The 55,485-nt window shown below is 58.9% G+C and carries 57 protein-coding genes and 1 pseudogene (2 of these 58 cut by a window edge); 32 read left to right on the forward strand and 26 right to left on the reverse strand.

All coding sequences use genetic code 11. From position 1 onward, the window contains the following. Positions 1-321, forward strand: partial view of a hypothetical protein gene (locus VHE58_07590; GenBank protein ID HVS27142.1) — the 3' portion only. Its footprint begins 84 nt before the window's first position; only the last 321 of its 405 coding nucleotides appear in the window; its start codon lies off the left edge, out of view; the stop codon is at positions 319-321. Between the two features lie 18 nt (positions 322-339). Here the strand turns inward: VHE58_07590 and gstA are convergent, their stop codons facing one another. Then, positions 340-948, reverse strand: a complete 609-nt coding sequence (gstA, locus tag VHE58_07595) for a glutathione transferase GstA (protein ID HVS27143.1) — start codon at positions 946-948, stop codon at positions 340-342. Positions 949-1,189: 241 nt separating this feature from the next. Between gstA and VHE58_07600 the strand changes: the two genes are divergently transcribed. Continuing rightward, positions 1,190-1,996 carry a DUF3014 domain-containing protein gene (locus VHE58_07600; protein ID HVS27144.1) on the forward strand — a complete coding sequence of 269 codons (807 nt, stop codon included), beginning with the start codon at positions 1,190-1,192 and terminating at the stop codon, positions 1,994-1,996. Between the two features lie 63 nt (positions 1,997-2,059). On the opposite strand, the gene VHE58_07605 is transcribed toward VHE58_07600, so the two are convergent. Further along, entirely contained in the window at positions 2,060-2,377 is a 318-nt protein-coding gene (locus tag VHE58_07605) for a CcdB family protein (GenBank protein HVS27145.1), read from the reverse strand. Further along, complete coding sequence (locus VHE58_07610; GenBank protein HVS27146.1) at positions 2,377-2,625, reverse strand: type II toxin-antitoxin system CcdA family antitoxin; 249 nt, start codon at positions 2,623-2,625, stop codon at positions 2,377-2,379. The genes VHE58_07605 and VHE58_07610 overlap by 1 nt, the downstream gene beginning before the upstream one ends. Positions 2,626-2,743: 118 nt before the next feature. On the opposite strand from VHE58_07610, the gene VHE58_07615 reads away from it, so the two are divergent. After that, positions 2,744-3,568, forward strand: coding sequence for an undecaprenyl-diphosphate phosphatase (locus VHE58_07615; protein ID HVS27147.1), 825 nt, complete (start codon positions 2,744-2,746; stop codon positions 3,566-3,568). A 43-nt stretch (positions 3,569-3,611) separates the two neighbouring features. Then, entirely contained in the window at positions 3,612-4,823 is a 1,212-nt protein-coding gene (locus VHE58_07620; GenBank protein ID HVS27148.1) for an MFS transporter, read from the forward strand. Between the two features lie 24 nt (positions 4,824-4,847). Here VHE58_07620 and VHE58_07625 read toward each other — a convergent pair whose 3' ends face one another. Then, a complete protein-coding gene (locus VHE58_07625; GenBank protein ID HVS27149.1) occupies positions 4,848-5,504 on the reverse strand; it encodes a CDGSH iron-sulfur domain-containing protein in 657 nt (218 codons plus the stop codon). A 32-nt stretch (positions 5,505-5,536) separates the two neighbouring features. Then, positions 5,537-5,983: a rhodanese-like domain-containing protein gene (locus VHE58_07630; protein ID HVS27150.1), complete on the reverse strand. Its 447-nt coding sequence runs from the start codon at positions 5,981-5,983 to the stop codon at positions 5,537-5,539. A gap of 250 nt (positions 5,984-6,233) precedes the next feature. Here VHE58_07630 and glnA point away from each other — a divergent pair, with 250 nt between their 5' ends. The 6 genes from glnA (at position 6,234) to ntrC (ending at position 12,012) form a co-directional block, all read left to right on the forward strand. Beyond that, entirely contained in the window at positions 6,234-7,646 is a 1,413-nt protein-coding gene (gene glnA, locus VHE58_07635) for a type I glutamate--ammonia ligase (GenBank protein HVS27151.1), read from the forward strand. Between the two features lie 247 nt (positions 7,647-7,893). Then, positions 7,894-8,337, forward strand: a complete 444-nt coding sequence (locus VHE58_07640) for a DUF4124 domain-containing protein (protein ID HVS27152.1) — start codon at positions 7,894-7,896, stop codon at positions 8,335-8,337. A gap of 309 nt (positions 8,338-8,646) precedes the next feature. Continuing rightward, a complete protein-coding gene (locus VHE58_07645; protein HVS27153.1) occupies positions 8,647-9,132 on the forward strand; it encodes a DUF4124 domain-containing protein in 486 nt (161 codons plus the stop codon). Between the two features lie 144 nt (positions 9,133-9,276). Beyond that, complete coding sequence (locus VHE58_07650) at positions 9,277-9,489, forward strand: hypothetical protein (protein ID HVS27154.1); 213 nt, start codon at positions 9,277-9,279, stop codon at positions 9,487-9,489. Between the two features lie 55 nt (positions 9,490-9,544). Beyond that, positions 9,545-10,618 (forward strand): nitrogen regulation protein NR(II), encoded by a 1,074-nt coding sequence (gene glnL / locus VHE58_07655; protein ID HVS27155.1) that lies wholly within the window; start codon positions 9,545-9,547, stop codon positions 10,616-10,618. Further along, positions 10,615-12,012 (forward strand): nitrogen regulation protein NR(I), encoded by a 1,398-nt coding sequence (ntrC, locus tag VHE58_07660; GenBank protein HVS27156.1) that lies wholly within the window; start codon positions 10,615-10,617, stop codon positions 12,010-12,012. The genes glnL and ntrC overlap by 4 nt, the downstream gene beginning before the upstream one ends. On the opposite strand, the gene xth is transcribed toward ntrC, so the two are convergent. The 8 genes from xth to VHE58_07700 all read right to left on the reverse strand — a co-directional run bounded on the left by xth (position 12,009) and on the right by VHE58_07700 (position 19,541). Further along, positions 12,009-12,770: an exodeoxyribonuclease III gene (xth, locus tag VHE58_07665; protein HVS27157.1), complete on the reverse strand. Its 762-nt coding sequence runs from the start codon at positions 12,768-12,770 to the stop codon at positions 12,009-12,011. The two genes, ntrC and xth, sit on opposite strands and share 4 nt — an antisense overlap. Continuing rightward, entirely contained in the window at positions 12,770-13,321 is a 552-nt protein-coding gene (locus VHE58_07670; GenBank protein ID HVS27158.1) for a glutaredoxin family protein, read from the reverse strand. The genes xth and VHE58_07670 overlap by 1 nt, the downstream gene beginning before the upstream one ends. A gap of 17 nt (positions 13,322-13,338) precedes the next feature. Next, entirely contained in the window at positions 13,339-15,525 is a 2,187-nt protein-coding gene (locus tag VHE58_07675; GenBank protein HVS27159.1) for a M3 family metallopeptidase, read from the reverse strand. Positions 15,526-15,589: 64 nt separating this feature from the next. Then, positions 15,590-16,864, reverse strand: a complete 1,275-nt coding sequence (locus tag VHE58_07680; GenBank protein HVS27160.1) for a dihydroorotase — start codon at positions 16,862-16,864, stop codon at positions 15,590-15,592. Positions 16,865-16,964: 100 nt separating this feature from the next. Further along, positions 16,965-17,915, reverse strand: coding sequence for an aspartate carbamoyltransferase catalytic subunit (locus VHE58_07685; protein ID HVS27161.1), 951 nt, complete (start codon positions 17,913-17,915; stop codon positions 16,965-16,967). A 55-nt stretch (positions 17,916-17,970) separates the two neighbouring features. After that, positions 17,971-18,465, reverse strand: a complete 495-nt coding sequence (gene pyrR, locus VHE58_07690) for a bifunctional pyr operon transcriptional regulator/uracil phosphoribosyltransferase PyrR (GenBank protein ID HVS27162.1) — start codon at positions 18,463-18,465, stop codon at positions 17,971-17,973. After that, positions 18,452-18,847: a Holliday junction resolvase RuvX gene (ruvX, locus tag VHE58_07695; GenBank protein ID HVS27163.1), complete on the reverse strand. Its 396-nt coding sequence runs from the start codon at positions 18,845-18,847 to the stop codon at positions 18,452-18,454. The genes pyrR and ruvX overlap by 14 nt, the downstream gene beginning before the upstream one ends. A gap of 133 nt (positions 18,848-18,980) precedes the next feature. Then, positions 18,981-19,541, reverse strand: coding sequence for a YqgE/AlgH family protein (locus VHE58_07700; protein HVS27164.1), 561 nt, complete (start codon positions 19,539-19,541; stop codon positions 18,981-18,983). Between the two features lie 140 nt (positions 19,542-19,681). Between VHE58_07700 and VHE58_07705 the strand changes: the two genes are divergently transcribed. Continuing rightward, complete coding sequence (locus VHE58_07705; protein HVS27165.1) at positions 19,682-20,005, forward strand: hypothetical protein; 324 nt, start codon at positions 19,682-19,684, stop codon at positions 20,003-20,005. A gap of 100 nt (positions 20,006-20,105) precedes the next feature. Beyond that, the gene (locus VHE58_07710; GenBank protein HVS27166.1) at positions 20,106-20,411 is read left to right on the forward strand and encodes an ABC transporter substrate-binding protein; all 306 of its coding nucleotides are present in this window, start codon (positions 20,106-20,108) and stop codon (positions 20,409-20,411) included. 29 nt (positions 20,412-20,440) lie between these two features. Here VHE58_07710 and VHE58_07715 read toward each other — a convergent pair whose 3' ends face one another. Then, positions 20,441-21,223: an inositol monophosphatase family protein gene (locus VHE58_07715; GenBank protein HVS27167.1), complete on the reverse strand. Its 783-nt coding sequence runs from the start codon at positions 21,221-21,223 to the stop codon at positions 20,441-20,443. After that, the gene (locus VHE58_07720) at positions 21,216-21,773 is read right to left on the reverse strand and encodes a thioredoxin family protein (protein HVS27168.1); all 558 of its coding nucleotides are present in this window, start codon (positions 21,771-21,773) and stop codon (positions 21,216-21,218) included. The genes VHE58_07715 and VHE58_07720 overlap by 8 nt, the downstream gene beginning before the upstream one ends. Positions 21,774-21,853: 80 nt before the next feature. Between VHE58_07720 and VHE58_07725 the strand changes: the two genes are divergently transcribed. After that, the gene (locus VHE58_07725) at positions 21,854-22,333 is read left to right on the forward strand and encodes an RsmE family RNA methyltransferase (protein HVS27169.1); all 480 of its coding nucleotides are present in this window, start codon (positions 21,854-21,856) and stop codon (positions 22,331-22,333) included. A gap of 3 nt (positions 22,334-22,336) precedes the next feature. Next, positions 22,337-23,272, forward strand: coding sequence for an isoaspartyl peptidase/L-asparaginase family protein (locus tag VHE58_07730; protein HVS27170.1), 936 nt, complete (start codon positions 22,337-22,339; stop codon positions 23,270-23,272). Here the strand turns inward: VHE58_07730 and typA are convergent. The 6 genes from typA to VHE58_07760 all read right to left on the reverse strand — a co-directional run bounded on the left by typA (position 23,269) and on the right by VHE58_07760 (position 33,053). Then, on the reverse strand, positions 23,269-25,104 hold the full coding sequence (gene typA / locus VHE58_07735) for a translational GTPase TypA (GenBank protein ID HVS27171.1): 1,836 nt from the start codon (positions 25,102-25,104) through the stop codon (positions 23,269-23,271). The genes VHE58_07730 and typA overlap by 4 nt on opposite strands. Before the next feature lie 172 nt (positions 25,105-25,276). Continuing rightward, positions 25,277-26,485, reverse strand: a complete 1,209-nt coding sequence (locus VHE58_07740; protein HVS27172.1) for an FAD-dependent oxidoreductase — start codon at positions 26,483-26,485, stop codon at positions 25,277-25,279. Positions 26,486-26,566: 81 nt separating this feature from the next. After that, a complete protein-coding gene (locus VHE58_07745; GenBank protein ID HVS27173.1) occupies positions 26,567-29,716 on the reverse strand; it encodes an efflux RND transporter permease subunit in 3,150 nt (1,049 codons plus the stop codon). Further along, complete coding sequence (locus VHE58_07750; GenBank protein ID HVS27174.1) at positions 29,713-31,302, reverse strand: efflux RND transporter periplasmic adaptor subunit; 1,590 nt, start codon at positions 31,300-31,302, stop codon at positions 29,713-29,715. The genes VHE58_07745 and VHE58_07750 overlap by 4 nt, the downstream gene beginning before the upstream one ends. Continuing rightward, positions 31,299-32,621 (reverse strand): TolC family protein, encoded by a 1,323-nt coding sequence (locus tag VHE58_07755; GenBank protein HVS27175.1) that lies wholly within the window; start codon positions 32,619-32,621, stop codon positions 31,299-31,301. Before VHE58_07755 ends, VHE58_07750 begins: the two co-directional genes overlap by 4 nt. A gap of 66 nt (positions 32,622-32,687) precedes the next feature. After that, positions 32,688-33,053 carry a hypothetical protein gene (locus VHE58_07760; GenBank protein HVS27176.1) on the reverse strand — a complete coding sequence of 122 codons (366 nt, stop codon included), beginning with the start codon at positions 33,051-33,053 and terminating at the stop codon, positions 32,688-32,690. A gap of 186 nt (positions 33,054-33,239) precedes the next feature. Between VHE58_07760 and argA the strand changes: the two genes are divergently transcribed. Genes argA through VHE58_07775 form a run of 3 tightly spaced genes read left to right on the forward strand, consistent with a single transcriptional unit; the run spans position 33,240 to position 37,702 of the window. Next, a complete protein-coding gene (gene argA, locus VHE58_07765) occupies positions 33,240-34,568 on the forward strand; it encodes an amino-acid N-acetyltransferase (GenBank protein ID HVS27177.1) in 1,329 nt (442 codons plus the stop codon). 43 nt (positions 34,569-34,611) lie between these two features. Then, entirely contained in the window at positions 34,612-37,401 is a 2,790-nt protein-coding gene (locus VHE58_07770; protein ID HVS27178.1) for an EAL domain-containing protein, read from the forward strand. 28 nt (positions 37,402-37,429) lie between these two features. Then, on the forward strand, positions 37,430-37,702 hold the full coding sequence (locus tag VHE58_07775) for an oxidative damage protection protein (GenBank protein HVS27179.1): 273 nt from the start codon (positions 37,430-37,432) through the stop codon (positions 37,700-37,702). A gap of 54 nt (positions 37,703-37,756) precedes the next feature. Here the strand turns inward: VHE58_07775 and rpiA are convergent, their stop codons facing one another. Further along, positions 37,757-38,413, reverse strand: a complete 657-nt coding sequence (gene rpiA, locus VHE58_07780; GenBank protein ID HVS27180.1) for a ribose-5-phosphate isomerase RpiA — start codon at positions 38,411-38,413, stop codon at positions 37,757-37,759. A gap of 139 nt (positions 38,414-38,552) precedes the next feature. On the opposite strand from rpiA, the gene ilvA reads away from it, so the two are divergent. After that, entirely contained in the window at positions 38,553-40,064 is a 1,512-nt protein-coding gene (gene ilvA / locus VHE58_07785; GenBank protein HVS27181.1) for a threonine ammonia-lyase, biosynthetic, read from the forward strand. Positions 40,065-40,070: 6 nt separating this feature from the next. Here ilvA and VHE58_07790 read toward each other — a convergent pair whose 3' ends face one another. Further along, positions 40,071-40,751 (reverse strand): 5-formyltetrahydrofolate cyclo-ligase, encoded by a 681-nt coding sequence (locus tag VHE58_07790; GenBank protein HVS27182.1) that lies wholly within the window; start codon positions 40,749-40,751, stop codon positions 40,071-40,073. 41 nt (positions 40,752-40,792) lie between these two features. On the opposite strand from VHE58_07790, the gene VHE58_07795 reads away from it, so the two are divergent. From VHE58_07795 to VHE58_07820, 6 genes and pseudogenes are all read left to right on the forward strand, one after another. Then, positions 40,793-42,739: a transglycosylase SLT domain-containing protein gene (locus VHE58_07795; GenBank protein HVS27183.1), complete on the forward strand. Its 1,947-nt coding sequence runs from the start codon at positions 40,793-40,795 to the stop codon at positions 42,737-42,739. 5 nt (positions 42,740-42,744) lie between these two features. After that, complete coding sequence (locus tag VHE58_07800) at positions 42,745-43,692, forward strand: complex I NDUFA9 subunit family protein (GenBank protein ID HVS27184.1); 948 nt, start codon at positions 42,745-42,747, stop codon at positions 43,690-43,692. A gap of 424 nt (positions 43,693-44,116) precedes the next feature. Next, positions 44,117-45,340 carry a multifunctional CCA addition/repair protein gene (locus tag VHE58_07805; protein HVS27185.1) on the forward strand — a complete coding sequence of 408 codons (1,224 nt, stop codon included), beginning with the start codon at positions 44,117-44,119 and terminating at the stop codon, positions 45,338-45,340. Positions 45,341-45,398: 58 nt separating this feature from the next. Further along, positions 45,399-45,872 carry an EF-hand domain-containing protein gene (locus VHE58_07810; protein ID HVS27186.1) on the forward strand — a complete coding sequence of 158 codons (474 nt, stop codon included), beginning with the start codon at positions 45,399-45,401 and terminating at the stop codon, positions 45,870-45,872. A gap of 128 nt (positions 45,873-46,000) precedes the next feature. Further along, positions 46,001-46,609 (forward strand): annotated as a pseudogene (locus VHE58_07815) (glutathione S-transferase N-terminal domain-containing protein). An 82-nt stretch (positions 46,610-46,691) separates the two neighbouring features. Beyond that, positions 46,692-47,948 (forward strand): protein kinase, encoded by a 1,257-nt coding sequence (locus tag VHE58_07820; protein ID HVS27187.1) that lies wholly within the window; start codon positions 46,692-46,694, stop codon positions 47,946-47,948. Here the strand turns inward: VHE58_07820 and VHE58_07825 are convergent. Beyond that, positions 47,945-48,604 carry a hypothetical protein gene (locus tag VHE58_07825; protein ID HVS27188.1) on the reverse strand — a complete coding sequence of 220 codons (660 nt, stop codon included), beginning with the start codon at positions 48,602-48,604 and terminating at the stop codon, positions 47,945-47,947. The genes VHE58_07820 and VHE58_07825 overlap by 4 nt on opposite strands. Positions 48,605-48,717: 113 nt before the next feature. Between VHE58_07825 and VHE58_07830 the strand changes: the two genes are divergently transcribed. The 4 genes from VHE58_07830 (at position 48,718) to VHE58_07845 (ending at position 51,318) form a co-directional block, all read left to right on the forward strand. After that, positions 48,718-50,106 (forward strand): mercuric reductase, encoded by a 1,389-nt coding sequence (locus tag VHE58_07830; GenBank protein HVS27189.1) that lies wholly within the window; start codon positions 48,718-48,720, stop codon positions 50,104-50,106. A 108-nt stretch (positions 50,107-50,214) separates the two neighbouring features. Then, entirely contained in the window at positions 50,215-50,418 is a 204-nt protein-coding gene (locus tag VHE58_07835) for a hypothetical protein (protein HVS27190.1), read from the forward strand. A 23-nt stretch (positions 50,419-50,441) separates the two neighbouring features. Continuing rightward, entirely contained in the window at positions 50,442-51,101 is a 660-nt protein-coding gene (locus VHE58_07840) for a diphthine--ammonia ligase (GenBank protein ID HVS27191.1), read from the forward strand. Between the two features lie 7 nt (positions 51,102-51,108). Next, on the forward strand, positions 51,109-51,318 hold the full coding sequence (locus VHE58_07845) for a cysteine-rich CWC family protein (protein HVS27192.1): 210 nt from the start codon (positions 51,109-51,111) through the stop codon (positions 51,316-51,318). On the opposite strand, the gene VHE58_07850 is transcribed toward VHE58_07845, so the two are convergent. Beyond that, positions 51,315-52,472, reverse strand: coding sequence for an SAM-dependent methyltransferase (locus tag VHE58_07850; GenBank protein ID HVS27193.1), 1,158 nt, complete (start codon positions 52,470-52,472; stop codon positions 51,315-51,317). The genes VHE58_07845 and VHE58_07850 overlap by 4 nt on opposite strands. Positions 52,473-52,553: 81 nt before the next feature. Between VHE58_07850 and VHE58_07855 the strand changes: the two genes are divergently transcribed. The 4 genes from VHE58_07855 (at position 52,554) to VHE58_07870 (ending at position 54,689) form a co-directional block, all read left to right on the forward strand. Beyond that, positions 52,554-53,294: a pteridine reductase gene (locus VHE58_07855; GenBank protein ID HVS27194.1), complete on the forward strand. Its 741-nt coding sequence runs from the start codon at positions 52,554-52,556 to the stop codon at positions 53,292-53,294. Beyond that, entirely contained in the window at positions 53,291-54,034 is a 744-nt protein-coding gene (locus VHE58_07860; protein ID HVS27195.1) for an ATP-binding protein, read from the forward strand. The genes VHE58_07855 and VHE58_07860 overlap by 4 nt, the downstream gene beginning before the upstream one ends. A gap of 200 nt (positions 54,035-54,234) precedes the next feature. After that, positions 54,235-54,465, forward strand: a complete 231-nt coding sequence (locus VHE58_07865; GenBank protein ID HVS27196.1) for a hypothetical protein — start codon at positions 54,235-54,237, stop codon at positions 54,463-54,465. Then, entirely contained in the window at positions 54,462-54,689 is a 228-nt protein-coding gene (locus VHE58_07870) for a DUF4440 domain-containing protein (protein HVS27197.1), read from the forward strand. Before VHE58_07865 ends, VHE58_07870 begins: the two co-directional genes overlap by 4 nt. A gap of 170 nt (positions 54,690-54,859) precedes the next feature. On the opposite strand, the gene VHE58_07875 is transcribed toward VHE58_07870, so the two are convergent. Next, positions 54,860-55,485, reverse strand: the 3' portion of a protein-coding gene (locus VHE58_07875; GenBank protein HVS27198.1) for a hypothetical protein. The gene runs 52 nt beyond the window's last position; the window shows 626 of its 678 coding nt (coding positions 53-678); its start codon lies off the right edge, out of view; it ends in the stop codon at positions 54,860-54,862.

Raw genomic sequence — 55,485 nt, forward strand, 5'->3', positions numbered from 1 at the left:
GCGCTGATGGGGATGCTCGGGCCGGCGTTTATCGTGACGGCGTTTCTCACCGGCTGGCCGTCCATCATCGCGGTCATCATCAATTACGCGAGGCGCTCGGACGTACGCGGCACGTATCTCGATTCGCACTTCGGCTGGCAAATCCGCACTTTCTGGTATGCGCTGTTGTTAGTGGTGATCGTAGGAGTACTCATCTTCACCGTCCTCGGCATCCCGTTTGCCTGGATGCTGGCCATTATCGCCGGACTCTGGGTGATTTACCGCATCACCCGCGGCTGGATCGCGCTCATCAACAGCGAGCCGATGCCGGTGCCGAGCTAGCAGAACGTCGCGCAGCTTTTACTTAATCAGCCCTTCCGCTTTCATCGTTTTCTGCACCGTCGGGCGGGCGGCGACGCGGGCCATGTAGTCCTTGAGTTTCGGCCACTTCCCCATATCGATCTTGTGCAAGTTGGTCCAGTTGAGCACCGTGAAGAGGTAGGCGTCCGCCACGCTGAACTTGTCGCCCATCACGTACTGCTTGCCGTCGAGCGCCGCCGTGAGGTAGTCGAAGCGCCGGCCGACCAGGGCGAGCTGAGCTTCTTTCCACTCCGGCGTCATCTTCGGGTTGAAGAACGCGCCGAGGGATTTGTGGACTTCCGTCGCGATGAAGTTCACCCATTCCATCAGGCGGTAGCGGTCCATGGTGCCGGCCTTGGGCGCGAGGCCCGACTCGAGCTTCCGGTCCGCGAGGTATTGAATGATGACGCCGACTTCGGTGAGCACCTGCCCATCATCGAGCTTGAGGGCGGGCACGTAGCCTTTCGGATTGGTCTTCCGGTAATCCTCTCCGCCGGCGGTTTTCATCGCGGCAAAGTCGACCTTATCCAAATCGAAGTTGTAGCCCGCTTCGCGCAGGACGATGTGCGGGGCCATCGAGCAGGCGCCCGGATAGTAGTAGAGCTTCATGTGTGTTTCCTTTCTTTCTGATGTTTACAAGGGATGGGCTGTCGCCGGAATTGACGCTGGTCAAGGTCGGCAGGAACCGGTAAATTTGTCGTCATCAGTTTAACGCATTTATGCGGCAGGCTTTTTATTTGCCGATTGAGCGCCGCAAAGCTAAACTCACATTGTATCTTCGCTGATCTTACGGAACGAAACGGGACGCGTTAAACTCTTAGAGAACACGTAAAGCCAGGAGTTCTTGCTCATGAGAGATCCGATCAAGTGGACAGTTGTCGTTCTCGGGTTGGCTGGTGTTGTGGCCATTTTTTACCCTCGCTGGTACAGCCAAGTGCCGGAGCCGCAGGTTGAACCTCCGGTGCATACCGAAACGCAGCCGGTGCCGGAAACCAAAGCCAAACCGCAGATACTGCATCCGATTGCGGAGGCCGGGGAGCCGGGTAACGAAGTAAAGCCCCTGCCTGCGCTGAGTGAGAGCGATGCGGCGATGCAGGAATCGCTGGCGGGCTTGGTTGGGCAAAAAACGCTTACGGAGTTTTTCTACCTGAATGACATCATCCGCCGCATTGTCGCCACGGTTGACAATCTGCCGCGCGCAAAAGTGGCTTTGCGGCTGATGCCCGTCAAGCCGGTCGCAAGGAAATTTCTGGTGACCGGCGAAGAGGATAATTTCGTTCTCAACCCGGACAATTATTCGCGCTATGCGCCTTACGTCCGGCTGGCAGAGGCCGTGAGCGTCAAAAAGCTCGTCGCGGTCTACGTCCGTTTTTATCCGTTGTTTCAGCAGGCGTATAAAGACCTGGGATATCCATCCGGGTACTTCAACGACCGCCTGGTTGAGGTCATCGACCATCTGCTTGCTGCGCCGGAGGTGCAGGGACCGGTCAAGCTGGTCCAGCCGCGTGTCATGTATCAGTTCGCGGATCCTGAGTTGGAGGCGCTTTCGGCCGGACATAAGATTTTGGTTCGGATGGGCAGCGAGAATGCCGCCGGGATCAAGGCAAAGCTCAAGGAAATCCGGCCGGAGCTGACCGGCCAGGAATTGAAGCAGTAGCGCGGAATTGAACAGTCAGCCCGCAGCATCCGTGTTCGTGAATTGCTGGGTGGCAACCAGAGTTCAGATTCCAGTAAAAACCAAGTCGAGCGCAGCGATGATTGCGTTGCGTTGGCTTGAAAGATTGTCAATCCGCTTACCGAGAATTTTTGCCGGCACGCCCGCCAGTTCGGGTGTCAGCATCATTAGTCTCTTTCCCTCAATTTCATATACAGGATTAAGTCGATCTGCTGCCTTACCCTTGAGTACATCGGGTTTGCAAAGCGGGACGACAACCCGCGTCGCCAGCGGCTCGCGCAAATCCAACTGAACATCGAGCAGGTAGGGAATGCGGGCGCGGGTTGCGGGATTCGAGTTGCGGTAGACGTCAAACTGCGCCATTAAAACGAACGCAATCCATCGCTGAATACGCCGTGCTTGTCAACGTATTCGTTGTAAGCTTCGATTGCGGCACGGTTTTTCTTCAGCCATTCCTCGCGCTGGCGCTGGCGGATGGCTTCGCTCAGGCCGGTCTCGAATATCTGCGACTGGTTGAGCTTGAGGCGCTTGGCCCTTTCCAGCAGGTCGATGTCGACGCTGAGGTTCGCTGCTTTTTTGCGCGAGCGTAGAGCGCGGGTTCGGGTGAGCATGGGGGGCAATCCACTACTGTTTATGCGCATAGTCTATGCGCATTCCGGGCTGTATGTAATCCTGAACATTTCTGCCGCTGGAGTCCCGTATAATGCGGCCATCACGGCCGGAGGATCCATGGATTTTGTATTGCTGTTGAAAGCCCTGATTCTGGGAGTGGTCGAGGGCCTCACTGAATTTCTCCCTGTCTCCAGCACCGGTCACTTGATTCTCGTCGGCGAGCTGCTCGATTTCAACGACGAGAAAGGCAAGGTGTTTGAAATCGCCATCCAGCTCGCGGCCATACTCGCGGTGTGCTGGGAATACCGCGCAAAACTTGTTGAGGTGATTGTCGGCTTGCCATCCAAACCCGCCGCGCAGCGCTTCGCGATGAATTTGTTCATTGCTTTCCTGCCTGCCGCAATTCTTGGCCTTCTGTTCATCAAGACCATCAAGCAGCATTTGTTTCACGCGGTGCCGGTGGCGCTGGCGTTTATCATCGGCGGGTTGATTATTCTCTGGGTCGAGCGCAGGAAGCATGAGATTCGGATTCAGGGAGTGGACGAATTGCGCTGGCAAGATGCGCTGAAAATCGGTTTCGCCCAAGCGCTCGCTTTGATTCCCGGCACTTCGCGCTCGGGCGCGACCATTATCGGCGGATTGTTTTTCGGCCTGTCGCGCCGTGCGGCGACTGAGTTTTCATTTTTCCTTGCCATTCCCACCATGTTCGCCGCCACGTTTTACGATGTGTACAAGCATCGCGATTTGCTCAATGGCGGTGATTTTGGCATGTTTGCGGTAGGTCTTGTTGCTTCGTTCGTGAGCGCCTTCTTCGCGGTGCGCGGGCTGTTGCGCTACATCAGCACTCACGACTTCAGCGTGTTCGCCTGGTACCGGATTGGATTCGGTCTGGTGGTCCTGGCCACTTCCTATAGCGGTCTGGTGAACTGGTCAGCAAGTTAAGACGCCGGTGGCACCCGGCACACACTACTTTTTCAACCCACCCATGATTTCACTGCAACACTACAAGCTGCTTTTTCGCGCGCCCAATGTCGCCCCCGCTGTCCTGGCTTCGGTGATCGGGCGCATTCCCATGAGCATTACCGGTCTGGCGATTCTGCTCTTGGTGCAGTCGAAAGCGGGCTCCTTTGCTTTGGCGGGAGTGGTCAGCGCGCTTTATGTTCTGGGGCTTGCGGTGCTGGCGCCGTTTCTTGGCCGCTTGATCGACCGGGTGGGGCCAAAGCCGGTTTTGAGCATGAGCGCGGTGATGTATCCGGCAGCGCTTATCGCGCTGGTGCTGCTCGTAACCCAGTCCGCTCAATCATTCTGGATCGCTACGTGTGCGGCTGTTGCGGGTGCGGCCATGCCGCCGATCACGGTTTGCATGCGCGCGCTTTATCCGCAATTGCTGAAAGAGGACAAACTGCTGCAAACCGCTTATTCGCTCGATTCGGCGTTGATCGAGATGATTTTCATTCTGGGCCCGAACCTGGTTGCCGCTTTTGTCGCCATGCACTACACGCAGGGTGCGATGCTGTTTGCCGCGGCCTGTGCGCCGCTGGGAAGTTTTGTCTTCCTGCGCTCGCCGGCGATCAAGCGCTGGAAGCTGCATGCGGCGGATCCGCGGCGCAGCCTGCTTGGACCGCTGCATGATCCGCGGCTTCTCGCCATTTTTATCGCCACTGCCCTTTATTCAGCGGCTTTTGGATTGTTCGAAGTCGGGGTCACGGGGTTCGCAACCCATCGAGGCGCGCCTGCTGCCGCAGGCGTGATATTGGGGCTCGCCAGTGTGGGCAGCGCGCTCGGCGTTTTAATGTACGGCAGCCGCGATTGGGTCCTTCCGGTGACCAAACAGTTTCTGCTTGCGCTCGCGGCCATGGCCGCGGGTATTTTATTGGTGGTGCCGGTCAGCAATCTCTATGGGTTCACTGTGGTTGCCATCATCGGCTGCGCGCCGATGTCGGTGGTGTTGGCGGCGACCTCCACCCTGATTTCAAAAATGGCATCGCGCGCAATGCTCGCTGAAAGCTTCACTTGGATGGCGACTTGCCTGCTTGCCGGAATCAGCGCCGGTATCGCCGCAGGCGGTATCCTGGTCGAGCATTTTTCGGCGACACCGGTATTCCTTGCGGCCGCGGCGGTGACTGGAATTGCGGGAATGATAGCCGCGCTGAAGTTATCCGCTAGGTCGCTTCAGCCTGTGAGTGGAGAAACATAAAGCGGTTGGCGTTTCTAGTCGGTTTCAGTTGCGCTCGTCCTTGAATCCGACTTGCCAGTGGGAGCCGTCGCAGAACGGTTTATTTTTGGAGGCGCCGCAACGGCAAAGCGTGTAATGCTCGGTGGAGGCGCCTTCGCCGAAGGCTTGGCCCATCAGTGAGATACCGCCGGTCACGGCGTAGGGGCCATCCCCGGTTACAGTTACTCGGGGCGGCCGTTCCTGGTCGCGGTGTTCTACATCGCTTATTGAATAACTCAATGCGCCGGATGGACAGCGTTTGATGGTTTCGATAATTTTTTCAACAGCCGCTCCGTCGGGATCAATCCACGGCTCTGCGCGCATCTTGAAAACCGAGACAAGCCCGTCAGTGCAATGCCCGGCATGGGCGCAAATGCCGCGATTGTCGTGGATGGTGATGCGCTTGCCTTGGTAGCTCACACGTTTGTTCAAGCTGCCGCCCTCGAACTTTTTGTCGCTGAACCCGCTGGTGCCGTGGGTGCCGTCGCAAAAAGGCTTGTTCTTGGAGCCGCCGCAGCGGCACAGCGCCACGCCGCGCACGCAAGAGAGACTTTTGCCCTTGGAGTTCCGCAGATTGGGGACTACCGCGGGAGCGAGGTCATTGAGCAGGTAGTAAGGCCCGTTAGGAAGGCACGCGATTGCCGGTTTTGAACTAGTGCTCACCTCGAACCTTCTTTTTCGCTCTTGCGCTAAATTCAGCTTTGCACCCACGGAAGGCCCGCCGCGCGCCAGCCGCCCGTGGTGTTGCGGTGACTGCCGCCGTCCTTGTCTCCTTCGAATCCTTCCAGCACGTTAAAGCTGTTGCTATAGCCAGCTTGGTTTGCTGCGACCGCCGCGGTGTGAGAGCGCTGGCCGCTCCTGCACATGAAAAGCACCAGTGAATCCGGGCCCACTTGCTGCTTGAGCTGGTTTAGGAAATTGGGGTTGGGTTGCATGCCTGGATAAGTGAGGAGCTCGATTTCCACGCTGCCGGGAACGCGCCCGACCCAGTCCCACTCGGCGCGGGAGCGCACATCCACCAGCTTCGCGCCTTTCTCGGCCATCAACTGATAGGCTTCGCTGGGGGTGAGTGCTCCCTGGTAAGGCAGCTTCATTTCCTTGGCGCGGCTTTCGGCGGTTTTCAGGATTTCATCGGCTTTCATGGCGGGCTCGCTAGATGTTAGGAGACGACCCATTATAGCTAAAAACCATGGCCGGGCTTACGCACAATAATGGTGCGATTGAAGTTTTTTTGTGCCACTTTAGTGCGCTCTAATCCGCTATTCAACGGCTAAGGACTTGTGGCACAATAGATTGCTCATTTTTAGCAGTGGCACATTTCATGCTCAGCAAGTCCCTGCCGATTTCCTCAATCTTAAAAATACCCTGCACTTTCAATCTTAGGAGAGAAAAATGGCGTCGCCCGCTGATGTATTCAAAATAATCAAGGAAAAAGAGGTCAAGTTCGTGGACCTGCGTTTTACCGACACCCGCGGCAAGGAACAGCATGTCACGGTTCCCGTGAAGGCTTTTAGCGAACTCAAGTTTACTGACGGCCATTTTTTCGACGGTTCGTCCATTGCCGGTTGGAAAAGCATTGAAGCCTCCGACATGGTGTTGCTGCCCGACCCTGACAGCGCCCGCATGGATCCATTTACGGACGAGGCGGTGCTCAATATCACCTGCGACGTGATTGAGCCTTCCGATGGCAAGGGATATGATCGCGATCCGCGCTCAATTGCCAAGCGCGGTGAAGCTTATCTCAAATCCACGGGCATCGCCGACACCGCGTTTTTCGGTCCGGAGCCCGAGTTCTTCATTTTTGACTCCGTGACCTGGAACGTGGACATGTCCGGCTGCTTCGTCAAAATCAAATCCGAAGAAGCACCGTGGTCTTCGGGTGAAGAATTCGAAGGCGGCAACTCGGCGCATCGCGCGCCGGTGAAGGGAGGCTACTTTCCGGTGCCGCCGACCGATAGCCTGCATGACATTCGCAATGCCATGGTGCTCGCAATGGAAGAGCAAGGCGTCGAATGCGAAGTGCACCATCACGAAGTGGCGGCCGCGGGACAAAACGAAATCGGCACCCTGTACAACAGCTTGGTGAAGCGCGCCGACTGGATGCAAATCCTCAAGTACACGATCTGGAACGTGGCGCACTCCTACGGCAAGACCGCGACATTCATGCCCAAGCCCATCGTCGGCGATAACGGCTCCGGCATGCACGTGCACCAGTCGTTGGCGAAGGACGGCAAGAATCTTTTCACCGGCAACGGCTATGCGGGGCTGTCGGAACTCGCACTTTATTACATCGGCGGCATCATCAAGCACGCCAGGGCGTTGAACGCCATCACCAACCCGGGCACCAATTCCTATAAGCGGCTGGTTCCGGGGTTCGAGGCGCCGATCAATCTGGCGTATTCGTCGCGCAACCGTTCTGCGGCGGTGCGTGTGCCGCTGGTGTCGAATCCGAAAGCGCGGCGCATCGAGGTGCGCTTCCCCGATCCGATCACCAACCCCTATCTCGCTTTTACCGCGATGATGATGGCGGGGCTTGACGGCATACAGAAGAAAATTCATCCGGGCGATCCGATCGACAAGAACCTCTATGACCTCCCGCCCGAAGAGGCGAAGAAGGTTCCGCATCCGTGCGCGTCTCTGGAAGAAGCGCTGGAGTGCCTGAACAAGGACCGCGAGTTCCTGACGCGTGGTGGCGTGTTCTCCAACGACATGCTCGACGCTTATGTCGCGCTCAAGATGGAAGAAGTAACGCGCTTTCGCATGACCACGCATCCGGTGGAGTTCGACATGTACTACAGCCTGTAATCGCAACCTGCGTCTGCTCTCGACCAGTTGCGATATCTCTAACCAGGCTGGCAAAGCTCTTACAACAGAGCAGGGTTCCCCGTCCTGTTTTGTTTTTGGTCAACGAAAATTTGCGATGATACGTTGATTGCATTTAAAATTTGGCAAGTATGGCCTACACTGTTAGGCTATTATCCGGCACCGAATGTGGCGAAAAAGAGTCTAAAGCCGCAGGTGCCGTAATCGTCTGGAAGTGTGGGGAAGAAGCATGAGAACTGTATTGGCAGTCGCGTTGTTGCTGGCTTGGACGCCGGCCCTGGCCGAAATCTACAAACATGTGGATAAAGAAGGCCGAATCACCTATTCCAATATTCCAAGCAAGGGCGCGCAAAAGCTCAATCTGGAGCCTTTGACCACTATTCCCGGCTACAAACCGCCGGCTGGCGGGCCAGGCAATTTTCCAAAAGTCGACGCCGAGACGCAAAAAAACCGTGACGGGAAACGCCGCCAGCTTCTTGAAAGCGAGCTGGAGCAGGAAAAAATACAGCTAGAAGAAGCCAAGAAAGCGCTCGCTGAGGCGGAGGCCACGCGCATGGGCGATGAGCGCAATTACCAGAGATTTCTGGATCGCGTTCAGCCGTTCAAGAATGCAGTCGCCGACCACGAAAAGAACGTCGCCGCGCTACAACAAGAGCTCGGCGAGTTCAGGTAAGCGCGTGCGGAAGCGCGGATTCGAGCGGCTCGTGCAAGCGTGGATTCATCTCCAGGTTCGAAAAATTGCGCAGCTGAATGGCGTAGAGTTGCCAAGGAAAAAGAGATGGCGGCAGCTTTATGGTGTGCGCCTCTGGCCCGGTCATGCGGGTTTATTTTTTTCCAAACTTTGCAACTCAAATTAGGACACTACCCGGCCGTTGATTCAATTGAAAATTCCCGGGGCATGGCCTACACTAGCTTGAAGTCGGCACCTCGAGCGCGGAGGAATAAGCTGCGGATGCCGCCCTGATTTTCGAGGTGTGAAAGTATGCGAACTCTTATAGCAATGGTTCTGATGCTCGCCGCGGCGCACGCCGGGGCCGAGATTTACAAGCACGTTGATGAGGACGGCCGCATCACCTATTCCAATATTCCCAGCAAGGGCGCGCAAAAGCTGAATCTTGAGCCGTTCAATACCGACCCTTCGAGCAAGCCCAAAAACCAAACCCCCGATAACTTTCCCAAAGTAGACGCCGAAACGCAAAAAGGCCGCGATTACAAACGCCGCCAAGTTCTTGAGGACGAACTGGCGCAGGAGATGAAAGCACTCGACGAAGCGAAAAAAGCACTTGCCGACGGCGAGGGGGTGAGCCTGGGCGACGAGGCATTCACGGTCACGGGCAAGGACGGGAAGAAAATCATCCGCCACAATTATCAGAGATACTTGGACCGCGTGCAGAAGCTCAAGGATGATATCGCCTCGCACGAAAAGAACGTCGCCGCGCTCCAGCAAGAGCTCGACGGGTTCAGGTAAGCGCGTGCGGAATCGCGGTCTCGAGCGGCTTGCGCAAGCCCGGTTCAGCCTTTAACAGGGTGTTGAAAAACTCTCCGGTAGCCGCGTTTGACACGAAAATGCTCAGATGCAAGGCGCGCGACGAAGGTCGTAGCCAGGACTACGATGCCGAGGAGCGCAACGCAGCAGATGGGCATTTTCGTGCAAACCGGATGGGGCGTGGCTTTCCGGGCGGTCTGCTTTGTCGCTCGCCTTGCGAATATGCAACGGCTATTCGACGCGGCTCGCTTCGCGCATCCCATCCCGGAAAGCCGACGCCGCGGCCCCGTGGAGTTCTTCAACACCCTGTTAAGCCTCATTCGCAGCCGCCCGCCGTAAATCTCCAGCGGTGGCGCGGTTCTTGCTGTAACTTTTCCCGCCTTGGCCTGTGCTCATGATGCCCGCAATCTTTCATGGACTCGAATTGCTTGCCACTGCAGTGATTCTTCTCGACGAGGATCTGCTGATGCAATATGCCAATCCCGCCGCGGAGAACCTGTTTGAGTTGAGCACCCGCAACATCGAAGGACGGCCGCTCGAACAGGTGTTTGACGGGGCGGGCGTGATCACCACCGCCGTGAATTATGCGCTTGACCATAATTGCAGTTACATCGAGCACGATTTGCAGCTTGGTGTGCATGGGCGTCCCAGGCTGCACCTGAGCTGCGCGGTGAGCGCGCTGGAGACACCGTCGGCGCGCGTCCTCCTGGAGTTCAGGCAAATGGATCAGCAACTGAAAATCGCACGGGAAGAGCACATGCTGGAGCAGCAGCAGATGAACCGCGAGCTCATTCGCAACCTGGCGCACGAAATCAAGAACCCGCTGGGCGGCATCCGCGGCGCGGCGCAATTGCTGGAGAGGGAACTTGAGCGCGCCAGCCTGCATGAATACACCCAGGTCATCATCACGGAAGCCGACCGCCTGCAGTCGTTGATGAACCGCCTGCTGATGCCGCACCGTTTGCCGCGGCTGACCGAGATCAACATCCACGAAGTGCTGGAGCAGATGAAAACGGTGTTACTTGCGGAATATCCGCGGGGCATCGAAATCCAGCGTGATTACGACAGCAGTCTGCCGCCGCTTTTCGGCGACCGCGAGCAGTTGATACAGGCGACATTGAATATCATGCGCAATGCGGCGCAGGCGATGCAGGGCAAGGGCAAAATCGTTCTGCGCACGCGCATTGCGCGGCGGACCACGCTGGCGAAGAAGCGCCACCGGCTGGTCATTGCGGTGCAGATCATCAACGACGGGCCGGGCATACCCGAAACGATACGCGAAAGAATTTTTTACCCGCTGGTCTCGGGCAAGGAAGGCGGCAGCGGACTGGGGCTCACCATCGCCCAGACGTTCGTCAACCAGCACCATGGTATTATCGAATGCGAAAGCCGGCCGGGGCACACCTGCTTTACTCTGCTTCTGCCGCTTCCTGAAAACGGCAACGCGCAACCGGAGTCGGCCAGATGAAACCGGTTTGGATTATCGACGACGACCGCTCCATCCGCTGGGTGCTGGAAAAGGCGCTCGCGCGCGAAGGCATCGCGTTCAAAACTTTTGCCGCCGCGCCCGAAGCCATGGCGGCGCTGGGTTCCGACGCGCCGCAGGTGGTGGTATCGGACATCCGCATGCCGGGCGGCTCGGGCCTCGAACTTCTGCAAACGCTCAAGCAGCGCTTCCCGCAACTCCCCGTCATCATCATGACGGCTTACTCCGATTTGGACAGCGCGGTAGCGGCGTTCCAGGGCGGCGCGTTCGAGTATCTGCCCAAGCCGTTCGACGTTGACCATGCGGTGGAATTGATCCGCCGCGCCATGCAGCGGCTATCGTCCGAAGAGGATGAAGCGGAGACGGCGAAGGCTCCGGAAATTCTCGGCCAGGCGGCCTCGATGCAGGAAGTATTTCGGGCGATTGGCAGGCTTTCCCAGTCGCAGGCGACGGTGCTGATTACCGGCGAATCGGGAACCGGCAAGGAGTTGGTAGCGCTAGCTTTGCATCGCCACAGCCCGCGCGCGCAAAAACCGTTCGTTGCGATCAATACGGCCGCCATCCCCAAGGATTTGCTGGAATCCGAATTGTTCGGCCATGAGCGCGGCGCGTTTACCGGCGCGCAGAGCATGCGCCGCGGCCGCTTCGAGCAGGCCGACGCCGGCACCCTGTTTCTTGACGAAATAGGCGACATGCCCGCCGATTTGCAAACCCGCTTGTTGCGGGTGCTGTCCGACGGGCAATTTTATCGTGTGGGCGGGCACCAGCCGATCAAGGCCAACGTGAGGGTCATCGCCGCTACTCACCAGGACCTCGAGCAGCGGGCGAAGCAAGGGTTGTTTCGCGAAGATTTATTCCACCGCCTGAACGTGATTCGGCTGCGCCTGCCGTCCTTGCGCGAACGGCGCGATGACATCCCGCTGCTCGCGCGGCATTTTTTGCAAAAAAGCGCGAGAGAACTCTCGGTGGAGCCGAAACGGCTTTCCGATGCCTTCCTCAAATTTCTCGCTGCCCAGGATTTTCCGGGCAATGTGCGGCAGCTGGAAAACCTCTGTCACTGGCTCACGGTGATGGCGCCGGGGCAGAACATCGAAGTGAAAGACCTGCCGCCCGAGTTGCGCGCGGTGAGCGGCGTTCAGGAAACCGACTGGTCCGGCGCTTTGGAAAAGGAAGTGGAGCGTGCGCTCAACCGCGGCGACAAGGCCATCATGGATGAACTCACCCGGCAGTTCGAGAAAACGCTCATCAGCAAGGCGCTTGCGCATACGGGCGGACGGCGCATCGAGGCCGCGAATTTGCTCGGGCTCGGCCGCAACACGCTCACCCGCAAAATCCAGGAGCTGGGGCTCGAGGAAAAGCCGGATAAAACTGATTAAACTTCTGCCAGAACCGGCGCGTGGTCGGAGGGACGCTCATGCTGGCGCGGCGTGATATCGATGGTGCTGGATTTACACGACGCGGCCAGCGCATCGTTTAACAGGATGTGATCGATGCGCAAGCCTAGATTGCGCTTGAACGCGTTCAGACGGTAATCCCACCAGCTGAAGGATTTTTCCGGCTGCCCAAACAGGCGGAAGCTGTCCTTGAGTCCCAGATCCAGCAGTTCGCGAAAGGCCTGTCGTTCCCTGGGACTCACCAGCACATTGCCTTCCCAGGCTTTGGGGTCGTGCACATCGCGGTCTTCCGGCGCGACATTGAAATCGCCCAGCACCGCAAGCCGGGGGTAGCGTTTGAGTTCCGTTTGCAGCCATTCTTTCAATGCGGCCAGCCAGTCGAGCTTGTAGCGGTATTTGTCCGAGTCCACGTTTTGCCCGTTGGGCACGTAAACGCAAATCACGCGCACGCCGTCAACGGTGGTGGCCAGCAAGCGCTTTTGCTCGTCGCTGAATTCCGGAATTGCAGCGATGATTTCCCCGCCGACCTGCCGGCTCAAAACAGCGACGCCGTTGTAGGTTTTCTGCCCCGTGAATAAAGAATGGTAACCCGCCGCACGAATTTCCCCGGCCGGAAAGTTGGCGTCTTCAAGCTTGGTTTCCTGCAGGCACAGCACATCGGGCTTTTGGGTGGAGAGCCACTCCAGAACCTGCGGCAAGCGGACCTTCAGCGAATTGACGTTCCAGGCGGCAAGCCGCATCAATAAGGCTTGGATTCCGGTGCGGGCGTGGGCGCCGGAGCTTCGCTTGGCTGTGGTCTGGGGGTTCTGCCGCCGGCGGGCGCTCCAGGAACCGGAGCTGAAGGGTAACCTGCGACATTCAACGCATTGTTCCAACTGGATTCTTCAAAGCCTCTGAGCGGTTGAGTGTTGCCCACGACCAGCACCGGCACCACCAAATCTCCTACGATTTTTTTTAACTCATCGGCATTCTCGGGCAAGGTTGGATTTTTTTCGGTGAACGGCACACCGCGCTTGTTCAGTAACTCGCGCGCTCTGGTGCATCCCGCGCCGCAATCGTTGACAAACAGGGTGATAGGGAAATTTTTAACAGCCTGCTGCAGGCCGTAGGATTGACTGCCTTCAATCACGCTCGCGCCGAGCTTTTTTTCCTGAACGTCTTTCACCGAAGGCGGTGGCGGCTGGTCGGAATAATGCACAATGCCCTCGCCATCCACCCAGCGGTAGAGATTCCCGGCCAGGCTCATGCTCGCGGAAAACAGCAAAAGACAAAATAAGAAACGAAGTTTCATAGTGAATATTTTATCTGCTATGACTTTAGCACAGATTGGTTCGCGCTAGAATGGGTCATGCCATTATGCCTCAGCAGGGCGTCGATTTTCGGCGCCCGGCCACGGAACGCGACGAAGGATTCCAGCGCGGGACGACTGCCGCCCACGCTCAGGATTTCCTGCCAAAAACGCCGGCCGATGTTCTGGTTAACCACCCCGTTTTCCTCAAACAGGCTGTACGCATCGGCGGAAAGCACCTCCGCCCACTTGTAGCTGTAATAACCCGCGGCATAACCGCCGGCGAAGATATGCGAGAAATTGTTGGGGAGGCGGTTGTAGTGCGGTGGGAACACCACCGCAATTTCACGGCGGATTTCGTCCAGCAATTGCAACGGCGTTTTGCCGCCGTGGGGATCGAAATCATAATGCAGATGCATGTCGAACAGCGCCAGCTCGAGCTGGCGCACGGTCTGCATGCCGCTCTGGAAATTCTTGGCGGCGAGCATTTTCTCGTATAGTGCGCGCGGCAGCGGTTCACCGCTGTCGACGTGACGCGTCAGATACTTGAGCACGTCCCACTCCCAGCAGAAATTCTCCATGAACTGGCTGGGAAGCTCCACCGCGTCCCATTCCACGCCGTTGATGCCCGAAACGCCCAGCTCTTCCACCGAAGTCAGCAGGTGATGCAGGCCGTGGCCGAATTCGTGAAACAGCGTAATCACTTCGTCGTGAGTGAACAGCGCGGGCCTGCCGCCCACCGGCGCGGAGAAATTGCAGTTGAGATAGGCCACGGGAATTTGGATCGCCCCGTCCTTGCGCCGCCGCGCAATCGCTTCATCCATCCAGGCGCCGCCGCGCTTCGATGGCCGCGAATAAAGGTCAACGTAAAACTGCCCAATCGGCCTGCCGCCAAAATCGAAGATGTTGTAGAAACGCACATCCGGATGCCATACCGGCGTTTCGGTTTTCTCGATGCGAATGCCGTAAAGCCTTTCCACCAGCTGAAACAGGCCCTGCAACACCTGGAGCTCGGGAAAATACTGTTTCACCTCCTGATCGGAGAACGAATAACGTTTGGCGCGCAGCTTTTCTGAGGCGTACGCGATGTCCCATGCCTCAAGTATTTCGAGCTTGGGTTCGACGCGTGCGAATTGCTTGAGTTCAGTGAAATCAGGCTCGGCATAGGGTCGGGCTTCTTTCCCGAGTTCGCGCAGGAAATCCAGCACCTCGCGCGGGCTGCGCGCCATTTTGCGCGCCAGAGAAACTTCTGCGTAATTGGCATAGCCCAAAAGCCGCGCTTTTTCCTGCCGCAGTTTCAGGATTTGCGTAATCAGCGGAGTGTTGTCCCATTGCGCGCCGGACTCGGCGCCTTCGGAGAAGGCCGGGGCGGGGAGGCGCGCCTGGTCCGCGTGGGAACTCTCTTGATTCAGCGCTGGTGCGCTCGCTCCCGCACCCGCTGTTTCACAGCACCGTGTCGCGGGCGCTTTGCTAAACTCCGAAGCGCGCGTGACGTAAGCCCGGTACAGCCGCTCCCGCAAGGCCCGGTTGTCCGCATATTGCATCACCGGGATCCAGGAAGGCGCGTGCAGGGTGAGCTTCCAGCCCGGCTTGCTATCCTGGGCGTCGGCTTCCTTTGCGGCATCCAGCATGTCTTCGGGCAGGCCCGCCAGCTCTTCGCGATTTGTCACGTAAAGCGCGAAATCGTTGGTGGCATCGAGCAGGTTTTCCTCGAATCTGGAGTACAGGCGCGCCAGTTCTTCCTGGATTTGCATGAAGCGCGCTTTTTTCTCCGCGGGCAGTTCGGCGCCGCCCAGGCGGAAATCCCTAAGTTCGTTTTCCACCACTTTTTGCTGCACACGGCTTAATTGGGGGAAACCATTTGAGGTTTTGAGCGCCTGGTATTTCTCAAACAGCCCTTGATGCTGCGCAAGCTCGCTGTGGTATTGGGTGATTTTGGGGAGATTTGCGTTGTAAGCTTCGCGCAGCTCCGGGCTGTTCATCACCGAGTTGAGGTGAGCGACGGGTCCCCAGGCGCGCGACAAGCGCTCGTTGGCGTCCTCCAGGGGCTCGACAAAATTATTCCAACTTGGCCCCGCCGGATCGGCAACCAGCTTTTCCACCAGCACACGATTTTCCGCCAGCAAGGCATCGACCGCTGGTGCGATCTGCTGCGGCTCGATCTGGGAAAAGCGCGGCAAGCCCGAAAAATCAAGCAAAGGATTCATGGGGTTAAATCCGGGAGCGGGGTCTAGGGACGATGCTTATTTTACACCCGCTGAGAAGCGTAGGCTAAGCCTCGTAAACGATGTGGCCTTCGACCAGCGTGAAGCGCACCTTTCCGGGAAGCTCATAGCCGAGGAAAGGTGTGTTTTTTCCTTGACTCTTCAATGTATTAGCTTCAATCTTGCCATTGTGATGCGGGTCGAAAATGCACACGTCGGCGGCATGGCCTGGACTTAAATGCCCGGCGTCGATGCCGAGAATCTTCGCCGGCACGTGGGTGATTTTGAAAAGCGCCTGGGACAGCGGTACCTGAGTTTCGTTGGCCCATTTCAAGGTGAGCGGCAATAGGAGTTCCAGTCCGGTCGCGCCGCTTTCCGCTTCGGCAAACGGCAGGAGCTTGGCGTCGTCGTCCACCGGCGTGTGATCCGAACACAGCGCATCGACCACGCCGTTTTTGAGCCCGCTACGCAACGCGTCGCGGTCGCGCAAGGATCGCAGCGGCGGGATCAGATTGCAGTTGGAATCGAAAAAGCCTAGATCCATTTCACTCAAGTGCGCGTGCACGGCGGCAATATCGCAGGTAATCGGCAGACCCTGCGCTTTGGCCTGCCGCACCATTTCCACGCTTTCTGCAGTGGAGAGCCGGCACAAATGGATTTTTGCCCCGGTTTGCCGCGCCAGCAGCAGGATAGTAGCAAGCGCGATGGTCTCGGCGCAACTCGGAATCGCGGGAAGCCCCAGCCGTGTGGCCACTTCGCCGTCATGTGCGACACCGCCGCGCGCAAGATATGCGTCTTGCGGGCGCAGCCACACAGTGTAGCCGAAAGTCGCCGCATATTGCATCGCGCGCATCAGCACGTCGGTATCGTTGAGCGGCGCATTCGCTTGCGAGAATGCCACGCAGCCGGCGTCGTGCAGTTCGGCCATTTCGGTGATGCGCTCGCCATTTAACCCTTGAGTCAGTGCGCCAAGGGGATAGACGCGCGCCTGATTCAGGCTCTTGGCGCGGTGCTTGAGCATTTCCACTAGCCCCGGTTCATCCAGCGGCGGATCGGTATCCGGCGGGCAGGCCAGGCTGGTTACGCCGCCCGCGACCGCCGCCTGCATTTCCGATTCCAGCGTCGCCTTGTATTCGAAACCCGGCTCGCGCAGGCGCGCCGAAAGATCGATGAGTCCCGGGCAGACAATCAGGTTGGTGGCGTCGATGACGCGGTTGGCATGATAACTCTCGGGCGTGCGCCCTATCGTCTGCACCTTGCCGGCGGCGATAAACAAATCCTGAATGGCATCCACGCCGTTTTTGGGGTCGATCACGCGGCCGTTTTTAATGTGAATCTTCATGTTTTTAAATTCTTCAACTGCAGAGACGCGCAGACGCCGAGAAAACCCGCTGAAGTTTCAACTGCTGTTTCTGCATTTCTCTGCGTCTCCGCGGTAAACATCAACTCCCCGCCAGCATGCTCATCACTGCCATGCGCACTGCGATGCCGAAGGTGACTTGCGGCAGAATCACCGAATGGGGTCCGTCGGCCACGCTGGAATCGATTTCCACGCCGCGGTTCATCGGGCCCGGATGCATGACGATGGCATCGGGTCTGGCTAGCGCCAGTTTGTCCGAGGTCAAGCCATAGTACTTGAAGAATTCCTGCGCGCTCGGCAGAAGCGGGCCTTGCATGCGCTCGTTCTGCAGCCTGAGAATCATCACCACGTCCACGTCCTTCAAGCCCTGCCGCATGTCATGGTGTACCTGCACCCCGAGTTTTTCCACGCCCGCGGGCAACAGGGTTTTCGGCGCGATGACGCGCACTTCGGGTACGCCGAGGGTGGTGAGGGCGTGGATTAGCGAGCGCGCCACCCGCGAGTGCAGGATGTCGCCGACAACCGCCACCCGCAGGTTGGTGAAATTGCGCTTGTAATGGCGGATGGTAAACATGTCCAGGAGCGCCTGCGTCGGGTGGGCGTGGCGGCCGTCGCCGGCGTTGATCACGTGCACGTTCGGCGCGACATGGCGGGCGATCAGATGCGCCGCTCCGCTTTGCGCATGGCGCACGATAAACATGTCGGCGTGCATCGCCTCCAGATTGTCTATGGTGTCGAGCAGGGTTTCGCCCTTGCTCTGCGAGGAGGTGCTGATGTTGAGGTTGATGACGTCGGCGGAGAGCCGCTTCGCCGCGATTTCAAAAGTCGTGCGGGTGCGGGTGCTGGCTTCGAAGAAGAGATTGAATATTGCCTTGCCGCGCAGCAGCGGGACTTTCTTGACTTCGCGCTCGGTGACGCCGATGAAGGATTGCGCGGTGTCGAGAATGCGGGTTAGAAGTGTTGCCGGCAGCCCTTCGATCGTGAGTAAGTGCTGGAGTTCGCCGTTTTGGTTGAGCTGCGGATTGCTGTGCATGTTACGTGCAGGTGGGATTATAGCACCATTGGCGAAAGCCTGCCCACCCGTGGAGCTAGGTCTGGTTCAGGCATAGGCTCAAACGCCCGTTCTTGTCCTTTTTGAGTTCGATGTTCTGGCTGTCGGCAAGCTCCAGGCTTGCGCCGCTGTAGCGCGCGAATACCGGCAACTCGCGCCCGCCGCGGTCCACCAGCACCGCCAGGTCAATGCTCGCCGGCCGGCCGTAATCGAAAAGCTCGTTCATCGCCGCGCGCGCCGTGCGGCCGGTGTAGAGCACGTCGTCGACAAGAATGATGCTGCGTCCTTCGACATCGAAGGGTATGTGCGAAGGCTTGACCTGCGGGTGCAGGCCAATGCGCGCAAAATCGTCGCGGTAGAACGAAATGTCGAGAAACCCAAGCGGAGTGGCGATTTTGAGCTGCTCGTGCAGCCGCTGCGCGATCCAGGCGCCGCCACTGTGGATGCCGATGAGCGCCGTCTCCGCCTGCAGCCGCGGGCGGATTTGCGCCGCGAGCTGGTTGAGCAATTGTTCGGCATCAGGCAAGTTCATCGAAATAGCCCTGTAAAATCTGTTGTGCGGCCAGCTGGTCGATGCGGGTTTTGGTTTGCGCCGCGCCGCTTTCCCTGAGCGAAAGTTCGGCGGCGTGGGAGCTCAAGCGTTCATCAACCAAAGCGGTGCGCAGCCTGAACCGTTGTTCCAGCTGCCGCGCGAACTTGCGGCAGCGCTTGCTCATTTCGTGCTCGGCGCCGTTCATATGCGACGGCAGGCCGACTACTAGAAGCGCAGGCCGCCATTCTTCGATCAGGTCCGTAATCGCATCCAGGCGTTTGGCAGCCTGCGTTGCTTCGATGGCGGTGAGCGGATGGGCAATGCGCACACTCAAATCGCCCACTGCGACGCCGATGCGTTTCTCGCCATAATCGAAAGCCAAAACCGTTCCGGTTTTGGAGTGAGGGGTAAGGGGTGAGGGGTAAGGGGTAGATTTTGTTTTTACCACGCTGTTGTTTTGCTCCTCGCTCTCCACATTTTCACCTCAACTCTCAACTCATAACTTTTAACTGATCTCAGGCGTGCCCCGCATCTTCCGACAAATTAGCGAAATTAACGCCCAGCAATTCCATCGCCGCGGCCAGGCGTTCTTCGGCGGCAAGGTTGAACATCAGATCAGGATTCGCCGGCACCGAAAGCCAGGCGTTTTGCGTAAGCTCATGCTCGAGCTGCCCCGGCGCCCATCCGGCATAACCCAGGGTCACTAGAATATGTTGCGGGCCTTCACCACGCGCTACCGCCTGCAGAATATCCTTGGAAGTGGTGAGGCCAATTTCCGAATTGACGGCGAGTGTGGATTGCCAGGCGCCGAGCGGCCGGTGCAATACAAAGCCGCGGTCAATCTGCACCGGTCCGCCGAAATGCACGGGTATGCCTTTCAGGCGCGGTTCGCCCAGCGGGATGCTGATTTGGTCAAGCAGCGCCTGCAGCGTCATGTCAATCGGACGGTTGACCACCACGCCGAGCGCGCCCTGTTCGTTGTGCTCGCAAATAAAAGTCAGGCTTTTGGAAAAATAGGGATCCGCCATGTTGGGCATGGCGATCAGGAAATGATTGGTCAGGTTGACGGACGACATGGACCTATTTTAACCTCCCCGTTCTGCCTTCACAATGAAGTTCCGCGGTTGCCGCATACTGGTTTCGATGGGCAAAACAGGGAAATGTTCTTCGAGACGCGATACGATGTAAAATTCGGGGACCCCCTTGAGGAGGAAACATGGCTCACACCTTTGAAGAACTGAAGGGCAAAACTGTCGCCGAACTTCGCCAGATTACTTCCGGGATCGAACACGAGGCGGTGCAAGGCTACACGCAGCTTAATAAAGACCATTTGCTGGCCGCCTTGTGCAAGGCGCTCAACATTGACATGCATGCGCATCATCAGGTGGTGGGTGTGGACAAGACCGCCATCAAGGCGCAGATCAAAGCGCTCAAGCAAAAGCGCGATGAAGCCATGGTCGCGCATGATCATTCCAGGCTCAAACTAATCCGGCGCACCATTCACCACTTCAAGCGGCAGCTGCACAAAGCCACGGTATAGGCAGCTGGTTTGGGCTCCGTCCATACGTTCCATGCCGGACTATGCTGCCACGCTGCGCGCAAAACCGCGCTGGAAATGTACGGCGAAGAGGCCGGACTAAGTGCCGTTTCCCTGGAGCCCGAGCATTCCAATAGTCAAGGAATATCAAAAAGTCGTGTCCCGGTTCGCTCCGCAAAGCCCGTATTCATTCTCCACCCTGGAAGGTTATATTGCCGCGAAAGTATTCGTTGAGGGCTTGAAGAAAACAGGGAAAGACCCGACCCGCGAGAAATTCATTGCGGCGCTGGAAAAGATTCAGGATTGGGATTTGGGCGGCTTTAGCGTGAACTTCAGCCCGGCCAACCACAGCGCCTCGAAGTTTGTGGACTTGACCATCATCGGCAAGGACGGCAAGTTCCTGCACTGAGGCATCAAACCTCAATACGATCCGACCCGTTACTGCCGCGCGCGCAGCCAGGCTTTCCAGGCTTCAAACAAAGCCGGGTTGCGTGCCGCGATTACCGAGCGATTCCACAAGTCGTCGGCCCAGAAATCGTCGGTCTTAAGCGAACACATCATGCCGCCCGCTTCTTCGAGAATCAGCGAGCCGGCGGCGTAGTCCCATAGTTTTTGCCCGCCGTGCAAATATACATCGAAGCGCCCGGCGGCGACGTAGCACCATTCCAGCGTGCTCGCGCCGTAATTGCGCTGCGAGGAGTAAGGCGGGCTGCCGGCAAGCGCCTGCCGCAATGAGGCTCCAATGCGCTTGAAATCGATGCTTGCCATGCATTGACGCAGTTCCCTGCTGGATTCGTTGATGGGGAGCTTCTCGCCATTCAAATAAGCGCCGCGGCCTTTTTCGGCGTAAAACATTTCGTCCGCCACCGGGTCGTAAATTACGCCGAGCACGCTTTTGCCTTTACGCATCAACGCTACCGACACCGCGAAATAAGGCAGGCCGTTGACGAAGTTGGAGGTGCCGTCAATCGGGTCCACGCACCACAGGCCAGCTTCACCCGCGAGCCACTGCTCGGCTTGCTGCTCGTGGCTCATTTCTTCTGCGAGGACAGGACTCGGATGAATCTCGCGTAGCCTTAGCGCGAGCGCTTCCTGCGCGGCGATGTCGGCTTCGGTGTAGAGGGTGCCGTCGGATTTGCGCTGCTGTGCGACCTTTAGGTAGCGCGGCATGATTTGCTGCTTCGCTACTTCACGCACCGCGCTGATTACCGCATCAAGCATCGTGCTTCCATTTGATCGAGCAACCCATGCCGGGTATCTGTTCCAGCGGCCCCTGGCCGGTGCGCGCCACCTGCAGCATGGCCTCAAACAAATCGCGCCTCGCGTCGGGCGCGGCGTCCTTGCGCGAAGCGTCGAGCCGGCCGCGGTATTGCAACTCCAGTTTAGCGTTGAAGCCGTAAAAATCCGGCGTGCATACTGCGCCATAGGCTTTGACCACCTCCTGGGTTTCGTCGAGCACATAAGGGAACGGGAACTTGAATTCGCGCGCGACTTTGATCATGTTTTCAAATGAATCTTCAGGATAATCGGCGGTGTCGTTCGACATGATGGCGATGGCTTCGATGCCATGCTGCTTGAGCTCGGCGCAGTCGCGCACGATGCGGCTGCGCACCGCTTTCACATAGGGACAATGGTTGCAGATAAACATGACCAGGAGGCCCTTTTCGCCGCGCACATTCGATAACGTGTAACGCTTGCCGTCGACCCCGGGCAGGTCGAAATCCACCGCTTTCCAGCCGAAATCGCAAACCGGTGTTTGCAGGCTCACCATGAGACTTCTCCTTCCTAATCGTTGCTGCCTTTATATTATCATGCGCCTATCGCCCTTATTCTCTTAGTGGCTCTTAGCCTATGACTGTTCCGCGCTTTTATTATTCCGGCGAACTGGATCCCAGACGGGAAATTTTCCTCGATGAGGTGGCGGCATATCACGCCGCGAGGGTATTGCGCCTCAAGGAAGGCGATGCGATGGTGTTGTTCAATGGCAAGGGCGGGAAGTATCCGGCCAGGATTACCGGCATAGTCAAAACCAAAGTGACGGTGCTGACAGGCGAATGGCAAAATATCGAGCGCGAATCGCCGCTGCAAATCATGCTGGCGCAAGCCATTTCTTCCGCCGACAAAATGGATTTAACCGTGCAGAAAGCGGTGGAATTGGGCGTGAGTGCCATTCATACGCTCGCCACTCAGCGCAGCGTGGTCAGGCTCTCCGGCGAGCGCGCCCGCGCCGCCGGTTTTGAATCGGTCGCGCTGGGACGGCGCATCCTGCGCACCGAAACCGCAGGAATCGCCGCGCTAGCCGCGATGCAGACGCTGTGGGGGGACTTTTAACCCATGTATGCGATCATCGTTCATGGAGGATCAGGAGACTGGAAGGCGGAACATAAACACGCGGCGGTACAGGGTGTGAGGCGCGCGGTGAAAGCGGGAGCGAAATTGCTTGCGCAAGGCAAACCCGCGCTCGATGCGGTGACCGCCGCGGTGGTGTTGCTGGAGGACAACCCGGTGTTCAACGCCGGCACTGGTTCCGCGCTGAACTTGCACGGCGAAGCCCAGATGGACGCGAGTGTCATGATGAGCAAGGGACTGCGCGCAGGAGGCGTGGCTTGTCTATCCCGCGTCAAAAACCCGGTGCGGGTCGCGCGCAAGGTCATGGAGGAAACTGGACATATTCTGCTCGCCGGCGAAGGCGCGCTCAACTTTGCCCGCGCCATGGGTTTTGCCGATTACGATCCGGTGACGCGAGAGCGGCGGGCGGATTGGCAGAAGAAACGAAAGGCGCTGTCTGCGGTAAAAAGCCAAAGCCGCCTGCGGGATTTGTTAAAGCGCCATCCAGAGCTTGCGGGCGGGACGGTGGGTGCGGTAGCGTTGGATAAACGCGGTGATTTGGCTGCGGCGACTTCTTCCGGCGGATTGACGCTGAAGCTCCCGGGGCGGGTCGGCGATACGCCTATTTTGGGAGCGGGAAATTACGCCATGCCCATGGGCGCGGCATCCGCCACCGGTTTGGGCGAAGTGGCGATGCGTTACCTCGTGACCAAATCGGTGTGCGATCTGCTGGCGCAGGGCAGAAATGCGCAGCAGGCCGTGGATGAAGTGCTGTCGCTCCTGGCGGCGGAACCGCGCGCGGATATGGGCATCATCACCATAGACAAGCGGGGCAACATCGGCGTTGGACACCGCAGCCGGGCCATGCCGCACGCTTACTGCGTTTCAGGAAAAAGCAGAGTCATTGCGAGTATTAAGGTACTCTGTCAGCCGGGTTGTTAGGCGGCTTCGCGCGAAGCCCGTTTGCGCTCGTTTTCTTTCAAATGGCGCTTGCGGATGCGGATGGTTTGGGGGGTGATTTCCACCAGTTCGTCGTCAGCGATAAACTCGACGGCCCGCTCCAAGGTAAGCGCAATCGGCGACGTGAGCATGATCGCTTCGTCCTTGCCGGCGGCGCGGATGTTGGTGAGCTGCTTGGTCTTGATCGGGTTCACCACCAGATCGTTGTCCCGGCAGTGAATGCCGATCACCATGCCCTCGTACAGGCGGTTGCCGGGGCTCACGAACATGCGGCCCCGCTCCTGCAGTTTCCACAAAGCATAAGCTACCGCTTCCCCCTGTTGCGCCGAAACCAGGGTGCCGTTGCGCCGATCGGGGATTTCCGGTTTCATCGGGGCGTAGCCGTCGAACACATGGCTTGAGATACCGGTGCCGCGGGTCATGGTCATGAAATCTGATTGGAAGCCGATCAGCCCTCGCGCCGGAATTCGGTAATCGAGGCGCACCCGGCCCCGGCCGTCGGGCGCCATGTCCTTAAGTTCGCCGCAGCGCTGCCCCAGGGCTTCCATGACCGCGCCCTGGTTGACCTCTTCCACATCCACCGTGAGCATTTCGAACGGCTCGCATTTCTCGCCGTTGATTTCCCGAATCACAACCCGCGGGCGGGACACCGCCAGTTCGTAACCTTCCCGGCGCATGTTTTCCAGCAGGATGGTGAGATGCAATTCACCCCGCCCGGAGACCAGGAACACATCCGTGTCCGCAGTATCATCGACGCGCAACGCCACGTTGGTCAGCAACTCCTTGTGCAGCCGCTCGCGCAGTTGGCGGCTGGTCACGAATTTTCCTTCCTGTCCGGCATAGGGTGAAGTGTTGACTTGGAAATTCATGGTGAGCGTGGGTGCATCCACCGTCTGCAGAGGTAAGGCTTCCGGGTGTTCCGGGTCGGCGAGAGTCACGCCGATCCCGATTTCCTCGATGCCATTCACCAGTACGATGTCGCCGGGTTCCGCGATCTCCATGGGCACGCGGGTCAAGCCCTGGAAGCACAGCACCTGGTTCACCCGCGCTTTTTTCGGCTCGTCATGACCGTTCAAAATAACAACGTCCTGGGCGGCCTTGAGACGCCCGCGTCGGATGCGCCCGATGCCGATGCGCCCAACGAAGCTTGAATAATCCAGCGCACTGATCTGAAGCTGGAGCGGCTCGTCGGGATTGCCGACGGGAACCGGCACATGTTTGAGTATGGTATCGAACAGCGGCCGCATGGACAGCCCCTCACCCGCGCCGCTGCTCGGCGCATCCGCAAGATCGAGCACCGCCCAACCATTAAGCGCGGAGGCATAGACGACGGGAAAATCCAGTTGCTCCTCGGCGGCGCCCAGTTTGTCGAATAAATCAAAGGTGTGGTTCACCGTCCAGTCCGGGCGGGCGCCGGGGCGGTCCATCTTGTTTACCACCACGATAAACTTCAAACCTTGGGCCAGGGCCTTGCGTGTCACAAAACGGGTCTGGGGCATGGGCCCCTCTACTGCATCCACCAGGAGCAGCACGCCGTCCACCATTGACAGCACTCGCTCCACTTCGCCACCGAAATCCGCATGACCCGGCGTATCGACGATGTTGATGTGGGTGCCTTGGTAATTGACCGCCGTGTTTTTTGCGAGAATGGTGATGCCGCGCTCCCGCTCCAAATCATTGCTGTCCATGACTCGCTCAGCCACGTGCTGGTGGGCGGCAAATGTCCCCGCCTGGTGGAGCAGCTTGTCCACCAGCGTGGTCTTGCCATGGTCCACGTGGGCAATGATGGCGATGTTGCGGAGTGCGCGGGGCATGATGAGCTAACGGTTTGACAAAAGTCGCGCATTGTAACACGGAGAGCCCAGGCAGCCCGCATAATTCATGCTGAGTCGTGGGCAGTTTGATTCAGAATAGACCGTTCGCCTATGGATACATTTGTTTTATGTTTTACCGTTTGATGGGGGCTGATGAAATTCGTCTGTGGCCCTATTTTTCCTCAAGATGCACCTTGCGGATTCCAAAGCCGATGAGCCGGGCAGGAAGGGCGCGCAGCAAGGGCAGGCGAAACAGCGCGGGCGGCCTGAACGAAGCATCGGGATTCAATGCCGTTTTAATCACCCGGTTTTGAATAAAAGTCTGAAAGGCCTGAATCACCCGCGTGGCAAAGTAACGCTGCTTTTGCACTGCGGCCAAATCGTTTTCGCTAACCACGCCGCGCTGTAACGGGCGAGTGAGCACGTTGGCCGCCGCCACCGCGTCCTGAATCGCGTAATTGATACCTACCCCGCCTACCGGCGACATGACATGTGCCGCATCGCCGATGAACAGCAATCCTGGCTTATACCATTGTTTCAGACAACTTGATTCCACCGATAGCACTGAAAGCTGGCCCCAGCCTTGCAGGGAAGACACCCGGTCGGCGAATTCCGGAGCCAGAGACAAGAGGGACTGGTGAAATTTTTCCATGCCCTCTTCGCGGAGCGCGTGATAGCCTCCCTTGAAAATCACGTAGCCGAGTTGGTAATGGTTTTCCCGAGGCAGGATAGCAAGCATATGCCCTTGCCCGATGCGGCCGCCAAAACCCAGGGTATCGTCCGGCCGCTTGGGCAGCCGGAACCACAACACGTCCATCGGCGGGGAACTCTTCACCGGTTCCAGGCCCGCAAGTTTTCTGAGCCGGGAAAAACGGCCGTCAGCGGCCACAGTGAGCAGTGCCCGCAATTCATGTTCCTGCTCGTTTAAGTCCTGATAGCGCACGCCGCGGCATATCCCGTCCTCCATGATCAGCTCGCGGGCATGGGCGCCCATGAGGAGCTTGAAGCCGGGATACCTCTGGGCCTGCTCGGTAATGAACTCCAGAAACCGTGCTTGCGGCATGAGCGTGATGTAGGGAAAACGCGTTTTGAGAACGCTCAAATCCACCATGGTGAACGAATCGGTTTTAGTCCGCAGGGTCAGCTGGTGCAGCTTGGTATGCGGCAGTTGCAGCAGCAGGTCGGCCAGCCCGATTTCGTCCAGGATCTCCATGGCGGAAGGATGCAGCGTGTCGCCCCGGAATTCCCGGTCGAAGTCCTTGTGCCCTTCAAGCAAAGTGACGCGAATGCCTTTTCGCGCCAGCAGCAGCGACAATAAGGCGCCGGCAGGGCCGCCGCCGACCACGCAGCAAATGTTTTTTTCAATGGAGTTCAGGCTCATGGGAAAGCCGAGCGGCTAAGGCGCTTGTCCTCAAAGGTGTTCCTCTCGCACCATTCAAGGCGAAATAATACACCGGGTAAATTATTTCGCGGCAATCCCCTTCAACGTTAATCCGGCGCTTTTCATCAGGAAATAAACCGCAGGAATCACGAACATGGAAAGGAGCGGCGCGGAAATCATGCCACCCACCATCGGCGCGGCGATGCGCCGCATCACTTCCGACCCCGTTCCCGAACCCCACATGATGGGCAGTAGACCCGCAATGATGACAGCCACCGTCATGGCAATCGGCCGCACCCGGAGGGCTGCCCCTTCGATGATTGCCTGAACAAGTTCCTGCTCGCTATGAAGGCGCCCCTCGGCTGTGCGGGCGGCCACCGCCTGATTCACGTAGATCAGCATCACCACGCCGATCTCCGCTGCCACACCCCCCAGCGCGATAAACCCCACCGCGGCGGCGATCGACATGTTGTATCCCAGCAGAAAGATCAGCCAAAAGCCGCCCACCAGCGCAAATGGCAGCGTGGCCATGATCAGAAACGCTTCGTCGAAGCGTCGAAACGTGAGATAAAGCAGGACGAAGATGATCACGAGCGTCGCCGGCATGACGATCTTGAGCTTGGCGGTGGCCCGTTCCAGAAACTCGAACTGGCCTGACCACGACATGGAGTAGCCGGCCGGGAGCTTGATCTCCTTTGCAACCGCCTTCTGCATCTCGCGCACCGCGGAACTGAGATCGCGTCCATGGAGGTCGATGTACACCCAGCTCGACAGCCGCGCGTTCTCGCTCTTCAGCATCGGCGGGCCGTCGCTGATGGTGATGGCCGCAACGTCGCCGAGCCTGATCTGCGCGCCGCGCTCGGTGAGCACCGGCAGGTCGCGGATTTTCTCGACCGTGTCGCGTACCTCGCGCGGGTAGCGCAAGTTGATGGGGAAGCGCTGCAGCCCCTCGATTGTCTCGCCGATGTTCTCGCCGCCGATCGCCGCCGAGACGATGCTCTGCACGTCGGCGATATTCAGCCCGTAGCGCGATGCCCTGTCGCGGTCGATCTTCACGTCGATGTAGCGCCCACCGGACAGGCGTTCGGCAAACGCCGAGGTTACCCCCGGCACCTGCTCCACCACGCGCTGGACCTCGGCCGCGATGCGGTCGACCTCCTGCAGGTTCATTCCCGCGACCTTCACGCCGACAGGACTCTTGATGCCGGTGGCGAGCATGTCGATGCGGTTGCGGATCGGCGGCACCCAGATGTTGGACAATCCGGGCACCTTGACGATGCGGTCGAGCTCCTCGACCAGCTTGTCCGGGGTCATGCCCGAGCGCCATTGGTCGCGCGGCTTGAACTGGATCGTCGTCTCGAACATCTCAAGAGGCGCCGGGTCGGTCGCGGTCTCGGCGCGCCCGGCTTTGCCGAAGACGCTCGCGACTTCGGGCACGGTCTTGATCAGCCGGTCGGTCTGCTGCAGGAGCTCTGATGCCTTGCCCGCGGAAATGCCCGGCAATGCCGATGGCATATAGAGAAGATCACCCTCATCGAGCGGCGGCATGAATTCACCTCCGATCTGCGTCGCCGGGTAGAGGGTCGCGAGCAGGATCAGCAGGGCAACCACGAGCGTAATTTTGGGAAAAGCCAGCACCTTGGCGAGCAACGGCTGATACACCGCAATGAGCCCGCGGTTGAGCGGGTTTTTCTTTTCCTCGGGAATCTTGCCGCGGATGAGATAGCCCATCAGCACCGGAATCAGTGTGACCGCCAACCCCGCCGCCGCTGCCATCGCGTAGGTCTTGGTGTAGGCCAAGGGCGAGAAGAGCCGCCCCTCCTGCGCTTCGAGCGTGAAGACTGGAATGAAGGAAAAGGTGATGATCAACAGCGAGGAGAACAGCGCCGGCCCCACCTGGGCCGCCGCGTCGCCGATCACGCACCACTGTTCGACGCCTTCAAGCTTCTGGTCAGGGTGCGCGTGGTGCCACGCCTCGATGTGCTTGTGCGCGTTTTCGATCATCACCACCGCAGCATCCACCATGGCGCCGATGGCGATGGCGATGCCGCCGAGCGACATGATGTTGGCGTTTACCCCCTGGTAGTACATGACAATAAATGCCATCAGTATGCCCAGCGGCAATGAGACGATCGCGACAAAGGCAGAGCGCAGATGAAACAAGAATATGACACACACAAGCGCCACGACAATGAACTCCTCGACGAGCTTTTGCTCGAGGTTAGCGATGGCGCGCTTGATCAAGCTCGAACGATCGTAGGTCGGCACGATCTCGACGCCCGGGGGAAGGCTGGTCTTCAGGGTTTCCAACTTCCGCTTGACTGCATCGATCGTCTCGAGCGCGTTCTTACCTGAGCGCATCACGATGACGCCGCCCGCCACTTCGCCCTCACCGTTGAGCTCGGCGATGCCGCGCCGCATCTCCGGGCCGACCTGCACTCGCGCGACGTCGCCAAGCCGCACCGACACGCCTGCCTCGGTCGTCATCAGCGGGATCTTGCGAAAATCGTCGAGCGACTGCAGATAGCCGCTTGCCCGCACCATGTATTCGGCTTCCCCCAGTTCCAGCACCGAACCGCCGGTCTCCTGGTTGGCGCGCTGCACCGCTTCTATGACTTTCATATGCGGGATGTTGAATGCCCGCATGCGGTCGGGATCCAGCACGATCTGGTACTGGCGCACCATGCCGCCCACGCTCGCCACCTCGGAGACGTTGGACACCGTTTTCAACTCGTACTTGAGGAACCAGTCCTGCAAGGCACGCAGCTGCGACAAATCCATCTTGCCGCTCCTGTCGATGAGCGCGTATTCGTACACCCAACCCACGCCGGTCGCATCCGGCCCGAGCGCAGTCTTGGCTTGCGGCGGCAGCCGCGACTGCACCTGGTTCATATATTCGAGCACGCGCGAACGCGCCCAGTACGGATCGGTGCCATCTTCGAACAGGATGTACACGAACGAATCGCCGAACATCGAGTAGCCGCGCACCGTTCTCGCGCCCGGCACCGACAGCATGGTGGTGGCGAGCGGATAGGTCACCTGGTTCTCGACGATCTGCGGCGCCTGCCCCGGGTAGCTGGTGCGGATGATGACCTGCACGTCTGACAAATCGGGGATCGCGTCGAGCGGCATCCTGAGCATCGCCCACACCCCCCAGGCGGAGATCATCAAGGTCGCCAGGAGAACGAGAAAGCGGTTGGCGATCGACCAGTGGATGAGCTTGGTGATCATGGCTTCATCCCTTTCATGCCGTCCTTCATCGTGCTGTCCAGCGGTTTCTGAGCGGGGCCGGCGGCAGGGGCGATGCTCGTGATCTCGAACATCCCGTCTTGGGTCTGACGGAACTCGAACGACACGGTGTCGCCTACTGCCACATTCTTCGGTAGACCCGGGGCGGGGACACGGAAGCCCATTGTCATCGCGCCCCATTTCATCGACGGAATCGGCCCGTGCGATAGCGTGACCTCTTCTTTGCCGATGCTCTCGACCTTGCCTTCGCCGCGATGCGTCACGCCTCCGGATTTGCCGGAGTCCATCGCGGGCGCATCGCCCATGCGCATCGTTGTGGCCTTGAGGCTCGCTTCGGAGTCGATCAGAAACTGGGCCGAGACAACCACCTTTTGGCCTGCTTCAAGTCCTTTGCGGATTTCGGTTTGGCCGTTGGCCTCCATACCGACGTCGACATCGACCGGGACGAACTTGCCGGCATCCTGCTCCACTATGACTACGCTGCGCGCCCCCGTCTGGATCACCGCTTCGGTTGGCACCAGTAGCGCCTCTTTGCGCGCCATCGGTGTGAAGTTGACAGTGGCGAACATGCCGGGCACCAGCCGGCCGCCCGGATTGGCGAGCTCGACGCGCGCCTTGAACGTGCGCGTTGTCGGATTGACTTCCGGCAGGATGGCGCTCACTCGCCCTTTGAACACGGTGCCGGGCAGAGCAGGCGTGCGGGCTTTGACCAGGTTGCCTGGCCGTACTTCGCTTGCCTGACTTTCACGGACTTCTGCGTTCACCCAGACGGTGCCGAGTCCGTTGATCCGAAACAGCGGCGCCCCCGCCATTACTGTCATGCCCTCGCGCGCGCCGAGCTCCGCGACCACGCCGCCTAAGGGCGCGATCACCGTCAGGCGCGGGTGTACCTTGCCAGTCGATTCGACCAATCGGATCTGGTCTTCGCTCATGCCGACCAGGCGCATACGCTGACGCGCGCCGTCAATCAACGCTTCCAACCGGGTGCCGGCCATGCGCCGCACGGAGAGGTATTCCTCCTGCGCCGCCACCCATTCGGGCACGTACAGTTCCGCCAGCGGCTGGCCCTTGCGCACCGGATCGAGAGGCGCACGGACGTAGAGTTTTTCGACGAAGCCGTTGCTGCGTGCTTGCACCACGGCAACGTCGCGTTCGTTGTACGCGACGTTGCCCACGGCTTCGACGGCCGGCGCAAGCGCGCCCTGGGTGACTTCCGTTGTGCGCACGCCCAGATTTTGCTGAACACGCGGGCTGATTGTGACCTTGCCTTCGTCGCCATCCGCGCCGGCGTAAACCGGCACCAGTTGCATGTCCATGAAAGGCGACTTGCCCGGCTTGTCAAACTTCTGTTCCGGCTTCATCGGGTCGTGCCAGTAAAGGATTTTCTTGTCGGTAACGGGGTCGATGGCGCCGGCTTGTTGCGCGCTGCCGCCCGCAGGCGCCGCGGCGCCGGAAACCGGGCTCGCCATCTTCATGCCCTGGTTCATGCCAACCCAATAGAGGCCATAACTGGCTGCGCCGAGGAGGCCTGCGGCGGCGAGCGCGAGGATGAGGTTCGTGGTCTTCATTTTGCGTCCTTTGTCTGGGTTGCGGTGGACTGGGCCGGGACGCTTGTATGGGTCGTTCCGACGTTGTCCGGGAAGAGGAAATTGAGTTGCGCCCACAGGCGTGCGGTTTCCATCTCCAGTTGTACCGCCTGCAAGCGCACGTCAATTTCGTTGCGGCGAGCGAGCAACAGATCGGTCAGGTTCGCCTTGCCGCCCAAGTAGGCCGTCAGCGCAGCGTGTGTGTGCTCTTTGGCGAGCGGGATGATTTCACGCGCGTAGCGGGCGAGGCGTTCGCGGCCGTTCTCCCATTCGGCAACCATTGCCTGCACTTCGCCTACGTGTGCGCGCAGTGCCTCCTCGCGTTGGGCCTTGGCCTGCTCGACCATCGCCAGCTTGGCTGCCAGCTCGCGATTCTGGCGATTTTTCTGGTCCCATTGCAGCGGGATCGATACGCCGATCGACACCATGTTCGAAAACGATGGGCCGCGCTGGCTATACGTCGCTTCGACGCTCCAGTCCGACTTCTTGTTGGCTTGGGCGAGCCTGACTTCGGTCGAAGCGATTTCTTCCAGCCTCGAGAACACAGCGATCTGCGGGTGATGGGCGAGCTGGGTCTCGAGCGCGCCCGGATCCAACCGTATCGAATCGATAGCGGGCTTGCCCGCCAGCGGCGCGTCGGCGCCATCACCTATCCAGCGGGCGAGGCCGGTCTTGGCGGTGCGGATGCGACGGTCGAGTTCGCTCGCCCGGTCCTCAAGCGCGACCAGGGCGCTGTGCACCGCGAATACGTCGGCCTGGTTGCCGCGCCCGCCGCGGTAGGCGCCTTCGGCGGCCACGATTTCGAGCTTAACCTCCTTGGCCTGCTCGACAATCACCGCCGCCATGGCTTCGGCGTAGTAGCGGTCGAGCCAAGCGAGCGCGGTGTCGCGCTGAATCGTGGCGACCGTGGCGACTTTTTCGGCGAGGGACTTTTCGGCTTCGCGCTCGAAGCGCTGGGCACGCAGCTGGCGTTTCTCCTCGCGCGTGAACTCCTGCATGAGGCCGATGCGGCGCATCGTCATGAAGTCGCGCGTGACGCTGAACTGGTCGGGACCGTTAATCGGCAGGTTGTCCAGCCCGAGCTTGAGCGCCGGGTCGGGAAGCTGGCCGGCGGCGACCGCCATTTCGCGAGACGCGGCCACTGCAGAGTCTTGTGCGGCGAGTTGCCGTGAGCGTTCGACCGCGATGCGCTGCGCATCGGACAGGCTAAGAAGGGGCGTGGCGGCTGCGGCGCTCTCGGCCAGAGCCAGCAGGTTTAACAATGCAATGAGCGCAAGCCGCGCCCGGATTTTGAATGACATGATGCCTCCGCAAACGAAATACCAATTCGCCGCATGCGCGGCGCGTGCATAACGCTTAAGCGGAGGCTAATTCAGAAAACGGCAGAATAGGATGGTTTGCGGCGGATCGGTATGTGCAACAGACTGCGCAGGCATGGCTGGCGCAGCGGCCACTTCAAACAAGGCAAGCTGCAGCACCGGCAAGGTTGCTGCGGGTATGGCAGGTGCTTCATAAGCGCCGGAATTTTGATTCGCTACGGTGCAGTGTGTGTGACAAGCGTTAGGGTTGAACTTGTCTGCATGATGGAAAACAGCGTCTGCGGCCGGGTTAAAAACACCGCTAGGCGCCGAATCAGGAAGAATGCAGGCGTGCGCAGCCAGGCTTAACTGGGCGAATACCATCAGCCCCAGGGTAAGGCGGGAGACAATTGATAAAAAACGCCGCATGCTCATGCCGCTCGCAATTGATGAGGTTTGACTGTGACCTTACTGCAACTGTTAGGTTCCGCACAGCACTCTAACCGCTTTGGCTGCGCGTGGCAATCGGTTTTGCCTTTTCCTTGGGGCCTTTCCCCACTATGATTCTCTTATAGAACCGAATAAAATTGGCCGCTTTCCGTGGCTGTTTCCTTAAAACGTATGCAACACACCACCCCCACTGACGCCATTGCCTTCGTGCAATGGCTACGTTCGGTCGCGCCCTACATTCACGCGTTCCGCGGGCGCACCTTTGTCATCGCCTTCGGCGGCGAAGTGGTGGGCGACGGCGGCTTTGTCGAACTTACCCATGATTTCAATCTGTTGCACAGTCTGGGCGTGCGCCTGGTGCTGGTGCACGGTGCGCGCAATCAAATCGAAGCGCGGCTCAAGGCGCTCAGGCATGCAAGCCGTTATGTGCGGGGCCTGCGGGTGACCGACGACACCGCTTTGCAATGCGCCAAGGAAGCGGTGGGACGCATCCGCGTGGAAATCGAGGCATTGCTTTCCATGGGCCTGCCCAATTCGCCGATGGCCGGCGCGCAAATCCGCGTGGCGAGCGGCAATTTCGTCACCGCCAAGCCGATGGGCGTGATCGGCGGCGTGGATTTGCAGCACACCGGCGAAGTGCGCAAAGTGGACGCGCAGGCGATTCAACAGCGTCTTGACGACGGCGAGATGGTGCTGCTCTCGCCGCTTGGCTATTCGCCGACCGGGGAGATTTTCAACCTCACGCTGGAAGATGTGGCAACGTCGGCGGCGATCGCGCTGCACGCCGACAAGCTGATTTTCCTCATGGACGAAACCGGGGTCACCGATACTTCGGGCGTGCTGCTGAACGAGCTTACTGCGCGCGACGCGGAAAAGCTGCTGGCAAAAAGTAGAAAACTTGCGGGTGATGTTCAACTTTATCTCCCCTGTGTGGTGCGCGCCTGCAGCCAGGGTGTGCCGCGAGCCCATCTTTTGTCGCGTCATGTGAGCGGTGCGGTGCTGTTGGAGCTTTTTACCCATTGCGGCATCGGCAGCATGGTGACGCAATCCGGATTGGAAAAACTGCGCCGGGCGCGGATCGAAGACGCGGGCGGTATACTGGCTCTGATTGAGCCGCTGGAGAAAGAAGGCGTGCTGGTGCGGCGCTCCCGCGAGCGGCTGGAAAGGGAAATCAGCCGCTTCAGCGTGCTCGAGCACGATAGCGTGATTATCGGCTGCGCCGCGCTTTATCCTTTTCCCGGGGACGGGGCGGGTGAATTGGCGTGTCTAGTGGTAAGCGAGGATTACCGCAACGGCGGTTGCGGTGATACGCTGCTTAAACACGTGGAAAAGCAGGCGCGCGAAGCGGGAATGAAGCGGCTTTTCGTGCTCACCACGCACGCCGCGCACTGGTTTATCGAGCGCGGCTTCAGGGAAACGGGTCTCGAGCAGCTGCCGAAAGAGAAGCAGGCGCTCTACAATTACCAGCGCCGCTCGAAAGTGTTTTTGCAGCGCCTGTGACAAAAGCGTTGTCACGCCGACGGCGCACAGGGGGAGTCAAACCGTGATAGGGTTTTTCCGCACCACATCGCTGCGCCTGAAGCTGGTATTGATCAGCTTCGTGGTGGAAGCGGTGATGCTCACCCTGCTGGTCGCCAACAGCGTTTGGCTTATCGACAATGTGCTCGACGAGCAAGCGCGCCTGCAGATGAAGATGCTGGGCCCCCTTCTCAACGTTTCGCTCGCCGGGCCACTGGCCGACGGTGACATCGCTTCCGCCAGACAAATCCTCGCGGAAGTCCGGGCGAAAGAAAGACTCGCCTACGTGGAACTGTTTAACGATAAAGGTGAAATTCTCGCCGGCGCGGAACCGTCGGCAGCCTCGCATTACGAAAGCTGGGTGACGATCGAGCAAGAAGGCAAAAGCTACGGCCGGCTGCGCCTCGGCATTTCCACCGATTTTCTCGCCGCCGCCAAGCAGAAACTTTTTCTCGAAAGTTCGGTGATTGCTGTTGCCGAGGTGCTGCTTTCGCTGCTGCTTTTCCTCGGGCTTGGTTTTTGGCTGACGCGGAACCTTAAGGAACTGACCGATGCGGGAAAAGCGGTGGCGGGCGGTAATTATGCGGTGCGCGTGCAGGTGGTGTCGTCCGACGAAGTCGGCCGGCTTTCCACCACCTTCAATGCCATGGCCGAGGCGGTGCAGAATCAGGTCAAGTCGCTTAAAGAGGGTGAAGCGAAATTCCGCGCGATTGCCGATTACAGCTATGACTGGGAGCTGTGGGCCGACCCCACCGGCAAGGTAGTGTGGGTGAACCCTTCGGTGCAGCGGCTCACCGGCTATTCCCCGCAGGAATGTCTGGAGATGCAAGGCTTCCCTGCAGCGATTGTCCATCCCGAGGACAGCGATCGCTTCCGCGAAGGATCGCGCCGCATTCTGGACAACAAAACTACCAGCGGCAGCGGCTTCGAGTTCCGCGTGCTGCGCAAGGATGGCATTAGCTTCTGGGCGGCAGCGGACTGGCAGCCGATTTACGGCGCCCGCGGTGAACATCTCGGCGTCCGCGGCAGCATTCACGACATCACCGAACGCAAGCAGGCGGAACTGAAGATCTTGGCCACGGTGCAACAACTCGAACAGGCACAGCAGTATCAGCAGCGGTACTACGCCCAGGCGCAGGAAGAACGAGCGCGCTTCAATTCATTACTTAACGCGATGGACTTGGGCATCCTGTTTGTCGGCAACCAGAACAGCACGGCTTATTACAATCCGGCGTTCTTGCGCGTCTGGGAGCTGCCTGCGGATACCCAGCTTGCCGGCACGTCGACCGACGAGCTCCTGGCCACTTTGGAAAAACAGCTGGCGCGTTCCGCGGACTATACCCAGCATGTGCACGAAATAATTCAGACCAAGGAGAGTTCCCACAACTATGAACTCACGCTGGTCGATGGGCGCATGTTGTTGGAGACGAGCTATCCCGTCCCGGGCGCTGATGGCCGGTATATGGGCCGGCTGTGGCTATTCAAGGATGTCACCCAGGAGCGCCGCACCGCCGATCAGATAATTTATCTGGCCGAGCGCGACGCGCTGACCGGGCTTTACAACCGGCACCGCTTCCAGGAGGAATTAACGCGCATGCTGGCGGACGCCGGGCGCCGCAATTCCGCGATGGGGCTTTTGTTTTTTGACCTAGACGAGTTCAAGGTCATTAACGACACCTACGGCCACCGCGCGGGCGACTCCGTACTGATTCGCGTGGCCGCGGAAGTGGGTACGCAGGTGCGGCGCAACGAAATCTTCAGCCGCTTGGGGGGAGACGAGTTCGCCATTCTGGTCCCGGATGTGCGCGAGGACGAATTGCAGGTGCTGGCGGAACGCGTGGTGCATTCGATTCCGCAGATCCCGTTCCATTTCGAGGGGCATAACCTGAGGCTGACCACCAGCCTGGGGATTGCGGTGTTTCCCGATCATGCGCAAAACGCGGAGGAGCTCATAGCGCACGCCGATGCGGCGATGTACCAGGCCAAGGAAGCGGGCAAAAACGCCTGGCGCATCTACGCCCAGCAAAGTGATACCTCGCGACAGATGCTCACCCGCATCACGTGGAACGAACGCATCCGCAGCGCGCTGCGCAATAACCTGCTCTATCTGGATTTCCAGGGGGTGTACCGCGCCGATGATGGCCGCCTTTCGCACATCGAGGCACTGGTGCGAATGAAGGACGAGGAAAATCTCGGTAACATCGTCATGCCGGTGAGCTTTATCCCGCTCGCGGAAAAAAGCGGAGCAATCCTGGAAATCGACCGCTGGGTAATTGGCCAATGCATCGCCCTGCTGGCGACCTCAGGCAAAGTTCCGCCGATCTCCGTGAACATTTCCGCCCGCTCGTTCGACGACCCGAAACTGCCGCACTATATCAGCGACGAACTGCGCCGCCTCGACGTGAATCCCAAACGGCTGATCGTGGAGCTCACCGAGACTTCGGCGGTGGCGGATTTGCACGATGCACAGCGCTTCATCGAAGCGCTGCACCAAGCCGGCTGCCGCGTCTGCCTGGACGACTTCGGCAGCGGCTTTTCCTCGTTTGCCTATCTCAAGCACCTGCAAGTGGATATCGTGAAAATTGACGGTATGTTTATCCGCAACTTGCCCAACGACAGCGACAACCAGGTATTCGTCCGGGCCATCGTGGATGTGGCGCGAGGCATGCGCAAGATTACCGTGGCGGAATCGGTGGAAGACAAAGAAACACTGGAGATGCTGAAAGGTTTCGGCGTGGACATGTTACAGGGCTATTATCTGGAAAAGCCGCACGCCGATCATGTGGCGATAACCCATATAGGAACGGCGGTATAATAAAACGATACTTTCCGGAGGAACGCCAATGGCCAGGATGGTGAAATGCGTGAAGCTCGGACACGAAGCTGAGGGCCTGGATGTGCCGCCCTATCCGGGGGAACTGGGAAAACGCATTTATGAGAACGTCTCGAAACAGGCGTGGGGGGGCTGGCTGGAGCACCAGAAGATGCTGATTAACGAGAACCGCCTCAACCTCGCCGATTCGAAAGCAAGAAAATATCTCGCCGAGCAGATGGAAAAGCATTTCTTCGGCGCGGGCGCGGAGGTGGCGTCCGGCTACGTGCCACCGAAGAAGTGAAGAGGTGAATGAGGTGAATGAGGTGAATGAAGTAAAGAGGTGAAGACTTCGCGCCTAGGTGTAGGTCTTCACCCCGTCCGCAGTTCCTAAAAGCAGCACGTTCGCCGGGCGCTTTGCGAAAATCCCGTTGCATACCAAGCCGTCGATTTGATTGAGTTTTTCTTCAAGCTCCGGGGGATTATGAAGCGTGAGGCCGTACACGTCGATAATGATGTTGCCGTTGTCGGTGGTGAAGCCCTGGCGCAGCTGGGGGGAGCCGCCCAATTTAACGAGCTGACGTGCCACATAGCCTCGTGCCAGCGGTATCACTTCCACCGGGAGCGGGAATTTGCCAAGCACATCAACCAGCTTGCTTCGATCGGCAATGCACACGAATTTCTTCGCCGCCGCGGCGATGATTTTCTCCCGAGTCAATGCTCCGCCCCCGCCTTTTATCATGTGCAGGTGCTCGGTGATTTCATCCGCGCCGTCCACATAAACCGGCAGCTCGTTCACGCTGTTTAAATCCAGCACCGGAACGCCCAGGTTTTTCAACCGCTGCGCCGTGGCTTCGGAGCTGGCTACCGCGCCTTCCAGCTTGTGCCTGATTTTGCCGAGCTCGGCAATGAAATAGTTGGCGGTTGAGCCGGTGCCCACGCCGACTACGCAGCCTTCCGGCACATACTGGATTGCCACGCGCGCCGCCGCCTGTTTCAATTCATCCCGGGTCATTTTTAGTTCTCTAGGCACAGGCGGCTAGAATAGCGTCTGGCCGAATTTTGCACAAATCGGCGGTGAACAACTGGACGCCGATGGCTGACAGCTGAAAATCCTGCTAACCTTTGCGCTGGTTTGTGCCATCTATTTCGATATGCATACGGATTATCTGGAAAAAATTCTCGCTTCCCGCGTCTACGACGTGGCGCACGAGACGCCACTGGAGCTTGCACCCGGCCTTTCCGCGCGAATACACAATCGTTTGTTATTGAAGCGCGAAGACATGCAGCCGGTGTTTTCCTTCAAGCTGCGCGGCGCCTACAACAAGATGGTGCAGCTTTCCGAGGAGAAGTTGCAACGCGGAGTAATCGCCGCTTCCGCCGGCAACCACGCGCAAGGCGTGGCGCTGGCCGCGCAAAAGCTCGGCTGCAAGGCGGTCATCGTCATGCCGGCGACCACGCCGCAAATCAAGGTGCAAGCGGTGACGGCGCGCGGCGCGGAAGTCGTGTTGCACGGTGACTCGTACGACGAAGCGTATGCTGCTGCACGCAAGCTCGAAAAAGCGCGCAAGCTCACTTTCGTTCACCCCTACGATGACCCGGATGTGATCGCCGGTCAGGGCACGGTGGGCATGGAAATCCTGCGCCAGTGCAGCAAACCCATTCACGCGATTTTCGTTGCCGTAGGCGGCGGCGGGCTGATTTCCGGAGTGGCGGCGTACGTGAAACGCCTGCGGCCTGAAATAAAAATCATCGGCGTGGAGCCGCAGGATGCGGACGCCATGACGCGCTCTCTAAAGGCCGGCCGGCGCGTAAAACTCAGCCAGGTGGGATTATTTGCCGACGGCGTGGCTGTGAAAGAGGTGGGCAAGGAAACCTTCCGCCTTTGCAAAGAATATGTGGACGACATGATTCTGGTGGACACCGATGCGATTTGCGCCGCCATCAAGGACGTGTTCGAGGATACCCGCTCAATACTCGAGCCGGCGGGCGCGCTCTCGGTGGCCGGCGCCAAGGCCTATGTTCAGCGCAAGAAGCTCAAGGGCAAAACGCTGGTGGCGATTGCCTGCGGCGCCAATATGAATTTCGACCGTTTGCGCTTCGTTGCCGAGAATGCCGAACTCGGCGAGCGGCGCGAAGCGATCCTTGCCGTGACTATTCCCGAGCGGCCGGGGAGCTTCAAGAAATTCTGCTCGCTCCTGGGCAAGCGCAACATCACCGAATTCAACTATCGCATTGCCGACCCGAATGAAGCGCATATCTTCGTCGGTATACAGGTGCATAACAGCGAGGAGACCGCAAAACTGGTCGCCACGCTGAAGCGGCATCACCTGCGCACGCTGGATTTTTCCGACAACGAAATGGCCAAGCTCCACGTACGCCATCTCGTAGGCGGCCATGCCTTGCTCGCCGACAACGAGTTGCTTTACCGCTTTGAATTTCCGGAGCGTCCCGGAGCACTGATGAAGTTTTTGAACAGCATGCGCTCGGACTGGAACATCAGCCTGTTCCACTACCGCAACCATGGCGCGGACTACGGCCGGGTGCTGGTGGGCATGCAGGTGCCGCCGCGGGAGATGGGGGAATTCCGCCAATTTCTCGCCAAGCTCGGCTACGCCTATTGGGACGAAACCAAAAACCCTGCTTACAAGCTGTTTCTGAGTTAAGCGGAATCAACCTTTCTCGCCGCCAAAATAATCCGGGGCGATTTCGTGGGGCGAGCTGTATGGTCCCGGTTTGTACTTCTGTCCGCGGCGAGCCAGCAGTTCGATTTTGCCACTGCCTCGCTCATACACCCCGCGTTCGGTGACGATGAAGTCCATCGGGAGGTCGTAAGCCTGCGGATGGATAGTGGCAAGCCTTGCGAGTTCATAAGTTACGCCGATCACCAGCGGTTTTTTATTCAAGCTTGCCAACGTGCGGTCGAAATAACCGCCGCCGTAACCCAGGCGGTAGCCTTCTTCATCAAAGCCGTTCATCGGCAAGAGCACCGTATCCGGCACGACTTCGGATGATTGCGCCGGATAGGGAATGTCGAGGACGCCGTTTGCCATTTTCACGCCGGGATGCCATTCACGGAAAATGAGCGGCGTCTTAGGCGCGACGACGACAGGCAGTGCCGTGACCGCGCCACGTTCGCGCAGTTTACGCATCAGGAAGCGCGCATCGAATTCATTTTTATGTGGCCAGCAAAAAACTACCACGCCGCGCGCCAGATTCGGAAACGCGCGCTCGAGATGATTGCTAATGGCGTCGTTCCAAGCGCTGCGCTCCGCGGGATTCGCCGCAAGGCGCCGGGCAATCAGTTCGGCACGCAATTCTTTGCGCCAGGTTTTGAGTTCGGCTGTGTTCATACCTTATTTCTTGCATCCGGTCGTGGTATGCTAAATCCTCCATGAGACAGACTATAGCAGGAACCCGAATTTCTTTGTTTGCGCTGTGCGCCGCGTTGAGTTTGGCTTGGCCTGCCCGCGCGGACCAGGGCGATGATTTTTTAACGGCGCGCGCAGCCTACGCGGGCGGCAACATCCCTCGCCTGGACCAATACGCCAAACGCCTGCAGGGTTATGTGCTGGAACCCTACAGCGCTTACTGGCAATTGCGCTCGCGGCTGGAGGATGCGCCGCCGGAAACGGTAAGGGCGTTTATCTGGCGTTACAGCGATACGCTGCTGGCCAACCGCTTGCGAGCGGAATGGCTGAAAGTGCTGGCGCGCAAGGCCCGGTGGGAGTTGTTTGCCGCTGAATTCCCGCCGCTGCGCAATGAAAGCGCGGAGCTTACCTGTTATGCGCTGCAGGGGCGGCTGCGCAATAAAGATGACACGGCGTTCATCGAGGCGCGCAGCCTCTGGTTTTCCGCGGAGGAGCGGCCCGACAGTTGCACGCCGCTGTTTCAGGAGATGTTTGTCCACCAGGCGCTGGACATCGAGGACGTGTGGCAGCGGTTGCGCCTCGCCTTGGAAGCCGGCAACCTCGGCGCCGCGAGGCGCGTCATCCAATATCTTCCGGCGAAACTGGCGCCCAATCCGCGCCTATTCAAAAGCATCGCCAACCGGCCGGAGCGTTATCTCGCCAAACCGACCTACAATATGAAGACCCGGCTCGGCCATGAGCTCACTTTGTTCGCGCTCTACCGCCTGGCAAGCAATGAGCCGAAACGGGCGTTGTCCTTCTGGAACAAGCTGGCGGACGCGTTCGACGAAGAGGAACAACAATATGTCCGGGGCCAGCTGGCGTACCAAGCGGCGCTCAAGCACGAGCCCGACGCGCTTAACTGGTTTGCCAACGTGCCGGTGAATCTGCTCAACGACCAGCAGCTTGGCTGGAAGACGCGTGCGGCTTTACGCGCGCTGGACTGGCAGGCGGTACTCGACGGGATCGGAGCGATGACGGTCATCGAGGCGCGCGACCCCACTTGGCGCTACTGGAAAGCGCGGGCGCTCAGGGAGCTGGGAAAAAATGCCGAGGGCGACGCGATTTTGCAGGAGCTGGCAAACGAGCATCATTACTACGGTCAGTTGGCCAGCGAAGAGCTGGGCGTGGCGCACAGCGCACCCGCCGTTACGTACAGGCCGAGCGAACAGGAATTATCCGCAATCGAGCAATTGCCCTCCATCCAGCGCGCGCTGGCGCTGTACCGGCTGGAGCTGCGCTACGAAGGCAACCTCGAGTGGCAATGGGTGATTCGCAGTTTCGACGACATGCAGCTGGTGGCCGCGGCGGAAATAGCGCGGCGCCACCAGTTGTATGAGCGCGCCGTCTTTACCGCGAACCAAACGCTCCAGCTGCATGATTTCAGCCTGCGCTATCCCGCTCCCTACCGCGAGCATGTCCAGGAATACGTGCGCCAGTCCGAGCTCGATGAAGCCTGGCTTTATGGCGTGATTCGCCAGGAAAGCCGTTTCGAGCTCGACGCGCATTCCAGCGCCGGCGCGCGCGGGCTGATGCAGCTCATGCCGGCCACCGCCAAATGGGTGGCCAGGCGCATCGGCCACAAGGGCTACCGGCATACCAAGGTGAATGACCTTGAGACCAATCTCAGTCTTGGCATTTTTTACTTGAAACACATCCTGGATATTTCCGGCGGCCAGATGGTGCTGGCTTCCGCGGCGTATAACGCCGGACCGACGCGGGCACGGCAATGGAGCGCGGAGGTGCCGCTGGAAGGCGCGATTTACGTGGAAACCATTCCTATTAACGAAACGCGCGGCTACGTCAAAAAAGTGCTCTCCAACACACTCTATTACGCCGGCATCCTTGGCCAACAGCCGCTCACGCTGAAAGGCTTGCTCGGCACCGTCCCGCCGCGCGCGCAGAGCCGTTCGTTGCAAGACGAGAGGTAGCGGGCGTGAAACTGGATAAGGTTTGTGTCGTTGGCGGTTCAGGATTTGTAGGCAGGCACATTGTCCACCTGCTGGCGGCACAAGAGAAAAAAGTGCGGGTGACTACGCGCAACCGCGAGCGCTCCAAGGGGCTCATCGTTCTGCCCACCGTGGATGTGGTGCAGGCGGACGTGCACGATGATGCACAGCTTGAGCAAATGCTTGAGGGAATGGACGCGGTCATCAATCTCGTGGGGATTCTGCACGAGGAGAGAAGCGGCGATTTCCAGCGCGTGCATGTGGAGCTGCCGCAGCGCATCGCCAGAACATGTGAGCGCCTCGGTATACCGCGCTTGGTGCACATGAGCGCGCTCAATGCTGATGTGAACGGCCCCAGTGCTTATCTGCGTTCCAAAGGCGAAGCCGAGGCGACTCTCAAGAATCAAACCAGGGCGCCGGCAGTCACGATATTTCGCCCTTCGGTGATTTTTGGGCGTGAAGACAAGTTTCTCAACCTATTTGCGAAACTGCTCAGGTTTTTTCCCGTATTGTTTCTCGCCTGCCCCAACGCCCGCTTCCAACCGGTTTTTGTGGAAGACGTGGCGCGCGTGTTTGTGGACAGCCTCGCCAGGCTTGAAACCTTTGGCCAAAGCTACGATCTGTGCGGGCCAAAAGTGTATACGCTGCGTGAACTGGTGAAATACATGGCGGTGCTCACCGGCCGCTATCGCCCGATTGTTGGCTTAAGCGACCGGCTGTCGTATTTGCAAGCCTGGAGCATGGAATTCCTGCCGGTCAAGCTCATGACCCGCGACAACTATTATTCGATGAGAATCGACAGCGTGTGCGACTGTGCTTTTCCGGAAATTTTTGGCTTCCAGCCTGCCGCGCTGGAGGCGGCGGTGCCGCTTTATCTTGCGGGTGGAACGCCGCGCGGGCGGTATCGGTGGTTCCGCTACAAGGCGGGGCGCTAGGTTAAATTGCTGGAGGCGGCCGCGACACGGTGGGCGAAGCCCGAGTGCGGGAGCGGCCGCAAAAGCCTCGGATAGAAGATGTTTCTTGCAGCCGCTGCCCCCGCCTCCGCACCAAGCTGTGCTCACCGTGATCCGAGGCGCCCCGGCGGCGCGCAGGGGCAATATTTAGATGCTGATATGCGTAGTCACAATGAATGCCAGGGACTTAAAAGCTGAAATCATCAACGCTTGGTTGAATGAACCGTGTCCTGGCGACAACAATATTGCGGCCGGCACGACGGGCTATCCTCTGCTGTCGAACTAGTCGCTTCGGCGCAAGTTTGCGCGGAACATTTGCTTGGCCTTCCCGCCGTGCGGCAATGGGTGACGGAAGCCGAAACTGAAAGCGAAATCATTCCCGAATTCAAACCTCAGTCCTGAACCCATGAAAATTTATTCGGTAGGCGGCGCGGTGCGCGATGAGATTTTGGGCCTCAAAGTGACGGATCGGGATTACGTAGTGGTGGGAAGCACGCCGCAGGAAATGCAGCGCCTGGGCTTCAAGCCGGTGGGCAAGGATTTTCCGGTGTTTCTGCACCCGAAAACGCACCAGGAATACGCGCTCGCCCGCACCGAGCGCAAAACCACGCGCGGCTACAGAGGCTTCAGGATTTATAGTGCGCCGAATGTGACGCTGGAGCAGGATTTGGCGCGGCGCGACCTCACCCTCAACGCCATTGCCAGGGATGAACGCGGCAAAATAATTGATCCTTACGGGGGCATCAAGGATTTGCAGGCCGGCGTGTTGCGCCATGTCAGCCCGGCTTTTACCGAAGACCCGGTGCGCATCCTGCGCGTGGCGCGATTTGCCGCGCGCTACGGCTTCAAAGTGGCCGGGGAAACCATGGCTTTGATGCGCGAGATGGCGAAAAACGGCGAAGTGGATGCATTGGTGGCGGAACGCGTGTGGCAGGAGCTTTCAAAGGGTCTGATGGAAGCGAAACCCTCGCGCATGTTCGAAGTACTGCGCGAGTGCGGGGCGCTCGCCAAAATCCTGCCGGAAGTGGACCGGTTGTTTGGCGTGCCCCAGGCGAAAGAGCAGCATCCGGAAGTGGATACCGGCATGCACATCATGCTGGCGATCGACTATGCCGCCTCCAGGAATTTTTCGCTGCCGGTGCGCTTTGCCGCGCTCACCCATGACTTGGGCAAGGGGGTGACGCCGCAAAAAGATTGGCCGCGCCATCCCGGCCATGAAACGAAGAGCGTGGAATTGGTGAAAGCATTGTGCAAGCGCATCAGGGTTCCCGCCGCCTGCCGCGATCTGGCCGTGATTACGGCGCGCCATCATGGCGAAGCGCACCGCGCGCTCGAGCTTGACGCGGCAAGCATCGTCAAGCTGTTGCAGGCAACCGATGCTTTGCGCAAGCCGCAGCGTTTTGCCGAGTTCCTGGACGCCTGCGGCTGTGATTTTTACGGCCGTCCCGGTTACGAGACCAGGATTTTTGCGCAGGCCGCCCGCCTGCAAGGCGCGTTGCGCGCGGCAAAAGGCGTGGATGCCGGCAAAATCGCCAAACGGCTTAAAGATTCCCGGCAAATCGCGGCCAGGATACGCATGGCGCGTACCGCCGCGGTCGACACTTGGCTTGCCGGCGAACGGATTGTGTAAACTGATAGCCTACTGAAACGTTTATCCAGTGCCCCATTACTGAATAGAGGAGAACATCATGCTAAAACCCGTTTTGATTGCCTTGCTGTTGCTGGTTCCCGCGTTCGCGCTCGCCGATGACGCCGGAAAGCCCGGCGAGAAAAAGTACCGGATGGAAGAGCACTTCAAAAAAGCCGACAAGGACAACGACGGCACGCTGACCAGGGACGAAGCCAAGGCCATGCCGCATGTCGCCAAGCATTTCGATGAAATTGACGCCGACAAGGACGGCACCGTTTCCATGGATGAAATTCGCGCGTTTGCCAAAGCGCATCATAAAGACGCGCATCACCGCGGTGAGGAACGCTTCAAGAAAGCCGACAAGGACAACGACGGCACGCTGACCAAGGACGAAGCCAAAGCCATGCCGAATGTCTACAAGAACTTCGATGCCATAGACACCGATAAGAATGGCACGGTCACGCTGGATGAAATCCACAACCACATGAAGTCCCGGCGGGAAACGCGCCAAGGCCAGCCGAAGGCGTATTAGCCGCATATTGCAACGCCGGTGGGTCACCATCGGCGTTTTTTATTTTTTAAAGCCGGGAATCCTGTTACCCGCTGGATGTCGGAACGCGGCAACCGATGATTCCGCAAAATTATGGCACAGGATTGAAAATGATAGACCTTTATACCTGGTCCACACCCAACGGCCGCAAGATTTCCATCATGCTGGAAGAAACCGGCCTGCCCTATCGCGCGCACCCCGTTGATATCACCAAGGGCGAGCAGTTCCAGCCGGAATATGTGGCGATTTCCCCGAACAGCAAGATTCCGGCGATTGTGGATGAGCAAGGACCGGAGGGTATGCCATTCAAGCTGTTCGAATCCGGCGCGATCCTGATTTACCTTGCGGAGAAAACCGGAAAGTTCTTACCCCGGGCGGTTTTGCCGCGCTACGAAGTGTTGCAGTGGCTGATGTTCCAGATGGGCAATGTCGGCCCGTTTTTCGGTCAGGCGCACCACTTTCTGCGTTTCTCCAAGGAAAAAATACCGTATGCCATCGAGCGCTACAGCAGGGAAACCGCGCGGCTCTACGGCGTGCTCAACCGGCAGCTGGCGGGCCGCGAATATCTTACGGATGAGTATTCAATTGCCGATATCGCGACTTTTCCCTGGGTGGCGCGCTATGAGTGGCAGCAAATCCGGCTTGAGGAGTACCCCAACGTCAAGCGCTGGTTTGACGCCATTGCGGCGCGGCCGGCCGTCAAGCGCGGCATGGCGGTGCCCATGTGACGCAGTTCACTGTGCAGCACTCGGCAATCACTTAAAATACGCAACGCTTTAATCGATGATGGCAAATCCGGCAATGGGACTTCTCGTTCCTATACAAATCGGCAAGTATCCGGTGATCCGCGAGCTGGGGCGCGGCATGACCGGCCGCGTCTATCTCGCGCGTGACCCCTTTGGCGGGCGCGAGGTGGCCATCAAACTGGTGAGCACTGAAGACATTGGCAACCCCGAGGACCGCAAGGTTTTCCGTAAAGCTTTCCTGAACGAGGCGTCGCTTGCCGGCAAGCTTTCGCATCCGCACATCGTCGGTATTCTCGACGCGGTAGTGGAAAAAGCGATGAGCTACATCGTGATGGAATATGTCGACGGCAGCACTCTCGACCAGTACTGCAGCGTGGATCATCTGCTGCCCCTGGAGAAAGTCGTGGAAATCACCTTTAAATCCAGCCGCGCGCTGGAGTTCGCCAATCACGCCGGGGTAATCCACCGCGACATCAAGCCGGCCAATATCCTGATGCAAAGCAATGGTGACATCAAGATCAGCGATTTCGGAGCGGCGCTCCTGCGCGATACGGAAGAAACGCAATTAACCGGCGTCGGTTCGCCCGCTTACATGTCGCCCGAGCAGCTGCGCGAACAGCCGCTCACGCCTCAAACCGATATTTATTCGCTGGGAGTGGTGATGTACCGGCTGCTCACCGGGAAGTTTCCCTTCAACGCCGCGAGCAAGGCGAGCCTGATTTACCAGATCCTCAACATTGACGCACTTCCGCCCAGCGTGCACCGGAGCAATCTTCCTGCGCAACTTGACAGCATCGTGTTATGCGCGCTGCAAAAGGATTTGAGCTTGCGCTATCGGAACTGGAACGAATTCGGCAGGGATCTCACCGGCGCGTTCAAGAACCTGGTCATGCCTGGTGAAAACATCCCGGAAACCGAAAAATTCAACATCATAAAAAGCCTGCCGTTTTTCCGCGATTTTCACGACGTGCAAATCTGGGAAGCGCTGCGCATTACGGCCTGGAAAAAGCTGCCAAAAGGAACGGTGATCATCCGCGAAGGCGACCAGGGCGACTGCTTCTACGTCCTCGCCGAAGGCGAGGTCACGGTCAGCAGGCAGGGCAAACCCCTCAACGCCCTCAAGCGCGGCGACTGTTTCGGGGAAATGCTGTACTTTCGCGCCGCCACCGCGGAGCGTAAGACTTCGGTAATTGCCTCGACCCCGGTCACCGTGGTTGAAATCAAAGCCTCGTCGTTGATCCAGGCCTCGAATCCCTGCCAGAATCAGTTCAACAAGGCATTCCTCTCCATCCTCATCGAGCGGCACGGCTAAGGTCGACTGTGACGCTTTAAGAATTCAAGGATGTCCTCGACCTTGAGCGGGTGAGGATTCAGGCCCTTGCCCTTGATCACGCCCACCCACGCCATGTTCTTCTGCATCCGTTCCACCACCTCCGGCCACTCCTTGGCGGTATGGCGCTTGGGATCGGGCAGCTCATGGCATTGTATGCAGGCCTCGGTGTAAGCCCGACCCGCCGTGGTGGTCTTGAGATCGGGATAGCGCCCGGGGTCTATCGCTTTCTGCCCATATTCGCTCAAGTAGGCAAGCAGGTTCTCGACTTCCGCCTCCGACGGCGCTTCCACGTCTTCCATCAGTTCCTTCATCACCACACCGAGATTACCTTCCCCTTGCATGCGCCGCACCATGCGCTCGGCCACCACTTCCCAGCGCTCCGGGGTGTGCATGTAGGGACTGGGCAGATAATGACACTGCACGCAATAGCGGGTGAGCGTCCGCGCTCCCGCCGAGGCGGGTTCCGGCAACTCTTCGGGTTTGGGCCCGGACGGCAGGATACGCAGCAGCATCAGGCCATGCGGTCCCTGCTCCCATTTGGCTGGCCCCGCGGTCTTTACGCTTTCCTGTTGCTGCGCCAGCGCCGCGCCCGAGGCAGCAAAAAACAGGACCAAGCAATAAAGTTTCAGCCTCATACGGTTTGGAAATTTGCTGATGCGCTCCTGCTCCTAAGCGGCCCGGGGTAAGCGTGATTATATTGTGCTAACCTGCAATTGTGCCAGACTCAACACGGCGCAAAGGAGCGAGTATGCCTGCACACTACGATGCAATTATCATCGGCACCGGCCAATCGGGCAAGCCTCTCGCCGGGACGCTCGCCAAGGCCGGCTGGAAGACTGCAGTGATCGAACGCGAGCATGTGGGCGGCACCTGCGTCAACGTCGGCTGCACGCCGACCAAGACCATGGTGGCGAGCGCGCGCATCGCGTATCTGGCGCGCGGCGCCGCGAATTACGGCGTCAACACCGGGGACGTGAGCGTGGATATGGCCAAAGTTTACGCGCGCAAAAAAGCCATAGTGGAAAGTTTCCGCAAAGGCGGGCAGGACCGGCTGGAGAACACGCCCAATCTCGAGCTCATTTTCGGCGTGGCGCGATTCAAGGATCACCGCACGGTGGAGGTGCGGTTGAACGGCGGCGGAACGAGGGAAATGACCGCAGACAGAATCGTCATCAACACCGGCGGCACTCCCGCGCTGCCGCCGCTACCCGGATTGAGCGAAGCCCGGCCCCTTAATTCTTCCACCATCATGGAGCTGCAGGCGCTGCCCAAGCATCTGCTGGTGCTGGGTGGAAGCTACATCGGCCTCGAGTTCGCGCAGATGTTCCGTCGCTTCGGCAGCCGCGTCACCATCATTCATCGTGATGACCGGCTGATCAACCGCGAAGATCCGGATGTATCCGAGGAAGTGCAGAAAATCCTGCGCCAGGACGGTCTCGAGATTTTGCTTAATGCGCAAGTCGTGCGTATTTCCCTGCAGCCAAACGGCCGGACCGAGGTGAACATCAGGACGCCGGCGGGAGAGCAGACGGTGGCGGGCTCGCACCTGCTCGCGGCGCTGGGGCGCGTGCCCAGCACGGCGGAATTGAATCTCGCGGCGCCGGGGATCGAGACCAACAAGCTGGGCTTTATCAAGGTCAATAACAAACTGGAAACCAATGTCCCGGGCATCTACGCCATCGGCGATGTCAAGGGCGGCCCCGCGTTCACGCACATTTCCTATGACGATTTCCGCATTCTGCGCGCGAACTGGCTGGAAGGCGGGAATGCCACTGTGGATGGGCGCCTGGTGCCCAACACCATGTTCATCGATCCACAGCTGGCAAGCGTGGGGCTTAGCGAAACCGAGGCGCGGGTACAGAAGCGCAACTTCCGCGTCGCGAAACTGCCGATGACCCACGTGGCGCGGGCGATCGAAATGGGAGAAACACGCGGTTTCATGAAAGCCATCGTGGACGCGGACAGCGGGCGGATTCTCGGCTGCACCATATTGGGCGTCGAGGGCGGCGAGGTCATGGCGGTGCTGCAAATGGCAATGATGGGCGGGGTGCACTACGCGCAAATCAAGGAAGGGATTTTTGCCCATCCCACTCTCGCCGAGTCGCTCAACAACTTGTTCATGGCGATGGATGCGTGAGGCTTGCGCTTGCAGCGGCGCCGGGACATGATGGCCATCTGGATGACCATTTAGGGAACTGATGCGCAGCGTGCAGATCATCCGCAAGGCGCACTGGCGTTCGAGCAAATGCTTGAGAATTCCTTCCAGGTGATTGCTCCCGCCGTCACCGCTTTCGATCCGGCCACGCGGCTGCAGCAGCGGCGCGGTGGCGGCCTGCGCATCGGCGATGCGCTTCAAGTCAACGACAGCGTCACTCTGTTCTATACGCTTGGCGACGGGCTGCTCAAAGTCGCCACCGCGTTTCACGTTCCTGCCAGTCGTGGCGTTTGAGCCGTGTTGCCCTGAGTCATTCTGTGAAAATCATTTTATCCTGGAGCGGGGGCAAGGACAGCATGCTCATGTTGCACAAGCTGCTGCAGGAAGGTGAATGCGAGATTCTGGCGCTGATTACCACCGTGATTGAGGGCGAAGGCAAAATCGTCATGCACGAAGTGCCGCAGGCCCTTCTGGAAACGCAGGCTTGCGCCCTGGGTTTTCCGCTATACACCCTCGCTCTTCCACGCAATCCAGGCAATGCCGTTTATGAAGAAAAATTCGGCGGCATGCTGGAGAGGCTCAAGCGGCGCGGCGTGGAAGGCATTGCCTTCGGCGACATATTCCTGGAAGACATCCGCGACTATCGGGAAGGTTTTTTGCAAAAAGTCGGCGTGCAGCCTTTGTTTCCCATCTGGAAAACCGACAGCCGCCGGCTGGCCCGGGACTTCATCGAGCTGGGATTCAAGGGCATCACCGTGTGCGTGGACAGCCGCGCGCTGGATGCCTCGTTCGCGGGCCGGGAAATCAACGAGGATTTTCTGCAAAGCCTTCCCGCAGGGGTTGATCCCTGCGGAGAAAACGGCGAGTTTCACAGCTTTGTGTATGACGGGCCGTTATTCAAGGACCGCGTGCATTTTAAAAAAAGTCAAATAAGTCAACGTGACCTCTTTTATTATTGCGACCTCATCGCGCAATAAAGAGCCCATGGATAAACCCAACAAACACTGCGCTGAATGCGGCGCTGCTTTTGTCTGCGATTACGCGCTGGGCAAGCAGACGTGCTGGTGCAGCCAGAATTTTCCGGCGGTGATGCCGATGAAGAACTCCGAGTCGGGTTGCTATTGTCCCGTCTGCTTGGAGAAGAAAATCGCCGCCTTGATGTTGGAAGCTTCCGCCAAACGCGGTGCCGGCTAGCCCAGGATTCCGCTCTTGTCGCCGCGGGCAAAGCCTAGTAGTTTTTCGGTAAAGCCTTTGCCGAGCGCCAACACTTTAAACAGCTCCCCCATTTCCGCGGGGCTTAACAGCTTTTGCGCGGCCGAAGCCAGAGGCAGGTAAGCTGCGGCATCGTCGGGCGGAACCTCGGCAAGAATTTCGGTGATGCCGCAGTTAATCAGAAACTGCGCCTGGCCGGTGTAACCGAGCAGACTTAAGCCCGCGTCCACGCCGGCACGGGCGATAGCGCTGAAGTCGACGTGGCTGGTGATGTCCTGCAGCCCGGGCAGGAAAAACGGGTCGGCGTGCGCGTGGTGCCGGTAGTGGCACATCAGCGTGCCCCGGCTGCGCTGCGGATGATAGTACTCGCGCGCCGGGAAGCCGTAGTCGATGAACAATGCAACGCCCTCCTGTAATGTGCTTGCCAGCGAGTGCAAGAAGCCTTGCGCGGCAAGTCCGATTTCGGTCCGGTAATTGTCCGCGGGGAGGTTGAGCCGCGAGGCCGCTTCGCGCAAGGAATCGGGCGCGCGCGTTTCGTGCCAGCCCAATCCGTTTTTGTCAGTGTCATACTGGACATCGGCTTCAAGTATGTCGCGCTTGCGCATCACGACGACATTCACCGGCATTGCGTCGAGAACTTCATTGCCGATGATGAGGCCCGAGAACGCGGGCGGAAGCTGGTTCAACCATGCGACACGCTCCAACAGATGCGGCACGCGGGCCGCAAGCCTGTCGCGGCTGCGCTGGCGCAAATCGGGACTGATTTCCAGGATATGGTAATGGCGCGGCAGGCGTCCGAGCCGCTCCAGCTCTTCCAGCAGGGCGGCGGCGAGCGCGCCGCTGCCCGCTCCGATTTCCAGGATCTGGTCGTAGCCCTGCTCGAGTATCTGCTTTGCTTGCTGCGCCAGCGTCCGGCCAAACAGCGGCGAGAGTTCGGGTGCAGTGAGGAAGTCACCGCTGGCTCCGAGCTTGCGCGCCCCGGCGTTGTAATAGCCCAGCCCCGGCGCGTAAAGTGCGAGCTCCATGTAGCGGGCAAAGGAAATCCTGCCGCCGTTCGCGGCGATTTCACCGCGAATCAGCTGGCAAAGCTGGTCACTGTGCTGCTGCGCTTCGGCGCTGGGCGGAGGAAGTGGCATCGGTTGAAAGCGCGTATGGCGGAGACGCCATCAGAATTGCTGTAAAATTTCAGTTTCACTGCAATATAGCGGAGAAACGGGGTGCAAGGCAAAGTAGTGCTGATTACCGGCGGTGCTAGGCGCGTGGGCGCCGCGATTTGCCGCCATCTGCATGCGCGCGGCGCCGGCATCATGGTGCATTACCGTACTTCGTCGAAGGAAGCGCGCGCGCTCGCCTCCGAGCTCAATTTGAAGCGCGCCGATTCGGTGGCATTGATTCAAGCGGATTTGCTCCATCTGTCGGGGCTGCCGAACCTGGTGAACGACACGGTGAAGCGCTTTGGCAGGCTGGATGTGCTGATTAACAACGCTTCGAGCTTTTTCCCGACGCCGCTCGGGGAAATCAGCGACAAGGTGTGGGAGGATTTGGTTGGCACCAACCTCAAGGCGCCGCTGTTTCTGTCGCAGGCGGCGGTGGCGCAGCTCAGGAAAAACCGCGGCTGCATCGTCAACATCGTGGACATCCACGCCGAGCGGCCGATGAAGAACTACGTGGTGTACAGCACGGCGAAAGCCGGGCTGGTAAACCTTACGCGCTCGCTGGCGCGGGAGCTCGCGCCGGAAGTCAGAGTGAACGGCGTCGCGCCCGGCGCCATCGTTTGGCCGGAGGACGAGGCGTGGTCGGATGAAGTCTCGCGCCAGCGCATTATCCATTCGACGTTGTTGAAGCGCGTCGGCGACCCGGAAGACATCGCCAAGGCGGTATATTTCCTGATTGACGATGCGCCTTATATTACGGGTCAGATTATTGCTGTGGACGGCGGCAGGAGTATCAACATATGACACCAGTTCCGGTTAAACCCCCGCGCACTTTATTAAGCCTCGCCGGCAAGGCGATTGCCGATTACGCGATGATTCGGCCGGGCGACCGTGTATTGCTCGGCCTGTCCGGCGGCAAGGACAGTTTGTCCTTGCTGCATGTGTTATTGCATCTTAAGGCGAAATCGCCGGTGAAGTTTGAGCTTGCCGCCGCGACTGTGGATCCGCAATCGCCGGAATACCATCCCGAGCCGCTCAAGGCCTATATGGCCGGGCTGGGCGTGCCGTATTTCTATGAAAGCTACCCGGTGCTGGAGCTCGCCAAGGAAAAAATGGGCAATGCTTCGTTCTGCGCGTTTTGCTCGCGCCTGCGCCGCGGCATGCTCTACGGCGCCGCGCGGCGCGAAGGCTGCAATGTACTGGCGCTGGCGCAGCATCTGGATGACTTCGCCGAGACCTTCATGATGAGCGCGATGTTCGGCGGGAAGCTGCGCACCATGCGCGCGCATTATGTCAACGACGACGGCGATCTGCGGGTGGTACGCCCGTTCGTTTACGTGCGCGAACGGCAAACCCATGCTTTTGCCAAAAGCACCGGGCTGCCGGTGATTACGGAAAATTGCCCGGCCTGTTTCGCCATGCCGATGCAGCGCTGGAACATCAAGCAGAAGCTAGCCCAATGGGAAGGCGAAAACCGCCAGCTCTTCGCGAGCCTGCTTACCGCCATGCGCCCGCTGCTCACGGCATCACCAGGGGATGATTAGCGCTTTGTTTATGCGCTTATTATTGGGCGCGGTAGGAAATGGGGTTTGGAATCAATTTACCGAGGGTTTAGAAACAGTTCGGGCTTTTTATCAAATGGATAGTGCTTGACTCCGCCATCGATCCAGCCTATATCCAAAAAGGTTACCCTAGCCGTACTTCGGCCACAGCGGGCCAATAACCAAACCAAGGGAGGTTAATCATGAGACGCTCTATCTACTCTTTGCTGTTGCTTATCCTGTTGGTAATTGTACCCAGTGCTTGGGCGGGGCCCAAGGAGGAGGTTGCTGCCACCACCGCGAAATGGGCGGAGGTTTTCACGGACGACAACCCCGACAAGATCCTCGCGCTCTATGCCAAGGATGGCGTGCTGTGGGGAACGCTATCTCCCAAACGGGGGATGATCCGGAAGCGATTCGGGATTATTTTGTGAAAGCCTTTGCGGCGCTACCGGCCCACAAAGTCAGTTTCGGAGACCAGTTAATCCGGGTATATGGCAACACCGCCATCAACACCGGCTATTACACGTTCTCTTATGTAAAAGACGGCGAGGCTAAGTCTCTCCCCGCGCGCTACAGTTTTACCTACGTGAAGAAGGGAAAAAAATGGTTGATCGTCGATCATCACTCGTCCGCCATGCCCGCGCCGCCCAAGTAACAAGTAAAAGGAAAACCCGGGGTCAGGTCTTGAAACATGAGAGTTCGATTTTCTCTGCGTCTTCCGCGCCCTCTGCGGTGAAAGGTTTTCTTGGTGTCCTGCGTCATGGCGGTTTAAACTCTAAAAAATGGGGGCGGAGTCAATTTCGCTTCCAATGCGAAGCGTAGGCGCTACTTCCGCCGCGGCGCTGGATACTGGAGCAGCTTTCCGGTCTTGCGTTCAAACGCATCGCGGCGGTGCAGAAGCCGCGCTTGCTTTGCGGTTATGAGCGGGTAGTGCCGGATTTCATCCAGCATCTCCACCACCTTCCAGCAATCGTCGCCATTCGTCACCCACAGCTTGGGATTCACTTTGCGCAGATCGAAGGCGCGCGAATACTGCCGCAGTGTCTGGCGGCCTTTCTTGTTGGTGTATTCGTGAAAATAGGATATCGCGAGTTCCCGCAAGCTGCGGTACACGGCGTCGCGGTGACGCAGCTGGGGATGGTTGGTCTTGGAAATCGCGCCCCAGCACCCGCCGCGGCGAAACAGCGCCACCACGTGATCGTAGTCGTGCACGGCCTTGAAATCGAGAAGCAGCGGCGGCTCGCCCTGGATCCACAGCGCGCAGGCGGCGAGCAGCGCTCCCTCGATGCAATGTGCGCGTCGCTGTTTCAGCACTTCGCGCACCGACAGGACAGTGTCGCCGTGCGGTTCGAAGTTGGCCTTGATGCCGTTTAAATATTCCTGGATTTTGTGCGGCGTGCTCAGCCGCTTGAGCGTGTCAAATTCCCGTTGGCTCAGGTCGAGGTCCGGAC

The organism is Burkholderiales bacterium, assembly GCA_035543335.1.
GTDB lineage: Bacteria > Pseudomonadota > Gammaproteobacteria > Burkholderiales > JAHFRG01 > JAHFRG01.

What these genes read in the sequence shown, in the direction of transcription:
- gstA (HVS27143.1), bottom strand. Translation starts at nt 948, where the DNA reads ATGAAGCTCTACTACTATCCGGGCGCCTGCTCGATGGCCCCGCACATC.
- VHE58_07600 (HVS27144.1), top strand. Translation starts at nt 1,190, where the DNA reads ATGAGAGATCCGATCAAGTGGACAGTTGTCGTTCTCGGGTTGGCTGGT.
- VHE58_07605 (HVS27145.1), bottom strand. Translation starts at nt 2,377, where the DNA reads ATGGCGCAGTTTGACGTCTACCGCAACTCGAATCCCGCAACCCGCGCC.
- VHE58_07610 (HVS27146.1), bottom strand. Translation starts at nt 2,625, where the DNA reads ATGCTCACCCGAACCCGCGCTCTACGCTCGCGCAAAAAAGCAGCGAAC.
- VHE58_07615 (HVS27147.1), top strand. Translation starts at nt 2,744, where the DNA reads ATGGATTTTGTATTGCTGTTGAAAGCCCTGATTCTGGGAGTGGTCGAG.
- VHE58_07620 (HVS27148.1), top strand. Translation starts at nt 3,612, where the DNA reads ATGATTTCACTGCAACACTACAAGCTGCTTTTTCGCGCGCCCAATGTC.
- VHE58_07630 (HVS27150.1), bottom strand. Translation starts at nt 5,983, where the DNA reads ATGAAAGCCGATGAAATCCTGAAAACCGCCGAAAGCCGCGCCAAGGAA.
- glnA (HVS27151.1), top strand. Translation starts at nt 6,234, where the DNA reads ATGGCGTCGCCCGCTGATGTATTCAAAATAATCAAGGAAAAAGAGGTC.
- VHE58_07640 (HVS27152.1), top strand. Translation starts at nt 7,894, where the DNA reads ATGAGAACTGTATTGGCAGTCGCGTTGTTGCTGGCTTGGACGCCGGCC.
- VHE58_07645 (HVS27153.1), top strand. Translation starts at nt 8,647, where the DNA reads ATGCGAACTCTTATAGCAATGGTTCTGATGCTCGCCGCGGCGCACGCC.
- VHE58_07650 (HVS27154.1), top strand. Translation starts at nt 9,277, where the DNA reads ATGCCGAGGAGCGCAACGCAGCAGATGGGCATTTTCGTGCAAACCGGA.
- glnL (HVS27155.1), top strand. Translation starts at nt 9,545, where the DNA reads ATGATGCCCGCAATCTTTCATGGACTCGAATTGCTTGCCACTGCAGTG.
- ntrC (HVS27156.1), top strand. Translation starts at nt 10,615, where the DNA reads ATGAAACCGGTTTGGATTATCGACGACGACCGCTCCATCCGCTGGGTG.
- xth (HVS27157.1), bottom strand. Translation starts at nt 12,770, where the DNA reads ATGCGGCTTGCCGCCTGGAACGTCAATTCGCTGAAGGTCCGCTTGCCG.
- VHE58_07670 (HVS27158.1), bottom strand. Translation starts at nt 13,321, where the DNA reads ATGAAACTTCGTTTCTTATTTTGTCTTTTGCTGTTTTCCGCGAGCATG.
- VHE58_07675 (HVS27159.1), bottom strand. Translation starts at nt 15,525, where the DNA reads ATGAATCCTTTGCTTGATTTTTCGGGCTTGCCGCGCTTTTCCCAGATC.
- VHE58_07680 (HVS27160.1), bottom strand. Translation starts at nt 16,864, where the DNA reads ATGAAGATTCACATTAAAAACGGCCGCGTGATCGACCCCAAAAACGGC.
- VHE58_07685 (HVS27161.1), bottom strand. Translation starts at nt 17,915, where the DNA reads ATGCACAGCAATCCGCAGCTCAACCAAAACGGCGAACTCCAGCACTTA.
- pyrR (HVS27162.1), bottom strand. Translation starts at nt 18,465, where the DNA reads ATGAACTTGCCTGATGCCGAACAATTGCTCAACCAGCTCGCGGCGCAA.
- VHE58_07700 (HVS27164.1), bottom strand. Translation starts at nt 19,541, where the DNA reads ATGTCGTCCGTCAACCTGACCAATCATTTCCTGATCGCCATGCCCAAC.
- VHE58_07705 (HVS27165.1), top strand. Translation starts at nt 19,682, where the DNA reads ATGGCTCACACCTTTGAAGAACTGAAGGGCAAAACTGTCGCCGAACTT.
- VHE58_07715 (HVS27167.1), bottom strand. Translation starts at nt 21,223, where the DNA reads ATGCTTGATGCGGTAATCAGCGCGGTGCGTGAAGTAGCGAAGCAGCAA.
- VHE58_07720 (HVS27168.1), bottom strand. Translation starts at nt 21,773, where the DNA reads ATGGTGAGCCTGCAAACACCGGTTTGCGATTTCGGCTGGAAAGCGGTG.
- VHE58_07725 (HVS27169.1), top strand. Translation starts at nt 21,854, where the DNA reads ATGACTGTTCCGCGCTTTTATTATTCCGGCGAACTGGATCCCAGACGG.
- VHE58_07730 (HVS27170.1), top strand. Translation starts at nt 22,337, where the DNA reads ATGTATGCGATCATCGTTCATGGAGGATCAGGAGACTGGAAGGCGGAA.
- typA (HVS27171.1), bottom strand. Translation starts at nt 25,104, where the DNA reads ATGCCCCGCGCACTCCGCAACATCGCCATCATTGCCCACGTGGACCAT.
- VHE58_07740 (HVS27172.1), bottom strand. Translation starts at nt 26,485, where the DNA reads ATGAGCCTGAACTCCATTGAAAAAAACATTTGCTGCGTGGTCGGCGGC.
- VHE58_07745 (HVS27173.1), bottom strand. Translation starts at nt 29,716, where the DNA reads ATGATCACCAAGCTCATCCACTGGTCGATCGCCAACCGCTTTCTCGTT.
- VHE58_07750 (HVS27174.1), bottom strand. Translation starts at nt 31,302, where the DNA reads ATGAAGACCACGAACCTCATCCTCGCGCTCGCCGCCGCAGGCCTCCTC.
- VHE58_07755 (HVS27175.1), bottom strand. Translation starts at nt 32,621, where the DNA reads ATGTCATTCAAAATCCGGGCGCGGCTTGCGCTCATTGCATTGTTAAAC.
- VHE58_07760 (HVS27176.1), bottom strand. Translation starts at nt 33,053, where the DNA reads ATGAGCATGCGGCGTTTTTTATCAATTGTCTCCCGCCTTACCCTGGGG.
- argA (HVS27177.1), top strand. Translation starts at nt 33,240, where the DNA reads ATGCAACACACCACCCCCACTGACGCCATTGCCTTCGTGCAATGGCTA.
- VHE58_07775 (HVS27179.1), top strand. Translation starts at nt 37,430, where the DNA reads ATGGCCAGGATGGTGAAATGCGTGAAGCTCGGACACGAAGCTGAGGGC.
- rpiA (HVS27180.1), bottom strand. Translation starts at nt 38,413, where the DNA reads ATGACCCGGGATGAATTGAAACAGGCGGCGGCGCGCGTGGCAATCCAG.
- ilvA (HVS27181.1), top strand. Translation starts at nt 38,553, where the DNA reads ATGCATACGGATTATCTGGAAAAAATTCTCGCTTCCCGCGTCTACGAC.
- VHE58_07790 (HVS27182.1), bottom strand. Translation starts at nt 40,751, where the DNA reads ATGAACACAGCCGAACTCAAAACCTGGCGCAAAGAATTGCGTGCCGAA.
- VHE58_07795 (HVS27183.1), top strand. Translation starts at nt 40,793, where the DNA reads ATGAGACAGACTATAGCAGGAACCCGAATTTCTTTGTTTGCGCTGTGC.
- VHE58_07805 (HVS27185.1), top strand. Translation starts at nt 44,117, where the DNA reads ATGAAAATTTATTCGGTAGGCGGCGCGGTGCGCGATGAGATTTTGGGC.
- VHE58_07810 (HVS27186.1), top strand. Translation starts at nt 45,399, where the DNA reads ATGCTAAAACCCGTTTTGATTGCCTTGCTGTTGCTGGTTCCCGCGTTC.
- VHE58_07820 (HVS27187.1), top strand. Translation starts at nt 46,692, where the DNA reads ATGGGACTTCTCGTTCCTATACAAATCGGCAAGTATCCGGTGATCCGC.
- VHE58_07825 (HVS27188.1), bottom strand. Translation starts at nt 48,604, where the DNA reads ATGAGGCTGAAACTTTATTGCTTGGTCCTGTTTTTTGCTGCCTCGGGC.
- VHE58_07830 (HVS27189.1), top strand. Translation starts at nt 48,718, where the DNA reads ATGCCTGCACACTACGATGCAATTATCATCGGCACCGGCCAATCGGGC.
- VHE58_07835 (HVS27190.1), top strand. Translation starts at nt 50,215, where the DNA reads ATGCTTGAGAATTCCTTCCAGGTGATTGCTCCCGCCGTCACCGCTTTC.
- VHE58_07845 (HVS27192.1), top strand. Translation starts at nt 51,109, where the DNA reads ATGGATAAACCCAACAAACACTGCGCTGAATGCGGCGCTGCTTTTGTC.
- VHE58_07850 (HVS27193.1), bottom strand. Translation starts at nt 52,472, where the DNA reads ATGCCACTTCCTCCGCCCAGCGCCGAAGCGCAGCAGCACAGTGACCAG.
- VHE58_07860 (HVS27195.1), top strand. Translation starts at nt 53,291, where the DNA reads ATGACACCAGTTCCGGTTAAACCCCCGCGCACTTTATTAAGCCTCGCC.
- VHE58_07865 (HVS27196.1), top strand. Translation starts at nt 54,235, where the DNA reads ATGAGACGCTCTATCTACTCTTTGCTGTTGCTTATCCTGTTGGTAATT.